Source organism: Cupriavidus taiwanensis (genome assembly GCF_900250115.1).
GTDB classification, from domain to species: domain Bacteria; phylum Pseudomonadota; class Gammaproteobacteria; order Burkholderiales; family Burkholderiaceae; genus Cupriavidus; species Cupriavidus taiwanensis_B.
On sequence record NZ_LT984803.1, the window covers coordinates 555,832 to 611,434 of the forward strand.

Sequence of the window (55,603 nt, forward strand, 5' to 3'; positions counted from 1 at the left end):
CCCCCTCTCCCCCAGCCCCTCTCCCGCGAGCGGGAGAGGGGAGCAAACCGGACGGCGATTCGCCAACTACATCATGTCCAACGCTCTCTACCAGTCCTCCATCAACTCGCTGCCGCTGCTGGGCCACGGCAAGGTGCGCGACAACTACGCCGTCGGCAACGACAAGCTGCTGATCGTCACCACCGACCGCCTGTCGGCGTTCGACGTCATCATGGGCGAGCCGATCCCCGACAAGGGCCGCGTGCTGAACCAGATGGCCAACTTCTGGTTCCGCAAGCTCGCGCATATCGTGCCGAACCACGAGACCGGCATCGCGCCCGAGACCGTGGTGGCCGCGGATGAAGTGGAGCAGGTCAGGGGCCGCGCGGTGGTGGTCAAGCGCCTGAAGCCGATCCTGGTCGAGGCGGTGGTGCGCGGCTACCTTGCCGGCAGCGGCTGGAAGGACTACCAGGCCACCGGCAAGGTGTGCGGCATCGAGCTGCCGCCGGGCCTGCAGAACGCGCAGAAGCTGCCCGAGCCGATCTTCACGCCGGCGGCCAAGGCCGAGATGGGCGAGCACGACGAGAACATCTCGTTCGCCGAGGTCGAAGCCCGCATCGGCATCGCGCTGGCGCGCCAGATGCGCGAGATCTCGATCCGCCTGTACAAGGAAGCGGCCGAGTTCGCCGCCACGCGCGGCATCATCATCGCCGACACCAAGTTCGAGTTCGGCCTGGACGACAACGGCGTGCTGACGCTGATGGACGAAGTGCTGACCGCCGACTCGTCGCGCTTCTGGCCGGCCGATTCGTACCAGGTTGGCACCAACCCGCCGTCGTTCGACAAGCAGTTCGTGCGCGACTGGCTGGAAGCCGTGCGCATCGACGGCAAGCCGTGGCCCAAGACCGCGCCGGCGCCGCAGCTGCCGGAAGACGTGATCGAGAAGACCGCCGCGAAGTACCGCGAGGCGCTGACGCGCCTGACGGGTGAAGAATTGAAGTAAGGTTTCCACCGGCTTCCCGTGAGCCGACGGTGTTGCCCTCTCCCCGCATGGGGAGAGGGTAGGGTGAGGGGTGGTTTAGCAAGGCACCACGCGTCGAGAGGCGCATGGCTCTCACCCCGGCCCCTCTCCCGCAAGCGGGAGAGGGGAGCAAACAAGCAAGGATCAAACGTGAGCAAGCAAGACAAGCCATTGGTCGGCGTCGTCATGGGCAGCAGTTCCGACTGGGACGTGATGCAGCACGCCGTGGCCATGCTGAAGGATTTCGGCGTGCCGTTCGAAGCCCAGGTGGTGTCCGCGCACCGCATGGCCGACGACATGTTCCGGTATGCCGAGAGCGCGCGCAGCCGCGGCCTGCGCGCCATCATCGCCGGGGCCGGCGGTGCCGCGCACCTGCCCGGCATGATCGCCGCCAAGACCATCGTGCCGGTGTTCGGCGTGCCGGTGCCGTCGAAGTACCTGCGCGGGGAGGACTCGCTGCTGTCGATCGTGCAGATGCCCAAGGGCGTGCCGGTGGCCACCTTCGCCATCGGTGAAGCCGGCGCGGCCAACGCCGCGCTGCATGCCATCGCCACGCTGGCGACTACCGACGACGCGCTGGCTGCCGCGCTGAAAGCCTTCCGCGCGAAGCAGACCGAAGCCGCGCGCGCCATGACGTTGCCGCTGTAATGCTGCCGCTGTAACCCTCCGGACCCACACGGAACCGAGCAATGCCGACCGATATCCATCCCTACCTCTCCGAAGCCCACACGCCGGAATCGCGCGCCGAGTTCGGCGTCGACCGTCCCGACGCGCCCATCCTGCCCGGCGCGTGGCTGGGCATGCTGGGCGGCGGCCAGCTCGGCCGCATGTTCACGCATGCGGCGCAGGCGATGGGCTATCGCGTATGCGTGCTCGACCCGGACCAGGACAGCCCGGCGGGCGTGGTCGCCGACAAGCATATCTGCGCCCAGTACACCGACGAGGCCGCGCTGGCCGAGATGGGCAAGCTGTGCCAGGCGGTGAGCACCGAGTTCGAGAACGTGCCGTCGCTGTCGCTGGACCGCCTCGAGCAACTGGGTTCGTTTGTCGCGCCGCGCGGCTACTGCGTGTCGATCGCGCAGAACCGCATCGGCGAGAAGAAGTTCTTTGCCGCGTGCGCCGAGCGCACCGGCGTGCCGACGGCGCCACACTGGGTGATCCAGCACGACGCCGACGTCGACCAGCTGCCCGACCACGTGCTGCCCGGCATCCTCAAGACCGCGCGCATGGGCTATGACGGCAAGGGCCAGGCGCGCGTGAAGACGCGCGACGACGTGCGCGCCGCGTGGAAGGCGATGCAGCACGTGCCGTGCGTGCTGGAGCAGATGCTGCCGCTGGCGTACGAGGTGTCGGTGCTGGCCGCGCGCGGCGCGGACGGCGCCACCGCGACCTGGCCGCTGGCCGAGAACGTGCACCGCGACGGCATCCTGTTCTCGACCGAGATGCCGTCGACCAGCGTCTCGCCAGAGATCGCCGAGCGCGCCCGCGCCGCCGCTGCCGCCATCGCCACGGAGATGGGCTATGTCGGCGTGCTGTGCATCGAGTTCTTCGTGCTGACCGATGGTTCGCTGGTGGCCAACGAAATGGCGCCGCGCCCGCACAATTCCGGCCACATCACCATGGACGCGTGCGAGACCAGCCAGTTCGAACAGCAGGTGCGCGCCATGGCGCGGCTACCGCTGGGCAGCACGCGCCAGCATTCCGCCGGCAAGATGCTGAACCTGCTGGGCGACGTGTGGTTCGAGTTCGGGCTGGAGCGCACCCCGGCCTGGGACGAAGTGGTGGCGCAACCCGGCGCCAAGCTGCACCTGTACGGCAAGAGCGATGCGCGCCCGTCGCGCAAGATGGGGCACGTCAACTGCATCGGCGAGCATGCCGAAGCCGCCGACGCCGCGTTCGAGGCGGCCGCGCAGGCGCTGCACATCCCGCTCTGAATGTCCGCCGACCGCCACGCCACCTTTTGAAGGAACACGATGTCGCCGCGCACGCCCACGGCCGCCGAACTGGATGAAGCCGTCCGCCTGCTCGAGGCCGGGCAACTGGTCGCCTTCCCGACCGAAACCGTCTACGGCCTTGGGGCCGACGCCGAGAACCCCGCGGCGGTCGGCCGCATCTTCGCGCTCAAGGGCCGGCCGTCGAACCATCCGGTGATCGTGCACGTGGTCGACGGCGCCGACATCGGCTACTGGACCGACGACGTGCCCGCGGCCGCGCAGCAGCTGATCGACGCCTTCTGGCCCGGTCCGCTGACGCTGATCCTGAAGCGTGCCGCGCATATCGACGCCGCCGTCGCCGGCGGGCAGGACAGCATCGGCCTGCGCTGCCCGTCGCATCCGGTGGCGCAGGCGCTGCTGGCGCGCTTCAAGCGCGGCCGCGGCGGCATCGCCGCGCCTTCGGCCAACAAGTTCGGCCAGGTCAGCCCGACCACCGCGCAGCATGTGCGCGAAGAATTCGGCGACGCGGTCTATGTGCTGGAGGGCGATGGCGTCGAGGTCGGCATCGAATCGACCATCGTCGACCTGTCGCGGCTGGACCAGGGCATCGGCCCGGTGCTGCTGCGTCCCGGTGCCATCACGGTGGGGATGCTCGCGCAGGTGCTGGGCGAAGCCCCGCTGCCGCCGGACGCCGCCGCCCCGCGCGCGTCGGGCACCCTGAAGGCCCACTACGCGCCGCACACGCCGCTGCTGCTGGCCGATGCGCAGGCCGCTGCCGCGCGCCTGGAAGCGCTGCCGGCGGATGCCCGCGTGGCCTGGGTCGGGCGCGCGCCGCTGGCGGACCAGCGCTGCACCTGGGTACAGGCGCCTGCCGATGCCGCCGTCTATGCGCAGGAGCTGTACCGTCTGCTGCGCACGCTCGACAAGAAGGGCTATACGCAGCTGATGTTCGAGGTGCTGCCCGAGGGGCAGGACTGGGCCGGCGTGCGGGACCGGCTGGAGCGGGCGGCGGCGGCGTTTGGGGGGTAGGGCGGACGGTGACTTGCCGCCGGGCTGACCTCGTTGATGCGCCGGCCCTCACCCCCGCCCCTCTCCCGCGAGCGGGAGAGGGGAGCAAACCACCGGCACTCCCCAGTGGTCAGCCAGTCCGGTTGCCCTCGCTTGCCGCCTGTGTGCGCCCTCTCCCGCGCGCGGGAGAGGGCCGGGGTGAGGGCGGGCGTGTGCCAGGCACGCTGCCGGCAACATTACCCCCCCAGCAGCCGCAACGCCGTATACACCGCCATCCCCACCACGATCATCCCCACCATCTTGCGCGTCAGCAGGTAGAACACCGTGGCCGCCACGCCCGCCATCAGCTTGTAGTTCGAAAACGCCACGGTGAAATGCCCCTGCCAGGTCATCAGGTCCGGCAGGATGATGGCGGCCAGTGCCGCCGCCGGCGCATAGCGCAGCGCGCGCTGGATGCGGTCCGGCACGGTGATGTGCTCGCCCGCCATCAGGAACAGCGCGCGCGTGATCACGGTGACGAACGCCATGCCGACCAGCGCGATCCAGACTTCGGTATGGCTCATGCGCGGTCTCCGGGTACGTCGGCGGGCTCGGGCGCCGGCTTGGGCGCGGGCTTGGCAAGCGGTGCCTCGCGGCGCCGCCGGATGCCGCGCAGCGCGGCGCGCGCGGCCAGTTCGTCGCTGGCCATGCCGGCGGCGATCGCGCCCACCACGGCCACCACCAGCCCGAGCCGGTACGGCAGGTCGAAGCACAGCAGCGCCAGCACCGCGGAGATCACCACCGCCATCAGCGTCGAGCGCGAGTTGATGGTGGCGATCATCACCGGGATCAGCGCCATGGTACCGGCCAGCCCCAGGCCCCAGCTGTCGGGGAACAGGCTCGCCAGCACGATGCCGATGATCGACGACACCTGCCACATGCAGAAGTTGGTCAGCGCCATGCCCCAGAAGTAGCCTTCCTTGCCGGGTTCATAGCCGGGCGTGCTGTATTTCTGCAGGAAGTAGACGAAGTGCAGGTCGCCGTTGAAGAAGCCCAGCACCGTGCGCCGCGCCAGCGTCAGGTAGCTGAAGTGCGGCTGCATGCCGGCGCTGAAGATGACGAAGCGCAGGTTGACCATGGCCGCGGTCAGCCAGATGGTCCACAGCGGCAGCCCCGCGGCGAACAGCGGCAGCACCGCCAGCTGCGCCGAGCCGGCGTAGGCCAGCAGCGACATGCCGATCGCCTCGGGCACCGTCAGCACCGATTTGCTCATGGCCACGCCGGTGACCAGGCCCCAGGAAAATACCGCGGGCAGGGACGGGGCAAAGCGGCGCGCGCCGTCGATAAAGCCGGCGCGTTCGGCCGGTGCGAAGCGATGCCAGAGGCGCAACCACACCGGGGGTTGTCGGGAAGTCATGTCAGAGGAAGCGGGGGCGATGCGGCCCGGGGCCGAAGGCCGGCCCGGAAGGCTGCCGCCGCAGGACGCGGCCGGCACCCTGCCATTATAGGGTGGGATGGCGGGCTGGTAAGCGAGCGCTTAACAAAATGCCGCGGCGGCGTTGGCGGCAGGCCACGGCGCCGCGGCGAGGCCCGGCCCGGGCGGCATCAGTGTGCCCCGCGGTACACCCACTGCAGCAGCGCGTCGTGCGCCTCCTGCGCCTGCGCGGCGTTGGCATGGTTGATCATGCTGACCACCACGTAGCGGCCGCCTTCGGCGGCATCCACGTAGCCGGCCAGCGCGCGCACATCGGCCAGCGTGCCGGTCTTGAGGTAGCCGCTGCCGGCGGCGCTGGCGCGGGTCAGGCGGTTGCGCAGCGTGCCGTCGACGCCGAGCACCGGCAGCGAGTCGATCAGCACCGGCCCCACCGGGCTGGCGGCGGCCTGTTGCAGCAGCCGCCCCATGTCATAGGCGCTGATGCGTTCCGCGCGCGACAGGCCCGAGCCGTTGTCCAGCACCAGCCCCGGCATGTCCAGCCCCTGCTGCGCCAGCCAGCGCTGCACCACGCGGATCGAGCGTCCGGTGCTGGCGGGCCCGCCGCGGTCCATCTCGGCGCCGAGGGTCAGGAACAGCTGCCGCGCCATCACGTTGTTCGAGAACTTGTTGATGTCGCGCACGATATCGGCCAGCGGCAGGCCGTAGTGGCGCGCCAGCAGCACCGCGCCGCGCGGCACCTTGCCGCTGCGCAGCGCGGGCAGCCTGGCAAAGCGCCCGCCGGCGCGCTGCCACTCGGCGACGAAGCCGCCCCATGTGAATTCCGCATGCGACAGCGTGGCGATATTGAGCACGTGCTCGCCGCAGTCGGTGGAGTAGTCGCCCGAGAACGAGGCCAGCACGGTGCCGTCCGCCTGCGGCAGCACGGCGGGGCTGGCGCTGCTTTGCCAGTCGCCGCAGCGGCCGTTGGTCAGCGTCAGCCGGTTGTCGAGCTTGAGCTGCGCCAGCTCCGGCGTGACGCTGACCGCCACGGTCTGCGTGGCCGGGTCCGGCGTCAGCGTGAACGACAGCGTCTTGAAGGCGTACAGCAGCGCATCGGGGCCGACGTTGTAGGCGCGCTGCACCTCGCCGTCGATGGTGCCGTTGCTGTCCAGGCCGTCGGCAAAGTAGCTGCGGTCCAGCACCAGGTCGCCGTTGATGGTGCTGGCGCCCGCGGCGCGCGCCCGTGCCACCAGCTTGGCCATTTCCTCGGGCACCAGCTTCGGATCGCCGTGGCCGCGCAGGTAGACGTTGCCGTTGACGGTGCCGTCGAAGCCGGGTTGCGCGTCGGCGTAGAGCGAGGTCTGCCAGCGGTAATCGGGCCCGAGCAGCTGCAGGCCGGCGAAGGTGGTGACCAGCTTCATGGTCGAGGCGGGGTTCATCGGCAGCTGCGCGTTCCAGCTGGCACGCGCGCTGCTGTCGCCCAGCCGCACCACGTAGAAGCTGGCGGCCGCGGCCGGCACCCCGGCGCGGCGCAGGGCCGCGGCCACCGGGGCGGGCACGCCGGCGCCGGCCAGCGCCGGATCGGCGGCGGCCCGGGTGGTGCCTTTGGCGGCGGCTGTCGGGGCTTTTGCCGGCTTGGCGGCTTTGGTTGCCTTGGCTGCCTTGGGGGGCGGCTTGGCGTAGGCCGGTGCCAGTGCCGGAGCGCCAGCCAGCAGCACGGCGGCAAGGAGGGGCGAGAGCAGCGGCGACAGGCGGCGCCGCAGCGCGCCGGGTCGCGCTGCGGTGGGCGCGGCGAGTGTTCTTGGCATGGCGGCCATGTTAACGCATGGCCGCGCGCAAGCGGATGACAGTTGCGACGGCGCCGCGTTCAGCCGGCGCGCGGCGGCGCCAGCCGTGCCAGCAGCGCTTTCAGCGTGGCCTGCTCGGTTTCGCTCAGCGCCGAACTGACGTGGGCGTCGTGCGCCACCACCGCCTGCGTGGCCGCTTCCAGCGTGCGGCGCCCGGCCGGCGTCAGGACCAGGCTGTAGGCGCGCCGGTCGCCCGCGGCGGGGCGCCGCGCCACCAGCTTCATGGCTTCGAGCGCATCCACCAGCAGCACCGCGCCCGAGCGCGCGATGCCCAGGATATGCGCCAGCTGGGTCAGCTTCAGGTGCGGGTTGCGCGAGATGATCACCAGCGCCGAGAAGCGCGGCGGGGTGATCTGCCACTGCGCCAGCGACTGCACGAAGTCTTCGTAGATGCGGATCTGCGCCCGGCGGATGGCGTAGCCGACCAGGTTGTCGAGCACGCCGTAGTCGATGTTCGGCACATGCGGGTCGAAGCCGCCATCGGCACCGTCGCCGGCGGCCGGGTCGGGCGCCAGCGTATCGCGCGTCCTGCGCCGCCCTGGGTCTGCGCCGGTGCGGGACCGCCGCGCGGGGGTGGCGGGCGGTGTGGCGGATGCGTCGGGAATCATTTGAGCAGTTTCCAGTTGCCGTTCTCTATTGTCACCATAACCCGTCCGCGCTGGTCAAAGCCATAGTGGTCTTGCCCACTGAAGTTCAGCACCCCGTGCGAGACCACGATGTCGCGCTCGGTCTCGAGCGCGTGGCGCAGCGCCTGGCGGAAGGCCGCAGTGCCGGGGCGGGCGTGCTTCAGCGCCACCGGCACGATGCGCTCCAGCACCAGCCCGGCATCGTAGGCATGGGCGCCGAACTGCGTGCGGGTCTCGGCGCCGTACTGCTTTTCATAGCGGGTGACGTAGTCCAGCCCGGGCTTGCGCACCGGGTCGCCGGCGGGCAGCTGCTCCGGCACGATCACCGGGCCGGCGGGCAGGATCGCGCCGTTGACCAGGCGCCCGCCGATGCGGATCAGGTCTCTGGTGGCCGCGCCGTGGGTCTGGTACAGGGTGCCGCCGTAGCCGCGCTCGCGCAGCGTGGTGTGCGGCAGCGCGGCGCCGGTGCCGGCGCCGGCGATCAGGATGGCATCGGGCCTGGCGGCGATCAGCTTGAGCGCCTGCGCGGTCACGCTGGTGTCGGCGCGCCCGTAGCGCTCGGTGGCGATCAGGCGGATGCCGTTGGCGGTGGCGGCGGCGGTGAAATCCTTCAGCCAGGTCTCGCCGTAGGCATCTGCAAAGCCGATAAAGCCGATGGTCTTGACGCCCCGGGTCTTGGCGGTGGCGGCCACGGCATTGGCCATCAGCCGCACCGGCTGCGCCAGCCGGAAGGTCCAGGCGCCCCGCCCGGGCTTCAGCTCGATCGGCGAGAACGCCAGCTGCACGGTCTGGGCTTCGTCGGCGACCTCGGCAATCGCGATCGACGGCGCGACCGCGGACGAGCCCAGGATGATGTCGACCTTGTCCTCGGCAACGAAGCGGCGCGCCGCCTTGGCGCCCTGGGTGGGATCGGAGGCATCGTCGAGCACGATGTAGCGCACCGGCTCCCCGCCCAGCTGCTGCGGCAGGTAGGCCAGCGAGTTTTTCTGCGGGATGCCCAGCGAAGCGGACGGGCCGGTGGTCGACAGGCTGACGCCGACGGTGATGTCGGCCAGGGCGGCAGTGGCGGTGCAGGCCAGGAGGGCGGCTAGTGCAAGGCGGGTGAGGTCGGTTGCGATCTGGAGGGCCATGGTTGTCTCCTCAGTCTGAATGATCTTATGTGTTTCCAATCCCGCTGGTTTGCTCCCCTCTCCCGCCTGCGGGAAAGGGGGCAGGGGGTGAGGGCAGGAGCGTCGAAGGCTGATTCCTTCAGGATAAAGCCGTTGGCTTCGTTTGCTGTGGTCTGTTGCTAAACCGCCCCTCACCCCGGCCCTTTCCCCGTGAGGGGAGCGGGAATACACCCTCGGGTTATGCCTTGTTCTGCATCGACTGCCGGTCGAACCCCGCCAGCTGCTTGTAGCGCAGCGAAATCGCTTCCAGCTCCGCGCGTGGAATCACCTGGCTGATATCGCTGAACCCCTGCGGCGCCCGTTCCTCGGCCAGCTGCATCACCTGCTCCGGCCCGTTCATGCGGTTGCGCAGCACGATGCCGGCGGTGCGCGGCAGGCGCTCGGCCTCGTATTCGCGCAGGGCGTAGCCGGTGTCGCGGGTGCCGAGCACGCTGTCGACCAGGTAGCGCGCGTCGAGGATGGCCTGGGCGCTGCCGTTGGAGCCGATCGGGTACATCGGGTGCGCGGCGTCGCCCAGCAGCGTGACGCGGTCGAAGGTCCAGCGCGGCAGCGGATCCTTGTCGACCATCGGGAATTCGTAGATGGCGTCCGCGCCGTCGATCAGCGCGGGGATATCGATCCAGTCCCACTGCCAGTCGGCAAACCGCGCGCGGAACACGGCCTTGTCGACCTGCTTGTTCCAGTCGCTGCGCGGCGGCGTGTCGGGCACGCTGTCGGGCACGCGCAGCTCGGCAATCCAGTTGACCAGCGAACGGCCCTGGCGGCGCAGCGGTTCGGAGATCGGGTAGGCGACGAACTTCTGGTCCTGGTGTCCGGCCATGAACATCGAGCGGCCGTCCAGGTAGGGCGGCGCCTCGGTGACCGCGCGCCACAGCAGCCGGCGCGAGAAGCGCGGCAGGTCGCCGGTGGGATAGAAATGGCGGCGCACCGCCGAATGGATGCCGTCGGCGCCGACCAGCACGTCGGCGCTGGCTTCGACCGCGGCGTTGTCGTCGCGGCGGCGCAGCACGAAGCGCGCCTGGCCCTGCGCGCCGGTATCCAGCACGGACTCGAAGCTGTGGCCGGTATGGACCGCGCCCGCCCCGAGGCGCTCGACCACGGTGCGGTGCAGCAGCATCTGGAATTCGCCGCGGTGGATCGAGAACTGTGGCCAGTCATAGCCCGCGGCCAGCCCGCGCGGCTCATGCCAGATGCGCTGGCCCAGCTTGTTGTAGTAGGACAGGGACGAGGTCTCGACCGCGATCGCGGCGAGCGCATCGCGCAGGCCTAGTTCCTCCAGGATGCGCACGGCGTGCGGCAGCAGGTTGATGCCCACGCCCAGCGGGCGCAGCGTTTCGCTGGCCTCCCAGACCTCGGCCTCGATGCCGTGGCGGTGGCACAGCAGCGCCAGCGTCAGGCCGCCGATGCCGCCTCCGGCGATTGCGATCTTCATGGTGTCTCCCGGCTTGCAGGTAGTGCCGGGGGCCGCGCGCAGGGCGCCGCCGCCGGCGGATCGAATTTGTTATGGAGTATAACGATTCGACCGGCTGCGACAACACGGGAAAGACCCGGCCCCTGGGCGTCCGGGGTCGGGAAAACCCGCGCTCAGCCCAGCGCGGCGCGTTCCGGCCTGGCTTCGGCCGGGGCCTGCGCCTTGAGCGACGGCACCGGGAACACGATGTCGTAGAGCCAGTTGTAGACCAGCGCGTAGACCATGTAGAAGCCGGCCACGGCAATGTCCATGATGAGCGCATCGATCAGGCTGATATTCAGGTACCACGCCAGCGAGGGCAGGAACACCACCAGCAGGCCCAGTTCGAACAGCAGCGCATGCAGCACGCGCACCGGCACCGACTTGCGCAGCTGGCCGGTGAACCGCAGCATGCCCTTGTCGAACAGCACGTTGTACAGGTAGTTCCAACCGGTGGCGATCAGCGAGGCGACCGCGCCGATCAGGCCCATCTGGTGCAGTTCATAGCCGAAGGCCCAGCTCGCCAGCGGGGCGAAGATCAGCAGGCCGACCACCTCGAAGCCGACGGCATGACGGATCCGGTCCCAGGTTTTGCGCATGGTTTCTCCTTGCGGGCAAAGACGATGGGGCCTAGTCTATCTGCTGGGCAGGGATTGCCAAGTTGGATACTATCGCTTTAACAGATAGACCACGGGGTCTGGATCAGGTATGAGTCTCTCGCTGGAGCAATTGCAGGCCTTTGTCGCGGCGGCGGACACGGGCTCGTTCTCGGCCGCCGCGCGCCGGCTCGGCAAGGCCCAGTCGGTGGTGAGCGCGGCGGTGTCCAACCTCGAGATCGATGCCGGCAACGCGCTGTTCGACCGTAGCGGCCGCTACCCGGTGCTGACTCCGGCCGGCGAGCGGCTGCTGGCCGAGGCGCGTGTGATCCTGGAGCGCTGCGAGCATTTCCGCGGCGTCGCCAAGAGCCTGGGCGAGGGCGTGGAGACGAGGCTGGTGCTGGCGGTCGACGAGCTGTATCCGGAAGAAACGCTGGGCGCGCTGCTGGTCGAGTTTTCCGGGCGCTTCCCGGCGGTCGAGCTGGAACTGCTGTTTCCGCTGATGGAGGACGTCAGCCGGCTGGTGCTGGAGGGTGGCGCCGACCTCGGCATCATGTGGCGCCAGGAGGTGCTGCCGCCGGAACTGGGCTTCCATGCGCTCGGCTGGATGCCGATGCAGATCCTGTGCGCGCCCGACCATCCGCTGGCGTCGCAGCGGGTCGACTGGGAAGAGCTCAAGCGCTACCGCCAGCTGATGGTCGCGACCCGCACCGACAGCGAAGAAAAGATGCGCCTGCGGGTCGCCGCCGATGTGTGGTGGGTCGAAAGCCAGTGGGTCATCGTCGAGCTGGTCAAGCGCGGCCTGGGCTGGGCCTTCGTGCCCTGGCACGTGGTGGCCAATTCGCCGGCCGCGGCGCAGCTGGTGTCGCCACCGCTGGCGTTCCAGCAGCAGGACTGGCCGGTGGCGATGGAGCTGGTGTGGCACAAGCAGCGGCCGCTGGGCAAGGCCGCCACCTGGCTGCGCGAGCGCATCTGCGCGCAGCCGCTGCCGAGCGCGCCGCAGCGCGGCGCCTAGCGCTGCCCGACGGTCGCGGGCGCGGCAGCCTGGCCGCTGGTGCCGGCACTGCCGCCAGCGCTTGCCGGCTGCGCGTGCCAGCCGCCGCCCAGCGCCTTGATCAGCACCACCGCCGCGGTGTACTGGCGGCCGGTGATCGAGAGCGCGGTGCGCTCGGCGGTGTAGGCGCTGGTCTGCGCCGTCAGCACGTCGAGCAGGCCGGCGGTGCCGGCGCGGTAGCGGTTGTTGACCAGCGCCAGCGCTTCGCGCGCCGAGCGCAGCGCGTCGTTCTGCACCACCGACTCCTGTTCCAGCAGCCGCTGCGCGGCGAGGTTGTCCTCGACTTCCTGGAACGCGCCCAGCACGGTCTGGCGGTAGCTGGCCACGGTCTGGTCGTAGGCCGCCACCGCCTGCGCCTTGGCCGCGCGCCGGGCGCCGCCGTCGAACAGCGTGCCGGCCAGGCCGCCGCCGATCGACCAGATCCGGTCCGGCAGCGATATCCAGCGCGCCAGCGTGCTGGCGGTCAGCCCGCCGCTGGCCGACAGCGACAGGGTCGGGTAGTAGGCCGCCTGCGCCACGCCGATCTGCGCATTGGCAGAGGCCATGCGCCGCTCGGCCGCGCCGATGTCGGGGCGGCGCTCCAGCAGTTGCGACGGCACCGCCGCCGGCACCCGCGGCGGCGCGGCGCGGAACTCGCCGGCGGCCAGCGACAGCGCCGCGGGCGGCTGGCCCACCAGCACGGCGATGGCATGCTCGAGCTGCGCGCGCGTGATCTGGATGTCGATCTGCTGCGCCTGCGCGCTCTTGAGCTGGGTCTCGGACTGCAGCACGTCGGAGCGCTGCGCGGTGCCCGCCGCGTACTGGTTCTGCACCAGCTGCAGCGATTTCTGGTAGTCGGCCACGGTGCGGTCCAGCAGCGCCTTCTGGGCATCGGCCACGCGCAGCAGGAAGTAGCTCTGCGCCAGCGTGGCCTGCGTCGACAGCAGGGTCGAGGCCAGGTCGGCCTGGCTCGCCTGCGCGCTGGCCTCGCTGCTTTCGACCTGGCGCCGCACGCGGCCCCAGACGTCGAGCTCCCAGGTCGCGCCCAGCGTGACGCTCTGCCCGTTGAGGGTGTTGCCGCTGGCATTGCGCGCGCGCGAGGCGCCCGCCTGCGCATCGACCAGCGGGAAAAAGCCGGCGCGCGCCGCCTGCAGCGATGCCACCGCCTGGCGGTACTGCGCCTCGGCGGCCTTGATGTTCTGGTTCGAGATCTGCACCTCGGCCATCAGCGCATCGAGCTGCGCGTCGCCGAACACGGTCCACCAGTCGGGGCGCGCCAGCGCATCCTGCGGCTCGGCGGGCTTCCAGTCGCCGCTCCAGGCGGGCGTGGCGACGTCGGCTTCCTTGAAGGCCGCGGACACCGGGGCGTCGGGACGCTGGTAGTCCGGGCCGACGGCGCAGCCGGCCAGCAGCAGCGCGCATGCCAGCGGCAGCGGCAGGGCAGGGGTCAGCAAGCGGGAAAAAACGGTCATGGCGAATCTCTGCATCACTGCAAGACTAAACGGCGGCCGGCTGGTCGGGCGTGCCGGCGCCACGGCGGCGCTGGCGCCAGGCCTTGACCTGCAGGCGCCAGCGGTCCAGCGTCAGGTAGACCACCGGCGTGGTGTACAGCGTCAGCAGCTGGCTCACCACCAGCCCGCCGACAATGGAAATGCCCAGCGGCGCGCGCAGCTCGGCGCCGTCGCCGCGGCCCAGCGCCAGCGGCACCGCGCCCAGCAGCGCGGCCATGGTGGTCATCAGGATCGGGCGGAAGCGCAGCAGGCAGGCGCGGTAGATGGCGTCGCGCGGCGACAGCCCGTCGCGCCGCTCGGCGTCGATGGCGAAGTCGATCATCATGATCGCGTTCTTCTTGACGATGCCGATCAGCAGGATCACGCCGATCAGCGCGATGATGCTGAAGTCGGTCTTCGACGCCAGCAGCGCCAGCAGCGCGCCCACGCCGGCCGACGGCAGCGTCGACAGGATCGTCAGCGGGTGCACGTAGCTCTCGTACAGCACGCCCAGCACGATATAGATCGTGATCAGCGCCGCGAGGATCAGGATCGGCTGGCTCTTGAGCGAGTCCTGGAATGCCTTGGCGCCGCCCTGGAAGTTGGCGCGCAGGGTCTCGGGGGCGCCGATGCGCGCCATCTCGCGGTTGATCGCGTCGGTCGCCTGCGACAGCGACGTCCCTTCGGCCAGGTTGAACGAGATCGTCGAGGCGGCGAACTGGCCCTGGTGGTTCACGCCCAGCGGCGTGCTGCTCGGGGTCACGCGCGCGAACGCGGCCAGCGGCACGCGGTTGCCGTTGCCGGTGACCACATAGATGTCCTTGAGCGCATCGGGCCCCTGCAGGTATTCCTGGCTCAGCTCCATTACCACGCGATACTGGTTGAGCGGATGGTAGATGGTCGACACCAGCCGCTGGCCGAAGGCATCGTTGAGCACCGCATCCACCTGCTGCGCGGTCACGCCCAGGCGCGAGGCCGCGTCGCGGTCGATGATCACCGAGGTCTGCAGGCCCTTGTCGTTGGTATCGGTGTCGATGTCCTCCAGCCCCTTCAGGTTGGACAGCGCCGCGCGCACCTTGGGCTCCCACGCGCGCAGCACTTCCAGGTCGTCGGACTGCAGCGTGAACTGGTACTGCGAGCTGCTCTGGCGCCCGCCGACGCGGATGTCCTGCACCGACTGCAGGAACAGGCTGGCGCCGGGCTCCCTGGCCAGCTTGCCGCGCAGTCGCGCAATGATGGCGTCGGCCGATTCCTTGCGCTCCGACAGCGGCTTGAGGGTGACGAACATCTGCCCGGTATTGCGCTGCGAGCCGCCGGTAAAGCCGGTCACGTTGACCACCGCCGGGTCGGACTGGACGATCCTGATGAAGCTGTCGAGCTTGCCGCGCATGGCCTGGAACGAGGTGGCCTGGTCGGCGCGGATAAAGCCGATCAGCCGCCCGGTGTCCTGCTGCGGGAAAAAGCCCTTGGGCACGATCACGTACAGGTAGACGTTGAGCGCGATGGTGGCGAGCAGCACCAGCCATACCAGCGGGCTGAGCCGCAGCGCCGTGGCGAGCGAGCGCGCATAGCCGTCGTGCAGCCACTGGAACATGCGCTCGGTGGCGCGGAAGAAGCGCCCCTGCTGTTCCGGTTCCACCGGCCGCAGCATGCGCGCGCACATCATCGGCGTAGTGGTCAGCGACACCACCAGCGATACCAGGATCGCCACCGACAGCGTGATCGCGAACTCCTGGAACAGGCGCCCGACGATGCCGCCCATCATCAGCAGCGGAATGAACACCGCGATCAGCGACAGGCTCATCGACAGCACCGTGAAGCCCACCTCGCGCGCGCCCCGCAGCGCGGCCGCGAGCGGCTTCATGCCTTCTTCGATATGGCGCGAGATGTTCTCCAGCACCACGATGGCGTCGTCGACCACAAAGCCGGTGGCGATGGTCAGCGCCATCAGCGACAGGTTATTCAGCGAGAACCCGGCCAGGTACATCACCGAGAACGTGCCGATCAGCGACACCGGCACCGCCACGCTGGGAATCAGGGTGGCGCGCACATTGCGCAGGAACACGAACACCACCATGATCACCAGCGCCACCGAGATCATCAGCGTGTGCTCGACCTCGCGCAGCGAGGCGCGGATGGTGGGGGTGCGGTCCATCATCACGTCCATCGAGATCGCCGCCGGGATCATCTTCTGCAGCTGCGGCAGCATCGCGTTGACGCGGTCGACGGTCTCGATGATGTTGGCGCCGGGCGAGCGGTTCAGCACCAGCAGTACCGAGGGCTTGCCGTTGGCCGAGCCCGCGTTGCGGATGTCCTGCACCGAATCGACCACGTTGGCGACGTCGCGCAGCCGCACCGGCACCGCGAACGCGTTGGGGCCGCTGGTGGCGCTGGTGCCACCGGTGGCGCCGCTGGTAATGGTGGTGGTGCCGCTGCTGGTGGTCAGCGTGGTCACGGTGACGCCGTTGACCACCTTGGTGCTGACGCCGCCACTGGCGGTGGCGTTGGCGGTGCTGGCGATCAGCGCGCCCGCCGATGCCGACGAGTACGTCCCCGGCGTGGCGTAGCGGATGATCAGCGGCATGTAGTCTTCCGCCTTCATCGCCTGGTCGTTGGCGTAGACCTGCCAGTTGGTGCCGGCGTTCTCCAGCGTGCCCAGCGGCCGGTTGGCGTTGGTCGCGCTGATGGTGTTGCGCACGTCCTCGAGCGAGATGCCGTAGTTGTTCAGCGCGGTCGGGTTCAGCTCGACCCGCACCGCCGGCAGCGAGGCCCCGCCGATCGTGACCTGGCCCACGCCCTCGACCTGCGACAGCTTCTGCGCCAGGATGGTCGAGGCCGCGTCGTAGAGCTGCCCGCGCGTCATGCTCGGCGAGGTCAGCGCGATGATCATGATCGGCGCGTCGGCCGGGTTGACCTTGCGGTAGGTCGGGTTGTTGGGCAGGCTGGTCGGCAGCGTCGCGCGCGAGGCGTTGATGGCGGCCTGCACATCGCGCGCGGCGCCGTCGATGTTGCGCGACAGGTCGAACTGCAGCGTCACGCGGGTCGACCCCAGCGAGCTGCTCGAGGTGATCTCGGTCACGCCGGCGATGGTGCCGAGCGCGCGCTCCAGCGGCGTCGCCACGGTGGCGGCCATGGTTTCGGGGCTGGCGCCGGGCAGCGACGCCGACACCGAGATGGTGGGGAAGTCCACCTGCGGCAGCGGCGACACCGGCAGCAGCCGCAGCGCCGCCAGCCCCGCGAGCAGGATGCCGAGCGTGAGCAGCGCGGTCGCGACCGGGCGGTGGATAAAGGCGGCCGAGAGATTCATGGTCAGACTGGCTCCTCGCCCGTGCCGCCTTCTTCCGGATCGCCGAAGCGGCGCTTGCGCCAGCCCTTCACGCGCGCTGCCACGCGGTCGAAGGCCAGGTAGATCACCGGCGTGGTGAACAGCGTCAGCACCTGGCTGAGCAGCAGGCCGCCGACCATGGTCACGCCCAGCGGCCGGCGCAGTTCGCTGCCGATGCCGGAGCCCAGCATCAGCGGCAGCGCCGCCAGCAGCGCGGCCATGGTCGTCATCAGGATCGGGCGGAAGCGCAGCAGGCAGGCCTGGAAGATCGCGTCGCGCGGCGTCATGCCGCCTTCGCGCTCGGCCTCGAGCGCGAAGTCGATCATCATGATCGCGTTCTTCTTGACGATGCCGATCAGCAGGATGATGCCGATGATGGCGATGATGCCCAGGTCCATTCGCGCCACCAGCAGCGCCAGCAGCGCGCCCACGCCGGCCGACGGCAGCGTCGACAGGATCGTGACCGGGTGGATGGTGCTTTCATACAGCACCCCGAGCACGATATACATGGTCACCACCGCGGCCAGGATCAGCCACAGCGTGTTCGACAGCGACGCGCGGAACGCCAGCGCCGCGCCCTGGAAGCTGGTCTGCATCGAGATCGGCAGCCCCAGCTCCTGCTCGACCCGGGTGATCTTGTCGACCGCCGCGCCGAGCGATTCGCCCGGCGCCAGGTTGAACGAGATCGTCGCCGCCGGGAACTGCCCCTGGTGGTTGATCACCAGCGGCCCGGTGCGCTCGGTGATGCGCGCGAACGCGCCCAGCGGCACCTGCCCGCCGGTCGAGGACGGCAGGCGCAGGTCGGCCAGCGCTTGCGGGCTGGTGCGGAATTCCGGCATGGTCTCGAGCACCACGCGGTACTGGCTCGACTGCGTGAAGATGGTCGACACCAGCCGCTGGCCGAAGGCGCTGTACAGCGCGCTGTCGATCACCGCGGTGGTGATGCCGAAACGCGCCGCGGCGTCGCGGTCGATATCGACATAGGCGCGCAGGCCGTTGTTCTGCTGGTCGCTGGTGACGTCGCGCAGTTCCGGCTCCTGGCGCAGGCGCTCGACCAGCTTCGGCACCCATGTTGCGAGCGTCGCGGGATCGGGGTCTTCCACGGTGAACTGGTACTGCGTGCGCGAGACCTTGTCTTCGATGGTCAGGTCCTGCACCGGCTGCGTGAACAGCGACACCCCGCCCAGGCCCTGCACCGACCGCTGCAGGCGCTGCGTGACCACGTCGATCGGGTCGCGCTCGCCCTTGGGCTTGAGGTTGATCAGCATGCGCCCGGCGTTGAGCGTGGTGTTGCTGCCGTCCACGCCGATAAACGACGACAGGCTCGCCACCGCGGGGTCCTGCATCACCACCTTGGCCACCGCCTCCTGCTTGCGCGCCATGGCGCTGAACGAGGTGGTCTGCGCGGCCTCGGTGATGCCCTGGATCACGCCGGTGTCCTGCACCGGGAAGAAGCCCTTGGGCACCAGCAGGTACAGCAGCACGGTCAGCGCCAGCGTGGCCACCGCCACCACCAGCGTGGCCTTCTGGCGATCGAGCACCCACTCCAGGCCGCGGCCGTAGCGCTCGATCACGTGGTCGAAGAAGCGGCCGGTGGCGCGGTGGAAGCGCGACAGCTTTTCCTCCGGCACATGGTGCAGCAGGCGCGCGCACATCATCGGCGTGAGCGTCAGCGACACCACCGCCGAGATCAGGATCGACACCGCCAGCGTGATCGCGAACTCGCGGAACAGGCGCCCGACCACGTCGCCCATGAACAGCAGCGGGATCAGCACCGCCACCAGCGAAAACGTCAGCGAAATGATGGTGAAGCCGATCTGCCTGGAACCCTTCAGCGCCGCCTGCATCGGCGAATCGCCCTTCTCGATGTAGCGCATGATGTTCTCGATCATCACGATCGCATCGTCGACCACGAAGCCGGTGGCAATGGTCAGCGCCATCAGCGTCAGGTTGTTGATCGAGAACCCGGCCAGGTACATCACGCCGAACGTGCCCACCAGCGACAGCGGCACCGCCACGCCCGGGATGATGGTGGCGGGGATATTGCGCAGGAACAGGAAGATCACCAGCACCACCAGCGCGATCGCCAGCAGCAGCTCGAACTGCACGTCCTCGACCGAGGCGCGGATGGTGGTGGTGCGGTCGGTCAGCAGCTGCACGTGCACCGATGCCGGCAGCGCGTGCTGCAGCTGCGGCAGCAGCGCCTTGATGCGGTCGACCACCTCGATCACGTTGGCGCCGGGCTGGCGCTGGATGTTCAGCACGATCGCGGGCTGGTCGTTGGCCCATGCGGCCAGGCGGCTGTTCTCGGCGCCGTCGACGATTTCGGCGACGTCGGTGATGCGGATCGGCGCGCCATTCTTGTAGCCCAGGATGATCTGGCGGTATTCGTCGGCGGAGCGCAGCTGGTCGTTGGCGTCGATGGTCGAGGCGCGCTGCGGGCCGTCGAAGCTGCCCTTGGCGCCGTTGACGTTGGACGCGCCGATGGCGGTGCGCAGGTCGTCGATCGACATGCCCAGCGACGCCAGCGCGGCCGGGTTGGCCTGGATCCGCACCGCCGGGCGCTGGCCGCCGCTGATGGTGACCAGGCCCACGCCCTGGATCTGCGAGATCTTCTGCGCCACGCGCGTGTCGACCATGTCCTGCAGCTTGGGCAGCGGCATGGTGTCCGACGTCATGGCGATGGTCATGATCGGCGCGTCGGCCGGGTTGACCTTGCTGTAGACCGGAGGCATCGGCAGGTCGGACGGCAGCAGGTTGCTGCCGGCGTTGATGGCGGCCTGCACCTCCTGCTCGGCGACGTCGAGCGGCAGCGTCAGCTCGAACTGCAGCGTGATCACCGAGGCGCCGCCCGACGAGGACGACGACATCTGCTTCAGGCCCGGCATCTGGCCGAACTGGCGCTCCAGCGGCGCGGTCACCGACGAAGTCATTACGTCGGGGCTGGCGCCGGGGTAGAGCGTGGTGACCTGGATGGTGGGGTAGTCGACCTCGGGCAGCGCCGACAGCGGCAATAGCCGGTAGGCCACCAGCCCGGACAGCAGGATGGCCAGCATCAGCAGCGCCGTCGCCACCGGGCGCTCGATGAAGAGGCGGGACGGGTTCATGCGGCGTCCTTACTGCTGCGGCGCGCGCGCGGCCGGCGCGCTGGCGCCGGCGCCGCCGTCACGGTGGCGGCGGCGTTCGCCTTGCGCTGCCGAAGCGCCTGCCGCGCCGGTATCGGCCTGCGCGCCGCTGGCGCCGTCGCGATGGCGCCGCCCGCGTGCGCGCGGCTGGCTGGCCGGCACCACCGCGGCGGCGCGCGCCGCCGGGTCGACGGTCTCGACCGTCATGCCCTCCTTGAGCCGGTCGGCGCCGTCGACCACCACGCGCTGACCCGGCTCCAGGCCCTTGAGCACCGCGGTGCGGCTGCCGTCGCCGGGGCCCAGCTCGACCACCTGCACCTTGACCTTGCTGGCTTGGTCGACGGTATAGACGAAGGTGCCCTGCTGGCCGCGCTGGACCGCCGCCACCGGGATCACGGTGGCGTCCCGGAGCGTGTCGACGCGCGTGCGCACGTTGACGAACTGATTGGGGAACAGCATGCCGTCGGCATTGGGGAACACCGCCTTGAGCTTGACCGTGCCGGTGGTGGTGTCGATCTGGTTGTCGGTGGTCAGCAGCGTGCCTTCGCCGAGCTGGTTGCGCACCTGGCGGTCCCAGGCCTGCACCGGCAGCTTTTCGCCGGCGTTGAGCTTTTTCAGCACCGAGGGCAGGTTGTCCTCGGGGATGGTGTACATCACCGCGATCGGCTGGATCTGCGTGATCAGCGCGATGCCGTTGGTGTCGCTGGTGTTGACGATATTGCCGGGATCGACCTGGCGCAGCCCGATGCGGCCCGACACCGGCGCCACGATCCTGGTATAGCCGAGTTGCAGGCGCGCGTTGGCGACGTTGCCCTGGTCGGTCTTGACCACGCCTTCGTACTGGCGCACCAGCGCGTCCTGGGTATCCACCTGCTGCTTGGAGATCGAATCCTGTCCCAGCAGGGTGCGGTAGCGCTGCTGGTCCAGGCGCGCGTTCTGCAGCAGCGCCTGGTCGCGCGCCAGCTGGCCCACCGCCTGGTCGAGCGCGGCCTGGAACGGGCGCGGGTCGATCTCGGCCAGCACGTCGCCGGCCTTGACCATCTGGCCTTCCTTGAACAGCACCTTGAGCAGCGGCCCCGAAACCTGCGCGCGCACGGTCACGTTCGAGACCGGGGTCACGTTGCCGAGCCCGTTCAGGACCACGTCCATGTCGCGCTGGGCCACGGTGGCGACCACCACCGGTGAGCGCGGCATGCCGGCACGGCCGCCGGGAGCACCGGGAGCACCGGGAGCACCGGGAGCACCGGGAGCACCGGGAGCACCGGGAGCACCGGGCCCGCTGACAGCGCCGGGACCCGCCGCGGTGCCTTTGGCAGCGTCGCCGCGGTGCGCATGCCAGTACCAGCCGCCCCCGGCGAGCAACAGCACCAGCAGCCCGGCATAGAGCCGGCGCCGGTTCCTGCGCGGCGGGGTGCCGGACGGCCGCGGCGGGCGCGAAGACGGGGAGGGGGAGGGGTTAGGTTGGCCTTGGTCGGGGTTGGACATGTCCGCAATCCTGGGAACGGTGCGTGCGGCGCACCGTCGTGTTCTGCTGGCAAGTGACGATGCCGCAGTATGCCGCATCGCCATCGGCGCCGGCCGGCCTGGCGGGGCAGCGCGCAAGCGCCGCCGGCGTGCCGGCGCGTGCCGTGCGGCGCGCACGGGGCGGCGCTGACGGCAAGTCATGCGGCAAGGATAATGTGCTGGCGCGGACGCCCGTATTTCGGCGCCCGGCACTTTTATTACAGAGGATTACCAGCGGCCCGGGTGTAACCTCCGGAAACAATACCGCCCGGCCGATCCGGCGTGTGCGCCGCCCGGGCTGACTATCATGTGCCTATGCGAACGAACCAGCCTACCCAGATCCTCGTCGTCGACGACGATCCCGAACTGCGCGACCTGCTGCGCGAGTACCTGACCCAGCAGGGCTTCGCGGTCTCGGTGATGCATGACGGCGACGGCCTGCAGGCGCGCCTGGAGCGCGAGCGGCCGGCGCTGATCGTGCTGGACCTGATGATGCCCAAGGTCGACGGCCTGACCGCGCTGCGCAACCTGCGCGCCCGTAACGACGATATCCCGGTGATCCTGCTCACCGCCCGCAGCGACGAGATCGACCGCATCGTCGGCCTCGAGATCGGCGCCGACGACTATCTCGGCAAGCCGTTTTCGCCGCGCGAGCTGCTGGCGCGCATCAACGCCGTGCTGCGCCGCAAGCTGGCGCGCCCGGCGGCGGCGCCCGAGGACCGCGAGTCGGTCGCCTTCGGCCCGTTCCGCGTCAACTTCCGCCAGCGCACGCTGACGCGTGCCGGCCAGGCGCTGTCGATCAGCGATACCGAGTTCGCGCTGCTCAAGCTGCTGCTGATGCATCCGCTCGAAGTGCTGTCGCGCGAGCGCATCGTCGAGCTGATGTACGGCAGCGCCAGCGGCATCAGCGACCGCGGCATCGACGTGCAGATCTGGCGCCTGCGCCGGCTGCTGGACGAGGACGCGCAGCGCCCGCGCTATATCCAGACCGTGCGCGGGCGCGGCTACACCTTCGTGCCCGACGAAGCGGAAGAGATTCCCGCGGGCCTTCCCGAATAAACCGGCGCCATCAGGACCTGCCTGCCGATGAAGTTGCGACGTATCGATACCCTGTTCGGCCGCATTGCGCTGCTGATCGCCGCGGTGCTGGTGATCAGCCATTTCTCGTGGCTGGCCATCCTGCGCATGGACCGGCGCCAGCAGCAGGTCGACTATTCGGTGGAGCAGATGCTGTTCCAGCTCGACAGCATCGAGCGCGCGCTCGATGCGCGGCCGCCGGCGAAGCTCCCCAGCCTGGTGGAAACCGCCAACACCGCCGATGCCGACGAGCACGCCACCGCGCCCAAGGGCGGCCGTTCGCGCCGGCTGGTGGAGCAGTTCATCAGCCGCCTGCCGCAAGGCACCGAGATCCGGCTGGAGGACGAGACCACGCCGCGCATCTGGATCAAGCTGCCGAGCCGCGCCGACTGGATCGCGATGCCGATCCTGTGGGTGCACAACCCGCCGCCGGACAACCGGCTGGTGCCGGGGGTGATGCTGGTGGTGGGCGTGGCGATCGTGTTTGCCGTGCTGATCGCGTGGCAGATCCAGCGGCCGGTGCGCGACATGGCCAACGCGGCCGCGCTGCTGTCGCGCCAGCACGCGGTGCCGCCGCTGCGCGAGCGCGGCCCGCACGAGCTGCGCCAGCTGATCGAGCGCTTCAACCGCATGGTGGCCGACCTCGCGCGCATCGACCAGGAACGCAACACCATGCTGGCCGGCATCGCCCACGACCTGAAAACGCCGCTGGCGCGGCTGCGCCTGCGCGCCGAGATGCTGGCCGATCCCAAGGCCGCCGCGGGGGTCACGCGCGATGTCGAATCGATGGCGGCCATCGTCGAGCAGTTCCTGAGCTTCGCGCAGACCAGCGAGTCCACCGCGCGGCCGGTGCCGGTGGACCGGCGCGTCAACGAGCTGGCCGCCTCGCTGGCCGAGCAGGAGCGCCAGGTGGTGCTGTCGCTGGGCGCGGGCGAGGGCTTCCGCATGATCGCCACGCAGCTGGACCGCATCGTCGGCAACCTGGTCGACAACGCCTACGCCTATGGCAAGCCGCCGGTCTGCATCGCCACCGCGCGCACGCCCGACGGCTACATGCTGGTGGTGGAAGACCAGGGCGACGGCATTCCCGACCATGACAAGGAGCGCGCCACGCTGCCGTTCGTGCGGCTCGACCCCGCGCGCGGCGGCAATGCGCATTCCGGGCTGGGGCTGGCGATCGTCGACCGGCTGGTGCGGCAGGCGGGCGGGAAGCTCAACCTGATGAATGCCGAGGGCGGCGGGTTGAGGGTGGAGATGGTGTTTGGGGCGGCTACCGTGTGATGACCGCTGGGGTACTCCCTCTCCCGCTTGCGGGAGAGGGTTGGGGAGAGGGCGGGAGCTTCAACGAAGTACAGGCCGTCGCAATTGCCAGCGCCTGCGCTCTCCTCCGGCCCCTCTCACGCAAGCGGGAGAGGGGAGCAAACCGGCCGCATGCTGAGGCTCGCAGCCGTGTGTGGCAAGACCTTCAAACCTTCTTCTTCTCCCCGATCCGGCTTTCCTTCCCCGCCAGCAGCTTGGCGATATTCTGCCGGTGCCGCGCGATCAGCAGCACGCTGATGACGAAGATCGCGCCGGCCATCACGTCGACGCCGTTCATCAGCACATGGAAGAACGGCGCGAAGATTGCCGCCACCAGCGCCGCCAGCGACGAGTAGCGGAAGAAGAACGCGATGATCAGCCAGGTGGCCAGCGTGCCCAGGCCCAGGATCGGGTTGATCGCCAGCAGGATGCCGGCCGCGGTAGCCACGCCCTTGCCGCCGGCGAAGCGGTGGAACACCGGGAACAGGTGGCCGAGGAACACCGCCAGCGCCACCATGGCCAGGCCGGTGTCGGTGAGGCCGTGCGCCGGGCCGAAGCGCGCCGCCAGCCACACCGCCAGCCAGCCCTTCAGGGCATCGCCGATCAGCGTCAGGATCGCCGCCTTCTTGTTGCCGGTGCGCAGCACGTTGGTGGCACCGGGGTTGCCCGAGCCGTAGGAATGCGGGTCCGGCAGCCCCATCAGCTTGCTGACGACCACAGCGAAGGAAACGGAGCCGATCAGGTAGGCGGCAAGGGCAAAAAGCAGATTGGCCATGTGCAGTGGGATGTTTTCAGGCTGGCGCGATTGTAGCGCGGCAGGGGCCCCGCCACGACCGTGACTTCCCCGATTGGCATGGAGGCTGCCCTCGAGCTGCCGCCCGGCAGGCTCAGTCGGGCAGCGCGCACTGCACCGGCTGGGCGTCGAGCAGCGCGGGCAGCAGCTTCGGGTCGAGGCTGACCAGGTAGCCGCGGCGCCCGCCGTTGATGTAGATGCGCGCCAGCTGCAGCACGGTCGCTTCCACGTACACCGGCATGCGCTTCTTCGTGCCGAACGGCGAGGTGCCGCCCACCACGTAGCCGCTATGCCGCTGCGCCACCTCGGGCTTGCACGGCTGCACGCTCTTGCGCCCGGTCTGGCGCGCCAGGTTCTTGGTCGAGACCGAGCAGTCGCCGTGCATCAGCACCACCAGCGGCTGCGCGCGCTCGTCTTCCATGATCAGGGTCTTGATCACGTCGTGCTCGGGCACGCCCAGCTGGCGCGCCGATTCGCCGGTGCCGCCATGCTCGACATAGTCATAGGGGTGCTCGCCGAAGGCCACGCCGTGCTTGCGCAGCGCTTGCGTGGCGGGGGTTTCCGAAACGTGCCTGGATTTGCTCATGACAGTGGCCGCCTTGGGCGTTCAGCCGCGCGGATGGTGCTGCTGGTGCAGCTCGCGCAGGCGTTCGCGCGCGACGTGGGTATAGATCTGGGTGGTGGAGATGTCGGCATGCCCCAGCAGCAGCTGCACCACGCGCAGGTCGGCGCCGTGGTTGAGCAGGTGCGTGGCGAAGGCATGGCGCAGCGTGTGCGGCGACAGCGGGGCATGCACGCCGGCATCGCGCGCATGGCGCTTGATCAGGTGCCAGAACGCCTGCCGCGTCATGCCTTCGCCGCGCTGCGTGACGAACAGCGCGTCGCAGGCACGCCCGGCCAGCAGCGCCGGGCGCGCGCTGGCCAGGTAGCGCCGCAGCCAGTCGCCGGCCTGCTGGCCGAACGGCACCAGCCGCTCCTTGTCGCCCTTGCCGCCGACCACGCGCGCGACGCCCTCGTTCAGCCCGATCTCGACGGTCTTCATCTGGGTCAGCTCCGATACGCGCAGCCCGCTGGCGTACATCAGCTCGAGCATGGTGCGGTCGCGCAGGCCCAGCGGGGTGTCGGTGTCGGGCGCTTCCAGCAGCGCCTCGACCTGGGCCTCGGTCAGGGTCTTGGGGTAACGCGGCGGCTGCTTGGCGGGGCGCAGCAGCAGGCAGGGGTCGGCCTGCACCAGGTGCTCGCGCAGCGCCCACTGGTAGAAGCGGCGGAACACCGCCAGGCGCCGGTTGGCCGACGACGCGCGGGTCTGCGTATGGCGCGCGCTGAAGTAGGCCGACAGCGCGCCGTCGTCGGCGCCGAGCAGCTCGCCGCGCTGCTCCTGCTGCAGCCAGCGCGCCAGCAGCGTCAGGTCGCGCCGGTAGGCGTCGATGGTGTTGCGCGAGAGCCCGTCTTCGAGCCACAGCGCATCGCAGAAGCGGCTGACCAGGGCCACGTCGGCGGCGCTGGCGGCCGCGCTGAGCTCGGCCGCCGCCGAGGCGCCGCTCATATCAGCATGGCGCCCTCGTGGCGCAGCAGCCAGCGCTTGACGTCGAGGTAGAAGCCGTCTTCGGCATGGTGCGAGAACCCGCCGATGCCCCTTGCCGAGACCACGCGATGGCATGGCACCAGGATCGGGAACGGGTTCTGCCCGCAGGCCTGGCCGACCGCGCGCGGCATCGCGCCGATGGCTTCGGCGATGGTGCCGTAGGTGGTGGTGGCGCCGCGCGGCACGGCGCAGATGGCCTGCCACACGCGCTGCTGGAAATCGCTGCCGGCGGGGGCCAGCGGCACGTCGAAGGCGCTGTCGGGATCGTCGTAATAGGCCGCCAGCTGCGCCGCGAGCCGCTGCGTCAGCGCATTGGCCGGCGCCTGCGCCTCGACGTGCCCGGGAAGGTACACGATGGCCCGGATGCGCGCGCCGTCCGTGCGCACGCCGATCTTGCCGAACGGGGCGGGAAGGATGGCGTCGTAGGTGGCGGGCATGGCGGTCAGGCTGGGGCGAATGCTGGATTTTAGTGCTTTTTGGCGGGGGCAGAAAAAAGGCCGCCTTGCGGCGGCCCTCTGGCGGTTGGCGTGACACCGGCCGGATTACTGCTCCAGCTTGATGTTCTGCACCTTGACCAGGTTCTTCATCTTGTCGAATTCCTTCTTGATCTCGGCCGCGTGCTGCGCCGGCGTGTTGCCCGACGGCTCGGCGCCGGCGGTGCGCAGGCGCTGCTGGAAGTCCTTGTCCTGCAGGGCCTTGACCGCGGCTTCGTTGAGCTTCTTGATGACCTCGTCAGGCGTGCCGGCGGGCGCCACCAGGCCGTACCAGGCCGGATCGTTCGGCTCCTTCAGGCCCATTTCGCCGAAGGTCGGCACATTGGGCAGCGACTCCAGGCGCTTGTTCCAGGCGACCACGATCGGACGCAGCTTGTTGGCCTTGATGTAGGGCATCGACGACGGCAGGTTGTCAACCATGATCGGCACCTGGCCGGCCAGCACGTCGTTCAGCGCCGGGCCCGCGCCGCGGTACGGGATATGGACCATGAAGGTCTTGGTCGAGACCTTGAACTGCTCGCCCAGCATGTGGCCGAAGCCGCAGGTGCCCGACGACGCGTACGAATACTTGCCCGGGTTGGCCTTCAGCACGGCCAGGAACTCCTTGTAGTCCTTGGCCGGGAAGTTGGGGTTCACCGCGATCACGTTGGCCACGTTGGCCAGGTTGGTGATGGGCTTGAAGTCCTTGATCGGGTCGTACGACAGCTTGGGGTTGCAGGCCGGGTTCACGGCCATGGTCGAGACCGTCGAGATGCCGATGGTGTAGCCGTCCGGCGCGGCCTTGGCGATGGCATCGGCGCCGATCGAACCGCCCCCGCCGGCGCGGTTTTCCACCACCACCGGCTGGCCCAGGATGCGGCTCATCTGGTCCGCCGCGCCACGGCCGACGATGTCGGTGGTGCCGCCGGGTGCGAACGGAATAATCAGGCGGATCGGCTTGGTGGGGTAGCTCTGGGCCTGCGCCGCGGTGGCGGCGGCCGCCAGGGCCAGGGTCAGTGCGAGTTTGCCAGCTTGCATGAGATCATGTCTCCCGTCAGAAATCCGGGCAGGGTGCCGCCCGGAAGCAAAAAAACCGTCGCAGTGCCACAGGTCGGGCGGTGCGCCGGCAGCGTAATCCTGGTCAGCCGCCCAGCAGGCCGCGCTTGACCCCGGCGTCGACCGGGCGTTCGCCCAGGAACACCCGCAGCAGGGCCTGGTAAAAGTCTTCGCCGGGAATCGGCCGGCCGCGCGGCGTGCCGTTGATGGCCACGACCGTCCCCGTTTGCGGGGAAAAATCCAGGTTGATGACGTCGCCCTTGTGCGCGGTGCCGATCTCGCCCAGGGTGCGCTCGAACTGTACCAGCCGCGCCGCCAGCCCCTGCATCTGCGCCTCGCTGTGGTTGTCGCGCATGCCCTGGCGGATCGCGCGCACCACCGCCGGCGGCTCGGTCTCGCGCAGGATGCGTAACTGTAGCCGCTTGGCGCCGGGCGTGCCCAGTACCACGGCCGCGTTGCGGGCCTTTTCCTCCAGGTACAGCGCGGCCACGTAGCCCGTGGTCAGGAAGCCGGTGCGCAGCGCCGCGCCATTGAGCTGCAGTTCCTTGCCGCCCACGCGCGCCGCGTCGTCGAAGCGCACGCCGGCGATCTCGACCGCGCGTGCCGGCCCCGGCACGGCATGCGCCGCGGTCACGGCGCCGAGCGCCGCCAGCACGACGGCCAGGCGCAGGCGGCGGCCCGGCCGGAAGCCGGTGCGGAAGCGGGGGCGGAGGAGAGTGTCCACGCGCAGGCGCGCGCAACGGATGCGGGACAACATGGCGGCAGGCGTACAACTAGGCATGCCATGCTGCCCGAAATCTGGAAAAATACCTATCCGTATCTGCCCTAGTCTGCACATTCCGGCTTTCTTGCCGTTATCTCTCCCCACCGCAGTTTCTGGGCGACGGCTGCCCGGGCAGTTGCAGCGCCGTGCCACTGCCACCACCACGACAACCATAGATGTCTTCCGCCCTCCTGCTGGTCCCGGACTTCAGCCTGATCCTGATCGGCTGGCTGCTGGTGCGCTATTCCCCCTTCGACCGCGCCTTCTGGGGCGGGGTGGAGCGGCTGGTCTACTTCGTCCTGTTTCCGGCGCTGCTGCTGCAGTCGACCAATACCGCGGCGCTCGACTTCTCGTCGACCTCGGCCATGCTGGGGCTGGCGCTGCTGGTGCTGGCCACCGGCCTGGCCGGCGGCTACGCGGTCAAATGGGTGCTGCGCCCGGACCCGGTCAGCTTTGCCTCGGGGCTGCAGACCGCGTTCCGCTTCAATTCCTATATCGGGCTGGCGCTGGCCTCGCGGCTGGGCGGCTCCGAAGGGCTGGCGCTGATGGCGGTGATCGTCGGCTGCACCGTGCCGCTGTGCAACGTGGCGGCGGTGTGGGCGCTGGCCCGGCATGGCCAGTCCGCGCTGTGGAAGGAACTGGCGCGCAACCCGCTGATCCTGGCCACCGCCGGCGGCCTGGCGACCAACCTGATGGGGCTGCACGCGCCCGAGGTGCTGGGCATGACGCTGAACCGGCTGGGCTCGGCGTCGACCGCGCTGGGCCTGATGACGGTGGGCGCCGGGCTGCAGGTGAGCGGCGCCAGCGGCACCGCCGGGCCGGTGGCGTGGTGGACCGGGGTCAAGCTGCTGGCGATGCCGTGCGTGGCATGGCTGGTGGGGCGGCACCTGCCGCTGACCGCGCTGCAGTACCAGATCGTGGTGCTGTACGCCTCGCTGCCGACCGCCTCGAGCGCCTACATCCTGGCCGTGCGCATGGGCGGCAACGGGCCGATGGTGGCGGCGACGATCTCGCTGATGACGGTGGCGGCGATCGTCACCACGCCGCTGTGGCTGGCGCTGGTGAGCTGATCCGAGCGGGACGCCGGGGCTCAGTCGGCCCCGGCCCGTTGCGCCGGCGGGCCGCCCTGGGCCAGGGCCCAGTCGATATGTTCCTGCACCATGGGCGTGGCGGTCTCGCGCCGCGCCAGCAACGCGGCGCGGATGCGCGCGGCCAGCGCCGCATCCTCGGCGCGCGTGCCGGACAGTGCCGCGCGCAGGCTGTTGCCCAGCCCCACCGCCAGGTTGCGCAGCCAGCGCTCATGGCCGATGCGGCGGATCGGGCTGCCTTCGAGGCGCTGGTTGAATTCCGCTTCGGTCCAAGCGAACAGCGCCACCATGTCGGGCGCGTCCAGGCCATTGCGCACGTCGAAGTCCGGCACCGTGGCCACGTGCGCGAACTTGTTCCAGGGGCACGCCAGCTGGCAGTCGTCGCAGCCGTAGACGCGGTTGCCCATGGGCGCGCGGAACTCCACCGGGATCGCGCCCTTGTGCTCGATGGTGAGATAGGAAATGCAGCGGCGCGCGTCGAGCCGGTAGGGCGCGACGATGGCGCGCGTGGGGCAGATGTCGAGGCAGCGGTGGCAGCTGCCGCAATGGCCGGCCTCGGGCGGATCGGCCGGCAGCGGGATGTCGACCAGGATCTCGCCGAGGAAGAACATCGAGCCGCCGTCGCGGTCCAGCAGCAGCGTATGCTTGCCGCGCCAGCCGAGTCCGCCCTGGCTGGCCAGCGCCACTTCCATCACCGGGGCCGAATCGGTGAAGACGCGGTAGCCGAACTTGCCGATCTCGGCCTCGATGCGGCTGGCCAGTTGCTGCAGCCGGCTGCGCAGCACCTTGTGGTAGTCGCGCCCGCGTGCGTACAACGACACCACCGCGGTGGCCGGATCGTCCAGCCGCGCCAGCTCGTGGCGGCGCCAGTCGGCGGCAGCGGCGTGCGCGCCGGCGACCGGGACATAGGGCATGCGCGCCACGATCGCGCGCACCGTGCCGGGCACCAGTTCGGCCGGACGGGCGCGCCGCAGGCCGTGGTTGGCCATATAATCCATGTCGCCGTGGTAGCCCTGCGCCAGCCAGGCCAGCAGTCCCGGCTCGGCGTGCGCGAGGTCGACATCGGCGATGCGCACCGAGGCAAAGCCCAGCGCGGCGCCCCATGCGCGGATCGACGCGGCCAGCGCCGCAAGCTCCCCCGGGCCCGCGGCCGCATGGCCGCTGGGGTCTGGTACTGGTACTGGTGTGGGCGGCGCATCCGCCGGCCCGGGGGCGACTCGGTCGATCATTCCTGAATTGTACGCAATGCCCTTGCTTGAAGAACGCACCCTGACGCTGCCCGACGAAGCCGCCACCGCGCGCCTGGGCGCCGCGCTGGCCGCCGCCGTGCAGGCCATGCCGCCGCGCACGGTGCATGTGCAGCTGTCCGGCGACCTGGGCGCCGGCAAGACCACGCTGTCGCGCGCCGTGCTGCGCGCGCTGGGCCATGCGGGCAAGGTCCGCAGCCCCACCTATACGCTGTGCGAGCCCTATGATGTCGCGCGCGCCGATGGTTCGCCGCTGACGGTCTACCACTTCGACCTGTACCGCTTTGCCGATCCCGAAGAGTGGCTCGACGCGGGCTTTCGCGACTGCTTCGCCGAACCGGCCTTCAACCTGGTCGAGTGGCCGGAAAAGGCCGGACGCCTGCTGGGGGAACCGGACCTGCACATGTTGCTCCAATCGGACATGGCCGGCGCCGATGACGCCGGCGAGCGGCGGAGCGCGACCTTGCGCGCCTATACTCCCACTGGACTTACCTTGCTGAACGCATGCTGATCAAGCGACTTGCCACCGACCGCCCCGATGGACCCGACGGCCTGCTGCAGGCGCGCCGCAAATGGATGGCGCAGGCACTGAAGCTGGGCGCCGGCACCGCCGTGCTGACGCTGGCCGGTCCGCAGATCGCGTTCGGCGCCGGCATCGTCGCGGTGCGCGTGTGGCCGGCCGAGGACTACACCCGCGTCACCATCGAATCCGATGCACCGCTGGCCGCGGTGCACCAGATGATCCGTGACCCCGACCGGCTGGTGGTCGACATCGACGGCCTCGACCTGTCGCCCACGCTGCGCGAACTGGTGGCCAAGATCGCTCCGAACGACCCGTATATCCAGACCGTGCGCGTCGGCCAGAACCGCCCGCGCGTGGTCCGCATGGTGTTCGACCTGAAGGAAAACGTGGCGCCGCAGGTGTTCACGCTGGCGCCGATCGGCAGCTACCGCAACCGGCTGGTGTTCGACCTGTACCCGGTCAACCCGCCCGACCCGCTGTGGAAGCTGGTGCGCGACACCGAGGAAAAGCAGCGCCGCTTTGCCACCTCGGACCCGGCGCCGGGCGCGGAAGGCATCGCCGGCGCCCCGGCCGGCGCCGAGGAAGACGCCATCGGCGCGCTGGTGCGCCGCTTCGACGAGAAGGGCGAGATGCCGCCCACCACCGCGCCGCTGCCGCCACCGGTGGCCGCGGCCCGGCCGAAGCCCTCGGCACCGCCGGTGCCAACCCCCAACGCCCCCGTGGTGCCGCCGGTCGCGCGCGACAATCCCACCGCCGAGCGACCGTTCAAGATGCGGCGCCTGCTGACCGTGGCGATCGACCCCGGGCATGGCGGCGAAGACCCTGGCGCGATCGGCGCGGCCGGCTCGCGTGAAAAAGACGTGGTGCTGCAGATCGCGCACCGGCTGCGCGCCAAGATCGACGCGCAGCCCAATATGCGCGCGATGATGACGCGCGACGCCGACTTCTTCGTGCCGCTCAATGTGCGCGTGCAGAAGGCGCGCCGCGTGCAGGCCGACCTGTTCGTGTCGATCCACGCCGACGCCTTCCTGTCGCCCGAGGCGCGCGGCGCGTCGGTGTTCGCGCTGTCCGAGCGCGGCGCGTCCAGCACGGCGGCGCGCTGGCTGGCCAACAAGGAAAACGCCTCCGACCTGATCGGCGGCGCCAACATGGGCAACAAGGATGCGCAGGTGGCGCGCGTGCTGCTGGACCTGTCGACCACCGCGCAGATCAACGACAGCCTGCTGGTGGGCAAGGCCGTGCTGGGCGAGATCGGCGGCATCAACAAGCTGCACAAGGCGCACGTGGAACAGGCCGGGTTTGCGGTGCTGAAGGCGCCGGATATCCCGTCGATCCTGATCGAGACCGCCTTCATCAGCAATCCGGAGGAAGAGCGCAAGCTCAACGACAACGCCCACCAGGAGCAGCTGGCCAATGCCATCCTGAAGGGCATCCGCGCTTACTTTGCGCGCAATCCGCCGCTGTCGAAGAATCCGTCCGTGTGATCCGTTGCCAAGCGACGGGCAAAAAAAAGGTTCATCGAGGAATTCCGGGGAAGGCTGCGCGGATTTTGAGGAAGAAGTATTCCTCGTCGCGATAGCCGTACGCGCGGCGCTTGATGACCTTGATGGTGTTGTTGATGCCTTCGACCACGCTGGTGTTCAATGGGTGGCGGCAGCGGGCCAAGATGCCATGCCAGTAGCCTTGCAGGCGCTTCGCAAACAACTCCAGGGCAGGTATTCGGCTCTGCCGAGCCTGCTCGCACCATTGCTCCCAAGCTTTTTGCGCCCACGCCGGCGGCGGTAGAACCATAGCCGCTTTAGCTCGTCGCGCAACAGATAGACTGTCAGCAATGGCCGGTTCGCCTCCAGGACCATCCAGATGAACCGCCTGGGGACGCTCAAGTTCTCCCGATTCCGCAGCAGTAGCCAGCGTGTGGACTTGAGCACCGTCTGGCCGGCCGATCGTGCCGCAGCTGATTGGCCTGATCCACCCGTACTCGGTCGATGACCTCACGCCCGTACTTAGCTACCACGTGGAACAGGTCGAAGACCACCTCTGCTTGCGGGCAATGCGCCCGGATCTCCAACTCATACGCGGTCGTCATGTCGATGGCGACGGCCTCGATGCGCTGCGCAACGCCGGCGGGGAGCTGCTCAAAGAAGGCTCGGGCGGTCTCGCGTGAGCGCCCCTGTCCGATCCAGAGCACCTGCCGCCCAATGGGGTCGACTACCACCGTGGCATATCGATGCCCCTTGTGTAGCGCGAACTCATCCATGGCCAGGTAGCGGATATTGGACCAGTCCGGCTCGGCCACTGCCTCACGCAAGCGAGCCTTATCGATCGATTTAACTGTGTGCCAGCCCAGATCGTAGAAGGCCGCCACCGCCTGCACCGTACAGTGGCGCAACAAGTGGCCGCAAGCCTGGGCCAAGCGGGCCGTCACGCGTTGGTAGCGCCCAAGCCATTCCAGCCGCTCCAGCCTCGGACCGCCGCAACGGTCGCACCAAACGCGCCGGCGCGGCACGTGCAGTACGACCCGATACTCGAACAGCGGAAGGTCCCGGACTCGCCTGACCACTGTCTCATGCACCTGATGGCAGCGCGCGCCACACTCCTCGCAATGCATGACCTTGCTGACCGGCTTCAAGTACAACGACAGCGTACGGCTCTCTCCCTCCGGCCATTCCACGCGCTCCAGCCGGTAGCCCTTCCAGCAACCCAGTGCTTGCAGCGTCTTGCGATCCAGCACACATCCCCCTGATACCTGAAGAAACAGACATCAGCATACAAAATGTGCTCTTTCGGGCCACGGTTTTCTGCGAAGAACCAAAAAAAAACCGGGGCATGCCCCGGTTTTTTTATGGCGGCGCGCTTCAGGCGCGCGCCGTGGCCTGGTCCTCCAGCAAGGCATCGCGGTTGGCATAGCGCGATGCGATCACCGAGCAGACGATCAGCTGCAGCTGGTGATAGACCATCAGCGGCAGCACCAGCAAGCCCAGCGCCGGATGGCCGGCAAACAGGATCTTGGCCATCGGGATGCCGTTGGCCAGGCTCTTCTTCGAGCCGCAGAACACCGCGGTGATTTCGTCCTCGACGGAAAAACGCAGGCGGCGCGCGGTCAGCGTGGTGAAGCCCAGCACCACGAACAGCAGCACCGCGGCGATCCCCATCACGGCGCCGATGGTCTGCCACTGGTACTCATGCCACAGGCCTTCGGCGGTGGCGTCGCAAAACGAGGAGTAGACGATCAGCACGATCACGCCGCGGTCGATCTTGTTGGTGATGTGCTTCTTCCTGGCGAGCCAGCTGCCGATCAGCGGACGCAGCAGCTGGCCCAGCGCGAACGGCAGCAGCAGCTGCAGCGCCACGCCGGTCAGCGCCTTGCCCAGCGGCATCGAGGCGCCGCTGGCGCTGATCACCAGCCCCATCAGCAGTGGCGTCACCAGCATGCCGATCAGGCCCGAGATGGTGGCGTTGAAGATCGCGCCCGAGACATTGCCGCGCGCCATCGAGGTCATTGCCACCGACGACGACACCGTGGACGGCAGCGCGCACAGGAAGAACACGCCCAGCAGCAGGTCGGCCGGCAGCGTATTGCGCAGCGACAGCATCAGCAGCGCGCCCACCACCGGGAACACCACGTAGGTGAAGACCTGCACGAACACGTGCAGGCGCCAGTGCTTGGCGCCCGCCACCAGCTTGTCGCGCGACAGCGCCGCGCCGTGCAGGAAGAACACCAGCGCCACGCCCAGGCTGGTCACCACGCCGAGGTGCAGCGGGCCGTCGCCGGTGCCGAGCTCGGGCGCCGCCAGCGCGATGGCGATGGCGGTCAGCATGACGAGCACAAAGCCGTCGATCAGGTCATAGAGCTTCTTGAGATTGCGGACAATACGGGACATGACTGCGGGTGAAATCCTGCGGTGTTAGGGTTTTGCCTAGTATTGGACGCCACCCGGGTCTAGAATGCAAATTCATTTATAGAATCTATTTATCCGCTTGTTGCATGAATTACACATTGCGCCAGCTGCGCGTGTTCCTGGCGGTGGCCAGCAGCGGTGGCTTCAGCCGCGCCGCGGACGCGGTCGGACTGACCCAGCCGGCGGTCAGCCGAGGCGTCGCCGAACTGGAAGACGCGCTCGGCGTGCGCCTGCTGGACCGCACCACGCGCGAAGTGGTCCTGACCGAAGCCGGCCATGCGCTGGCACCCGCGCTGGAACGCCTGCTCGGGCAACTGGACGACACCCTCGAGGAAACCCGGCAGCTCGGTGAGCGCTATCGCGGCCGTGTGGTGATAGCCGGCGCGCCGACGATCTCCGCCCGGCTGATGCCGCTCTACGTGGCCGCCTGCGCCGCGCAATATCCGGAAATCCGCCTGACCGTGCGCGACAACGTCCAGGCGGACGGGCTGGAGCAGGTCCGCGCCGGCGCGGTGGACTTCGGCGTGCTGATCGATCCGCTGGTGCGTGACGGCTTGCTGGTGGAGCCGGTGGCGACCGACCCGTTCTGCTTCGTTTGCCGGCGCGACCATCCACTGGCGCAGGCGGAAGCGGTGCCGTGGTCGGCGCTGCATGGGATGCGGCTGGTGCTGCTGGACTTTGCCTCGGGCAGCCGGCCGCTGATCGACCGCGTGTTCGGCCGCCATGGCGTGGTGCCGCGCGTGGTGCAGGAACTGGGCCATTCGGCCAGCGTGTTCGGCATGGTCGAGGCCGGCATCGGCGCGTCGGTGCTGCCGTCGTTTTCGCTGCCGCTGCCGGCGGCGTCGCCGCTGGTCTGGCGCCCGCTGGTGCCGCGCGAGGAGCGCAGCATCGTCATGGTGCGGCGCGAGGACCGCTCCCTGTCGCCGGCCGCGGCGGCGGTGTGGGAACTGGTGCGGCGCCTGACCGTGCGGGCCGAGGCGCCAACCATCAGCGCCGCGGCCTGAAGCGCCTGCGCCCGGCCCGTCCGCTCAGCGCGCGGTGACCATCACCGCTTCCAGCTCGAAACTGCCGTCTGCCTGCACGCGATAGTGCTGGCGCACTTCCGCGGGCGCCACCTGCCACAGATGCCGGATCGCGGCCACCGCCAGCGCCGGCGTGCGCATGCGCTGCACCCAGCTGTCGAACTCGATGCCGATGCGCCAGATGTCGGATACGGCAATCGCATCCGCGGCAAAGCCCGCGGCTTCGAACATCACGCGCCAGCCCGCCGGGGTGTAGTCGCGTACGTGCGAGGGATCGCGCAGCAGTTCGACCGATTGCAGCCAGGTATCGCGCAGCGGGTCCGGCGCGCCGGCGATGTCGATCAGCACCACCTTGCCGCCGGGCTTGAGCACGCGGCGGATTTCGGCCAGCGCGGCCGGCACGTCGCGCCAGTGGTGCGCGCTCATGCGCGACACCACCGCGCAGAAGCTGCCATCGTCGAACGGCAGTTGCTCGGCCGCGCCCTGGCGGGTGCGCACGTGGTCCAGCCCGCGCTCGCGCGCCGCGGCCTCGACCACCGCGAGCATGTCGGCCGACAAATCGCAGGCGGTCACCTCGCCCGCCACCGCGGCGGCGGCAAAGCTGGCATGGCCGGCGCCACAGCCCAGGTCGAGCACGCGGCTGCGCGCGCGCTTGGCCACGGGAATCAGCGCGGCCAGTTCGTCCTTCAGTTGCTGCAGGTCGGCGCCGCTGGCATGGACCGCGCTGGTGAGATAGGCGCTGGCGCTGGCGCCGAACTGGGCGGCGACGAGTTCCTGTTGCTGCATGGTGCTGGGCTCCTGGGGGCCGCGGCCGAGCCGGGTCGGGCGGCGTTGTGGTCGGGGAGGGGACTTGCCCGCGAGGCGGGTTCGGCATACTGTAGGCGGGCCGTTTTCCCGGTACAAGTCACCGCTTTATCCTGGTATAAACGCCACCAGCCTGCCATGCCGCCACTCGCCCCGCCTGCCACCCCTCCTGCCGCCGCGCGATCCCCGCCCGCATCGCGCGAAGCCGTGCTCGGCGCCTTCCTGCGCGCGCACCGCGAACGCCTGGCGCCGGCGGACGTGGGGCTGGCGCCCGGCCAGCGCCGCCGCACCCCCGGCCTGCGCCGCGAGGAGGTGGCGCAGCTGGCAGGACTGAGCACAACCTGGGTCACGTGGCTGGAGCAGGGCCGGCCGGTGGCGCTGTCGGCGCGCGCGCTGGCCAGCCTCGCCGCGGCGCTGCGGCTGTCGCGCGCCGAGCGCGCCTACCTGTTCGAGCTGGCCGGCCGGCGCGATCCGCACCACGCTGGCGGCGAGCCGGTGCCAGCCGCGGTGCTGGCCAGCGTGCATGCCATCGACGGGCCGGCTTACCTGCTCGATCGCCAATGGACCGCGCTGGCCTGGAACGCCTCGGCCGCGGACCTGTTCACCGGCTGGCTCGACGCCGCCGCCACCGAGCGCAACCTGCTGCGCGCGATGTTCCTGTCGCCGGCGCTGCAGGCACTGGTGCAGGACTGGCCGCACCGCGCCGCGCGCCTGGTGGCCGAATTCCGAGCGCACAGCATCCGCCATGCCGAAGCGGCACCGACGCGGGCGTTGATCGAGGGATTGATGGCGGAGAGCGCGGACTTCCGCGCCGCCTGGCTGTCGCAGGACGTGGAAGAGCGCGAGGGCGGGCGCCGCGGCTTTCGCCATCCGCGCCAGGGCGCGCTGCAATTCGAGCAGCTGACGCTGGTGCCGGCGGCGGCGCCGGGGCTGATGCTGGTGATGCTGCTGCCCGGCTGAGCGGGCAGCAGCCTGGGCTTACTTGGGCTGCATCCGGATCGCGCCGTCCAGCCGGATCACCTCGCCGTTGAGCATCGGGTTCTCGATGATCGAGCGCGCCAGCTTCGCATATTCGGCGGGCCGGCCCAGCCGCGACGGGAACGGCACCATCTTGCCGAGCGCGTCCTGCACCTCCTGCGGCATGCCCAGCAGCATCGGGGTCTCGAACAGGCCCGGGGCGATGGTCATGCAGCGCACGCCGTCGCGCGCCAGGTCGCGCGCGATCGCCAGCGTCATGCCGACCACGCCGCCCTTGGACGCGGCATAGGCGGCCTGCCCGATCTGGCCATCGAACGCTGCCACCGACGCGGTATTGATGATCACGCCGCGCTCGCCCTCGCTGTCCGGCGTGTTCTGCACCATCGCCGCGGCGGCCAGGCGGATCATGTTGAAGGTGCCGACCAGGTTGATGCGGATGGTCTTGTCGAAGGCATCGAGCGGATGCGGGCCGTTCTTGCCGACCGTCTTGTTGGCGGTGGCAATGCCGGCGCAGTTGACCAGGCCGGCCAGGCGGCCGAGCGACTGCGCCGCGGCGACCACGGCCTGGCCATCGGCTTCCGAGGTCACGTCGCAGCGCACGAACTGGCCGCCGATCTCGCTTGCCAGGGCCTGGCCGGCGGCTTCGTTCAGGTCGGCAATGACGACCCGGGCGGCGGCTTCGGCGAGCAGACGGGCCGTACCGGCGCCCAGGCCGGACGCGCCGCCGGTGATGATGAATACGTTGTCCTTGATTTCCACGATGGGGTCTCCTCGCTCTGGTTTCCGTTTACGTAAACGTTAAGCATTGTACGGAGGCAGGGCCGATGTGCAAGGGGCCGACGCGCGCAAATCGGGGGGTGGCGGTGCTTAAGCGCCGAGCACGCGGCCGCAACCGCGCCAGCATAAAAAAAAGCGGCCGGGAGGCCGCTTTCCTTGCCGGTGCACGCCGAGCCTTACTTCAACGCTTCGAACACCCGTGCCGTGATCTCGTCGACATTGCCGACGCCCAGGATCTTGCGGTACTTCGGCGGCGCCACCTTGGCCGCGGCGTCGCCGTTGGCCGCCCATGCCGAGTAGTAGTCGACCAGCGGGCGGGTTTGCTGCGAGTAGACGTCGAGGCGCTTCTTGACGGTTTCTTCCTTGTCGTCGTCGCGCTGGATCAGCGGTTCGCCGGTCTCGTCGTCGACGCCCGGCGCCTTGGGCGGGTTGTACTTGAGGTGATAGGTGCGGCCCGAGGCCACATGCACGCGGCGCCCGCTCATGCGTTCGATGATGGCGTCGAACGGCACGTCGATCTCGAGCACGTAGTCGATCGCCACGCCGGCGTCCTTCATCGCCTCGGCTTGCGGAATCGTGCGCGGGAAGCCGTCGAACAGGTAGCCGCTCTTGCAGTCGTCCTGCTTCAGGCGGTCCTTCACCAGGCCGATGATGATGTCGTCCGACACCAGTCCGCCCGCGTCCATCACTTTCTTGGCTTCCACGCCCAGCGGCGTGCCGGCCTTGACCGCGGCGCGCAGCATGTCGCCGGTGGAGATTTGCGGAATGCCGAACTTCTCGCAGATGAACTTGGCTTGCGTGCCTTTGCCGGCGCCAGGCGCACCCAACAGGATCAAACGCATTTACGGGTCCTCAGAGTTTTTAATCCGGTATGGCGGAGAGATCAGAAGGAGGGTAACGCCGTAACTTGACGCGAGACTGACTGCGGTCCCGTTGCGTGCTGACTGCGTTCAGCGCGGGCACGGCTCAGGCGTACCCCCGCGTACGGCCGGCGGCGGCTGCCAGGTGGATGGCGGCGCGGCGCACCGGACGGGCTCACTCTTTATCTCCCCACCGAGCCTTGGCCGGCGGCGCGATTGCTCGTGCCAGCGGGGCGGCTCTGTATCGGCAAGCATTATGCCATGAGGCAGCGGGGATTCGGCCCGAAATCGGCCCCCCGGTTCAGGTTGCAGCAGAATCGACCTGAGCGGGCAGGCGCTCGCGCGGCCGCCATGCCCGCGCCGACGGGGTGCCGCTCAGGGCCCTTCCTGGGCCATCGACTGCGCCCACAGCACGCGTACGCGTTCGAGGTCGGCCTGGGTGTCGACGCCGGGCGCGGGCGCGGCCCCGGTCTGCATCACCGCGATGCGCTCGCCATGCCACATGGCGCGCAGCTGCTCCAGCGCCTCGGTCTGTTCCAGCGGCGCCGCCGCCAGCGTCGGGAAGCGGCGCAGGAACCCGGCGCGATAGGCATACAGGCCGATATGGCGCAGCACCGGCATGGCCGGCAGCGGCACCTGCGCCAGCGCGGCGGGCACGGCCGGCACGCCGGACCAGGCGTCGCGCGCCCACGGAATCGGCGCGCGCGAGAAATACAGCGCGCGGCCGGCGGCGTCGCACACCACCTTGACCACGTTGGGATTGAACACTTCGGCGCTGTCGTGCAGCGGATGGGCCGCGGTGGCGATGGCGCAGTCCGCGTGGTGCGCAAGGTGCAGCGCCACTGCGTCGATCAGCGCCGGCTCGATCAGCGGCTCGTCGCCCTGCACGTTGACGACGATGGCGTCATCGGCCAGGCCCAGTTGCGCGGCCACCTCGGACAGGCGGTCGGTGCCGGAGGGGTGGTCGGCGCGGGTCAGCACGGCTTCGATGCCGTGCGCGGCGCAGGCCTGCGCCACCGCCGGCGCATCGGTGGCGACCACGGTGCGCTGCGCCGACGACGCGTGCGCGCGTTCGGCCACGCGCACCACCATCGGGCGCCCGCCGATATCGGCCAGGGGCTTGTCGGGCAGGCGGGTCGAGGCCAGCCGTGCGGGAATGACGACGGTAAAGGCGGGCAGGGTCATGGCCGCGCTGCTCAGTTGCCCGCGGGCGCGTCCGGCTCGATGACGCGGCCCGGCACCGACTGGCGGGCCTCGTCGGCCAGCATCACGGGGATGCCGTCGCGAATCGGGTAGGCCAGTTTGTCGGCGTGGCAGATCAGCTCCTGCGCGGCGCGGTCGTATTCCAGCTTGCCCTTGCACAGCGGGCAGACCAGGATTTCAAGCAGCCGGTTGTCCATCTCGGTGTTCCTCGTTGCGCCCGGCGGCGGCGCTCGCGGCGGCCGGCGCGGGTTGGATTTGCGCCTGCACGGCGCGGCGGATTTTATCGATCAGGCCCGCATCGATCACGGGCCTGGTGGGCACGACCCAGATGCGCGGGTCGTCGAAGCGCTCGCATTTTACGGCATCCTTCTCGGTGATCAGGATCACGTCGGCGTCGAGCGCATCGGGATGGTCGACGAACGGGTCGACCACGAAGTCATAGTGGTCCGGCAGCGGCAGCGTCCTGGGCGCAAGGCCGGCGCCGCGCAGGCTGGCGAAAAAGCGCTCGGGATTGCCGATGCCGGCCGCGGCCAGCACGCGCCGTCCGGCAAAGGCGCTGAGCGGCCGCGCCATGGTGGGATCGGCAAGCTGCCAGGCGTCATCCAGTTCCAGGCGCATGCCGTACACGCCGGGGCGGTCGGGCGTGGCGCGGAAGTTGGGGTCGTTGATCAGGGTGGCGTCGCGCGGTCGCGAGAGCGGCTCGCGCAGCGGGCCGGCGGGCAGCATCAGGCCATTGCCACCCATGCGCGTGTCGAACATCACGATCTCGAAGTCGCGCTGCAGCTTGTAGTGCTGCAGGCCGTCGTCGAGCAGCAGCACGTTGATGCCGGGATGCGACACCAGCATGGCCTGTGCGCACAGCGCGCGGTCGGGGTAGACCCAGACCGGCACGTCGGTGGCGCGCGCGATCAGCAGCGGCTCGTCGCCGACGTCGCCCGCCTGCGAGGTGGGCTTGACCCGGCGCGGATGCTTGAGCTGCACGCCGTAGCCGCGCGAGACCACGCCGGGCCGCAGCCCGGCCTCGGTCAGCGCGTGCGCCAGCGCGATCACCGCGGGAGTCTTGCCGGTGCCGCCCACGGTGACGTTGCCGACCACCACCACCGGCATCGGCAGCCGCGTCGACCTGAACCAGCCGCGCAGGTAGCCATGGCGGCGCACCCGCGCGACCAGCCCGAACAGCAGCGAGAACGGCAGCATGAGCCAGGCGAACCAGCCGCGGCGTTGCCACTGGGCGGTCACGAAGTCGGCAAGGGCATGGCGGGGAACGGGCATGGACGCGGCGGGCGAGAGTCGATGGTCGGGATGCGATTGTAGTGCGCTCGCGGCTACGCCCCGCGGGGCGGCTCAACCATTATGGGCATTGCCGTGCGCATGGGGCAAGCCCGCCGGCCGCCGGCGCGCGGGCCCGCCCGGGGTCAGCGCGGCTGCGCGCTCTGCGTGGCGAAGGTCAGGCGCGACAGCCCGGCCAGCCGCGCGGCCTCCATCACGTTGACCACGGCCTGGTGCGTGGCCTGCGCGTCGGCATTGACAATCACCACCGGCGCCTGGCTGCCGGCGCCCGCGGCGGTGCGCAGCTGGTCGGCCAGGCTGGTGACGTCCTTCTGCTCCATCACCTGCTTGTTGACCGAGTAGACCCCGCGCGCGGACACCGACACCACGATCTCCTGTGGCTGCTGCCGCGCGCGCTCGGCGTCGGCGGTGGGCAGCTGGATCTGCAGCTCGGTAAAGCGCGAGTACGTGGTCGTGATCATCAGGAAGATCAGGATCACGAGCAGCACGTCGATCAGCGGGATCAAATTGATCTCGGGCTCTTCGCGCCGCTGGCGGGAACGGAAGTGCATGGCGTTCGGATGGGCGTGCCGCGCTCAGGCGCGGCGCTGCGGCAGGATGGCGTCGAGGAACGAGGTGGCGCGGAATTCCAGTTCGGCCACGTAGTCGTCGACGCGGCGGCGGAAGTAGCGCCAGAAGATCAGTGCCGGGATCGCCACGATCAGGCCCAAGGCGGTGTTGTACAGCGCCACCGAGATGCCGTGCGCCAGCTGCTCGGGGCTGGTGCCGGTGCCGCCCTGGCTGCCGAAGATCTCGATCATGCCGATCACCGTGCCCAGCAGTCCCATCAGCGGCGCCACCGAGGCGATCGTGCCGAGTGCGTTCAGGTAGCGCTCGAGCTCATGCGCGACCACGCGGCCGGCTTCCTCGACCACGTCCTTGGCGGCGTCACGCGAGGTATGCGGCTGCAGCACCACGTGGCGCAGCCCGGCGGCCAGCACGCGCCCCAGCGGTGAATTCTGTTCCAGCGTGTTGACCACTTCCGGCGTGGCGCGGCGCTGCTGCGCGGCGGCCAGCGCCTCTTCATAGAGCTTTGCCGGCAGCACCTTGCTGCGCTTGAGGGACAGGAAGCGTTCGACGATCAGCGCCAGCGCGATGACCGAGGCGAGCAACAGCGGCCAGATCGGCCAGCCGGCCGCTTGAATGATGGAAAACAATTGGACCCCCGGGATCGACAACCGAATAACGAAACCCCAAACCGCCAGTCGGCATGCCTTGAGGCGCGTGGGCATGATGCCTTGCTGCGCGCTCCGGCATTGCTCTGAAAAAACAGGCGCCACTCTAACCTGCGGCCTGGCGCGCGGCAAGGGACCATGCGCGCCTGTCTCGGGCGCGCATCGTCCCCTGGCGGCGCGCGCTGACGCTTTCCACAGCCGGCAGGGACAGTATTGTGGATCGATTGTGGAAAGCCGCCGGACAAGATCGCTAACTCATTGATCGGAAAGGGCAAAGCACGTTGTGCTTAAATCTTGTGCAAAGGCGTTCCGCAGCGGCTGCGGCGCATCCGGCACGTGCCGCGGCGGCGGCTGCCACGGTTCCGGGCGCCGCTTCTGTGCGCAAGCGCACTTTTCGACAGGACTTTCCACAAAGCAGCGGGACAGTACTGTGGAGGGCTTGTGGAAAGGTGCCTGAGAGTTTTCATAAGCCCTTGATTCCAAAGGCAGTCGACCACCTTGCGTAAAAAACAGGCAGGGCCGTTCATTGTGGGCGGGCCGGCGTTGCAGCCAGCTGGCGCCATCGAATGCGGGGTTTGTCCACAGCAAAGAGGGAGAGCACTGTGGACGGCTTGTGGACAAATCAGGGAGAAGATGCGCAAGCCTTTGAAAACAAATCAGTTTTCCGATAATGCCGAGAAAATGTGCAAACGCAGCAGAAACGCTCGGCGAGGGCGCTGCGTTCAACCGTGCAAGGTCGGGGCGCAGGACGAGGCGCTTGGCGTATCCGATAAGCGGGCTACCGGCCACGTCGCGCGATAAAGTGCCCTATGAGTACTATTTATTCAGGGAAAGCTGTGGATAACTTTGTGAACAAGCCCTTGGCCGGACATGTAAGTGGTTGATGCAAAAGAGAAATGGTTATATTGCCTAAGTTTTGTTGCGCTCACAAACCGCATAAGAATCAAAGGGTTGCACGAATCCATGCGGCTTCCCGGGTAGGGCTGGGCCATCAGCGCTAACCCCTTGACATTGCAGTTATGCTGTGGACATGTCCGAGCCACGCCGCATGCATGCGGCTTCCCCATGTCTGACCTGCCGAATTTTTCGCGTGACCCTTCCGCCACCACGCCGCGCAGCGGCCGCGAGGTGATTCCCGTCGGCGAACTCAATCACGCGATTGCGCGCGTGCTGGAACGCAGTTTTCCGCTCGCCTGGGTACGGGGTGAAATCTCAAACTTCACGCGCGCCGCCAGCGGCCACTGGTATTTCTCGCTGAAGGACGCGCGTGCGCAGATCCGCTGCGTGATGTTCCGCGGGCGCAATCAGCATGTCGACTTCCAGCCGCGCGAAGGCGAGGCGGTCGAGGTGCGCGCGGTGGTCTCGATGTACGAGGCGCGCGGCGAACTGCAGCTGGGGGTCGAGGCCATGCGCCGCGCCGGCCTCGGCAATCTCTATGAAGCCTTCCTGCGGCTCAAGGAAAAACTGTCGCAGGCCGGGCTGTTCGCGCCGGAGCGCAAGCGCCCGGTGCCGGCGCAGCCGCGCGCCATCGGCGTGGTCACGTCGCTGCAGGCCGCGGCGCTGCGCGATGTGCTGAGCACGCTGCGGCGGCGCGCGCCGCATGTGCCGGTGGTGGTCTATCCGGTACCGGTGCAGGGCGCGGGCGCGGCGCAGAAGATCGCGGACATGCTCGATGCCGCCGCCGCGCGCGCCGAATGCGATGTGCTGATCCTGTGCCGCGGCGGCGGCAGCATCGAAGACCTGTGGTCGTTCAATGAAGAGGTGGTGGCGCACGCGATCGCGCGCTGCACGCTGCCGGTGGTCTCCGGCGTCGGCCACGAGACCGATTTCACCATCGCCGATTTCGTTGCCGACGTGCGCGCGCCGACCCCCACCGGCGCGGCCGAGCTGGTCAGCCCGGATCGCGCGCACCTGCTCGCGCAGACCGCGCGCGCGCGCGATGCGCTGAGGCAATGCCTGCGGCGCGGGCTGGACCTGCGCGCGCAGCACCTGGACTGGCTGGCCCGGCGCGTGCGCAGCCCGCAGGCGCAGCTGCAGGAGCGCCGCGCGCAGGTCGACAATCTGGCGCGACATTTGCGGGCGGCATTGCGCGATACCGTGGTGTCGCAGCGCCATCGCCACCAGCTGCTGGCGATGCGCTGGCGCGCATGCCGGCCCGACGCTGCCACAGCCCACGCCGAGGTGGCGCGCCTGTGGCAGCGGCTGCAGGCCGCCGCGCGGCGCCAGCACGAGCGCGCCGGGCAGCGCCTGGCGCGCAGCGCCGGCGCGCTCGAGTTGCTGGCGCCGCAGCGCACGCTGGAACGCGGCTATGCAGTGCTGCTTGACCAGCGCGGACGCGCGCTGCGCGCCCCCGCCGAGATCCGTGCGGGCAGCGTGGTCGAAGCGCACCTGGCCGAAGGCGTGGCCGACCTGGCGATCGCCGCCGTGCAGGCCAAGCTGCCGGAATTCTGAGCCGCCGCGCGGTGCCGGAAACGCCCCGCACGCGCGCGCGGCACAGCTCCGAAAGGCCGCGCCGAAATCTCCCGGAAAGCCGCGCGCGGACAAACTAACATCGGAGCAGGGGGCTTTGCGCCGTGGTTTGCGTGGGTCTTGCAAGTCCCCTACAATCGGCAATTCCGGACCCAACAACCCCAACCCACAGAGACAGAACAATGGAACACAAGCTCCCCCCGCTTCCGTACGCGCATGATGCGCTGGCTCCGCACATCTCCAAGGAGACCCTGGAGTTCCATCATGACAAGCACCACCAGACCTACGTCACCAACCTGAACAACCTCATCAAGGGCACCGAGTTCGAGAACGCGACCCTGGAAGAGATCGTCAAGAAGTCGTCGGGCGGCATCTTCAACAACGCCGCCCAGGTGTGGAACCACACCTTCTACTGGGATTCGCTGAAGCCCAACGGCGGCGGCCAGCCGACCGGCGCGCTGGCCGATGCCATCAACGCCAAGTGGGGCTCGTTCGACAAGTTCAAGGAAGAGTTCACCAAGGTTGCCGTCGGCACCTTCGGTTCGGGCTGGGCCTGGCTGGTCAAGAAGGCCGACGGCTCGCTCGACCTGGTGTCCACCTCCAACGCCGCCACGCCGCTGACCACCGATGCCAAGCCGCTGCTGACCTGCGACGTGTGGGAGCACGCCTACTACATCGACTACCGCAATGCCCGCCCGAAGTACGTCGAGGCATTCTGGAACGTCGTGAACTGGGACTTCGCCGGCAAGAACTTCGCTGGCTGAGCCACCGGTCATCCAGACCGCAGCAAACAGGAAAGGGCCGCCAGGCCCTTTTTTGTTGCCTCGCGATTCCGCCGCGGGTCATGTCAGCGTGATGGCAAAACAGGCTGGACCGCGAGAGTGCAACAATCCCCATGAGGGTGCAGGCAGCCTGGTGCCGGCCTTATCGCGATGCTGCGCAGGCTCAATTGCGGCAACGATCATCAGACATTTGCGCGATTCCGTGAACTCGGATTGCCGGCCGGCAGCGCCAAGCGAGCGCAGCGATGCGTACCGTGCCAGAGCCCCTGATGACCTGAGATACTGACCGCGCGCAGCGCAGCCGTAGGCGTTCCTACGGTAATGCCGGCAGCAGGGACCACTCCGCGCTCTGGGCTCATTCAACCCACACTTCAACGCCCCTGCCACCGCGGTGCACCACCGCGGCACCTTTGCCGGCGCCGCCGCGCGCCAGGCGTGCTTCGACATCATGGGCTTCGCCTACTACCACGCGCCCGTCGCGGCGCAGGCACAGGCCTATGCCGAACTGTGCCGGCATACCGCCCCCGGGCGCATGGCGATGATTTCGTCGCCGAACCGCTGGAAGCGTCGGGCGCGTGTGGGCGGCGCAGGCCAGGGGCACGCGCCAGCGCTTCGTGCCCGTGCCCGGAAGACGCTGTGCCGCCGGCGCGGCTGCCGCCTTGCGTGGCTCAGCGCCCCTTGGCGTCAGGCACGCGGGTCTGGTCGATCGAGGCGCCACCGGTGCCCTTGCGCGGCTTGCCGTGCAGGCCGTCGCGGTCGGCCTTGCCGGCGCTCTCCGAGGCCGGCTTGGGCTTGTCGCGACCGGGCAGGCCGCCCGCGGTGTGCGGCTCCTTGGGGACGTCGCCGAGATCCCTGGCGAGGCCGCCGGGATTGGTGGGCGTGGCGCCCGGCGTGCTCCCCGGCGCCACGCTGGCACCCGGCGGCGGTATGGTCTGGCTGCCCTTGGGACCCTTGTCGGTACGCACGCCGGTTTCGGGCGGCTGCGCCAGGGTGCCGCCGGCAAGCGCGCAAAGCAGCGCGACGGCTGCGGCGCGGGGGATCGTGGATCGCATCGGGTTTCTCCGGTTGAACGCGGCCATGCTGGTACGTCAAAAGCATTTGCCGGGCCACCTCGGGCGTTGCCGTGCGGGCCCTGTGCGCGCCCCGGCGCAACGCACTTTCTACAAGCGCCGGTGGTTGTTACAAGGACGCGGAGGCGACGGGCGATGCGGCGCCGGCATGCGCGGGCAGCGGCCGGGAGGCAGGGCCGCGGGAACGGAAGTTGCGCGCACTGCAGCGTTGGCCGGCGATTGCGGCCCACCTCAGCGGAGGCGTCATGAAACACAGCAAGCACGACACGTCAAACAACCCGGAGCTGGACCGGCGCCAAGGGCTGGATGACCGTGAACTGAAGGAAAACGCTGCGGACAACCAGCGCGCCCGCGAACGCGCCCGCGCGGATTGGGAGAACGCCGCGTCACACCGCAAGCAGGAGCCGAAGCGGCCCGGGAGCGGGCAGTCCGGCAAGGGCGAAATACCGCCCGGCGTCGGTTCGCGTGACCTGCACGATCCCGGCAGCCGCGATCCCGACGCACCGCCGACCGTGAACCGGTCCTGACCGGTCAGGCATGCGCGCCGCGCGCCAGCCGCGCGGCGGCGCGCAGGCTGCGCACGATGCGGTCGAAGGCCGCGGCACGCGCTTCGTCGCTGCGCTGGCGCAGGGCAAAGGAGGGGTGGTAGGTAGCGATGACCAGCCGCCCCTCGTGCTCCACCGGTGTCTCCATCATGCCCGCGAGCGTCACGCTCTTGCGGCCCAGCACCGCGCGCGCCGCGGTGGCGCCGAGCGCTACCACCACCGTCGGGTGCACCTTTTCCAGCTCCCGCTCCAGCCACAGGTTGCAAGCCTCGATCTCCTGCTGCGCGGGCGATTTGTGCAGGCGGCGCTTGCCGCGCCACTCGAACTTGAAATGCTTGACCGCGTTGGTCATGAAGAGCTTGTCGCGGTCCAGGCCCGCTGCCAGCAGCGCTTCATCCAGCAAGTGCCCGGCCGGCCCGACGAAGGGGGAGCCTTGCAGGTCTTCCTGCGAACCGGGCTGCTCGCCCACCAGCATGATGCGCGCGTGGGCCGCGCCGGCGCCGGGCACGCCCTGGGTGGCGTTGCGCCACAACGGGCAGCGCCGGCATTCGTTCAGTTCGCCGCGGCTCACAGGCGGCTTGTTGCGCTCAGGCATGGCGGATGACGGTGGCGCAGCGCACGGGCGCTGCAGCCCATCCGCTGCAGGTTTCGCGCCATGGCGCCGCGTTGCGATCGGTATGGAATTTGCCTCCTCCCAAGACCGCGCGCCGGCCCCCGCCACCGCGCGTCTTGCCTTGCCGCACCGAGCACCTGACGCCTGACGCCTGACCCGCGTGCATGTCCCAGACCATACGCCCCGCCTCCCGCCGTCGCATCGCCGCCGAACTGTTCCGCGCGATCTGGCGCTTCCGCGCCCGCGTGCTGATCGCGGTGTCGCTGCTGCTGCTGGCCAAGGCCTGTGCCGTGGCGGTGCCGCTGATGCTCAAGCTGGTGGTCGACGAGGTCACCCCGGCCGCCGCCGGCACCGATGCCGCGCGCCTGGGGCTGGTGGCGATGCCGGTGTTCCTGGTGCTGGCGTATGCCGTCCTGCGGCTGCTCGGCAACGCCTTCAGCGAGCTGCGCGACGTGGTTTTTGCCTACGTGACGCAGAGCACGGTGGCGGGCTTCATGGAGCGCGCCTTTGCGCACCTGCATGCGCTGGGCGCGCGCTTCCACGCGCAGCGCGCCACCGGCAGCGTGCTCCGCGACCTGGAGAAGGGCACCGCTGCGATCGGTTTCCTGCTGGGCGTGGCGGTCTTCACCATCGTGCCGACGCTGATGGAGATCGTGTCGGTGCTGGCCATCATGATCGGTGCCTATGGCGCGGCCTTCGCCGCCATCATCCTGGGCGTGTTCGTGCTGTACGCGGGCTTTACCTATGTCTTCACGCAGCGGCGCATGCGGGTGCAGCGCCAGGTCAATGCGGTCGAGGCCACCACCAACAGCAAGGTGGTGGACAGCCTGCTCAACTACGACACCGTCAAGTTCTTCGCGCGCGAGTCCTTCGAGACGCGGCGCTTGTCCGGGATGCTGCAGCGCTGGATCGGCATCAGCGTGGAAAACCAGTATGCGCTGTCGGCCCTGCATATCGGGCAGAGCCTGTGCATCGCGGTCGGGGTCGGCGCGGTGATGCTGCTGGCCACGCAGCGGGTGATCCAGGGCTCGCTGTCGGTGGGCGACCTGGTGCTGATCAACGCCTACATCATCCAGGTGGTGCTGCCGCTCAATACGCTGGGCTTTATCTTCCGCGAGTCGAACGACGCCATGACCAACGTCGAGCGGCTGTTCGCGCTGCTCGACGCCCACGGCAAGCCCGGCGAGGACAGCGACGCGCCAGCCGCGCGCCCGCTGCGCGTGTCCCGCGGCGAGATCGTGTTCGACCGCGTCAACTTCAGCTATGACCCCAGCCACCAGACCCTGTGGGACGTCAGCTTCCGTGCCGGCGCCGGCCAGACCGTGGCGGTGGTGGGCGGCAGCGGCTCGGGCAAGTCGACGCTGGCGCGCTTGCTGTTCCGGCTGTACCAGCCCGACAGCGGCAGCATCAGCATCGATGGCCAGGACCTGCGCCTGGTGACCCAGCGCAGCCTGCGCGAACTGATCGGCATCGTGCCGCAGGACACCATCCTGTTCAACGACACCATCGCCTACAACATCGGCTACGGCCGCGAAGGCGCGACCCGCGCCGACATCGTCGCCGCCGCGCGCGCGGCGCAGCTCGACGCCTTCATCGACCGCCTGCCCGACGGCTACGAAACCCAGGTGGGCGAGCGCGGCGTGCGCCTGTCGGGCGGCGAGCGCCAGCGCGTGGCGATTGCGCGCGCGATGCTCAAGCGCCCGCCCATCGTGGTCTTCGACGAGGCCACCTCGGCGCTGGATACCCGCTCGGAGCGGGCGATCCAGCAGGAGCTGTCCGAAGTCGCGCGCGGGCGCACCGCGCTGATCATCGCGCACCGGCTCTCGACCATCGTCGATGCCGACCGCATCCTGGTGATGGAACACGGCCGCATCGTCGAAGACGGCAACCACGCCACGCTGCTGGAGCGCGGCGGCATCTATACCCAGATGTGGCAGTTGCAGCAGCAGCAGCGCGAGCTGGAACGCGCCGAACGGCGCCTGGCGCTGCAGCCGGTGCGCCTGGAGATCCTGCTGGCCAGCGTGGTCGACGGGCTGCGCGAGCTGATCGCCGAGCGCCATGTCAACCTGTTCACGGTGCAGAGCGAGTCGGAGCTGCGCGTCACCGGCGATCCGGGCGTGCTGCAGAAGGCGATCTGGGAGTTGTGCCAGCACATGATCGCCACCATCGAGCCGGGCGGGCGGCTGGAACTGCGGCTCGAGCGGCTGGACGGGCAGGCCGGCGTGCGGCTGTCCGCCACCCCTGGCGAACTGGCGTTGCCGGATGTGCAGGGCCTGCGCGAATGGCTGGCCGAGCACAACGTCACGCTGGCCGCCGACGGGCCTGCGCACGCCTACCAGCTGCTGATGCCGATGCGCGCGGTGCAGGAGCCCGAGGCGCGCCGCGCGCCGGCCGCCACACCGGCCGCCACACCGGACGCCGAGTCCGAACCCGAGGCGCCGGATGCGCAGGCGCTCAAGGGCCTGCGCGTGCTGCTGCTGGACGACGACGAGCCCACGCGCGAGGTGCTGAGCGCCTCGCTGGAAGACTACGGCGCCCATGCCATCGCGCAGCAGCGCGGCGACGACGTGATCGCGCTGCTGGCCGGCACGCATCCGGGGCAATGGCCGCAGGTGCTGCTGTGCGACCTCGCGCTCGAGGAGGAAGACGGCTACACCGTGCTGCGCCGGGTGCGGCGGCTCGAGGCGCAGATGCAGGTGCCGCTGGGCAAGCGCATGACCGCGATCGCGCTGTCGGGGCACGCCGAGCCGCAGGACCGCATGCGCGCGCTGATGGCGGGGTTCCAGCTGCACCTGTCCAAGCCGGTGCGGGTGGGCGAGCTGGTGGCGGCGATCCGTTCGCTGGCGGTGCGCTCCGCGCAGGACACGCAGCAAGCGTAGTGCGGCGGCATTGGCCGGCGCGCGGCTTCCTCAGGCGCGCGGCTCGCGCAGCCGGCGGCGCAGCGTCAGCACCTCTGCCGGGATCACGCGCCGTTCCTGCCACACCCATGGCATGCCGCCCATCACCTCGACCAGGCCGCGCCATCCCTGGCAGCGCCACAGCTGTGGCAATGCCGCCGCGGTCTCGCCCAGCGCCAGGTGCCAAGGCAGCCGCAGCCAGGCCGACCAGATCGCATTGCGCGCCAGCAGCGAGCGGCGCTGCGCGGGATTGCGCAGCGGACTGGGATGGTGGTGCACCACCAGCTGCGGCGCGTACACCAGCTGCCAGCCATGTGCGGCCAGGTCCAGCGCCAGCAGCGTTTCCTCGCCGCCGAGGAAGAAGCGCGGATGGTAGCCGCCGGCCTGGCGGAAGGCATCGGTGCGGAATGCGGTGGCGCCCGCCATCAGGCCCAGGATCGCACGGCCCGGCAGCCTCGCCGAGGGCAGCGGACTGGCCGCCATGCGTGTGCAGGTCGGGTCTTCGCCGCGCTGCTCGCCCACCAGGATGCGCGCCGTCAGCGCGGCGACGCGTGGATGGCGCTCGAACATGGCGCACGCCGCCGACAGCGAGCCGGGCGCCCACCAGCAGTCGTCGTCGCAGAAGGCGACATAGCGGGTGCGGGCCCAGTCCGCGCCCAGGTTGCGGCCGGCCGCGCCCAGGTTGCGCGCGCTGCGCAGCAGTGCGGCGTGGGGGAACTCGCTGCGCACCATGGCCGCGGTGCCGTCGTCCGAGGCGTTGTCGACCACGGCGATGGGCGGGCGCTCCGGCAGCGCGCTCAGGCGCGCCAGCGCGGTGCGCACCGACTCGCGCCGGTTGTGCGTCAGCACCACCACGCTGATGTCGCAAGGCGAGGCGCGCGGGGCACGGCGGGCAGGGGAAGCGGTGGTCGGTATCGGCATGGGAATGGGCACGGCTCAGGCAGGGCCGGCGCCGGCCGGCTGCAGCATCCAGTAGCGCTCGGGGGCGCACAGGTCGCACAGCCGGTCTTCGCTGAACAGCTGCAACTGGCTCTGGTAAGCGTTGAGCGCGTAGCTCTTCTGCGTCAGGTACTGCGTCACCGGCAGGTTGACGGGCGTGGCACGCAGGCCGCTGTCCCAGCATTGCACCAGACGCTGCTGCAGCAGGCCGGGCATGCGGCGGTAGATCGCGTCCTCGTAATAGAGCCACTGCACCGGCGGCGCGGCGGCAGGTGTGGCCACAGGTGCGGCTGCGGGCGTGCTCCAGGCCGGGCCGCGCGCGTGCGCGGCCAGCATCAGCAGCCGGCAGGCGTCATGCACCAGGGCATGGTCGGAATGGAACAGCCCCAGCGGAGCCACCACCACGCCTTCGGTCTGCATCAGCAGCACGGTATGCAGGGCGTCGGCAAGCTGTCGGGCGGTGTAGCAGCGGCCATACTGGCTGTCCCAGAAGTCCAGCCACACCGCGTGCGCGCCCAGCATGGTGAGCGCGTGGTTGTCCTCGCGGCGGCGCGACAGCACCGCCTGCTCGGCGCTGGCGAAGCCGGCGGCCTGGTCCCAGTCGGGGGCCGGCATGTCCGCCGGCGGCACGCCCGCGAACACCGTCACCACACGCGCCGCGCGCGCGGCTGCGAGCAGCCCGCCGCAGCTGAACACGGCATCGTCCAGGTGCGGCGAGATCACGGTCACCGCCGCGGCGAGATCGACCACCATCGCCGTACCCATGCCGCCCCCCTTGCGCGCTCCGGCACGCCGTCAACTGAGCGCGGCACGCGCTTCGCGCGCGGTGGCGGACACCGGCACCACATTGCCGGGCGCGCCTTCGGCATGCGCCTGCGCGGCGAGCCGCGCGGCAAAGTAATCGACGGTGCGGCGCAGGCCGTCTTCCAGCGCGGTGTGCGGCTCCCAGCCCAGCAGCTGGCGCGCCAGCGTGATGTCGGGGCAGCGCTGGTGCGGGTCGTCGGCCGGCAGCGGCCGCATCGCGATGCGCGACCGCGAGCCGGTGGCGCGCAGCACCGCCTGCGCAATCTCGAGCATGGTGGTTTCGCGCGGGTTGCCCAGGTTGACCGGCATGCCACTGGCGGGCGCTTCCATCAGCCGTATCAGCGCGTCGACCATGTCGTCGACATAGCAGAAGGCGCGCGTCTGCGCGCCGTCGCCGTAAACCGTCAGCGGCTGCCCGGCCAGCGCCTGGGTGATGAAGTTCGATACCACACGGCCGTCGGCAGGATGCATGCGCGGCCCGTAGGTGTTGAAGATGCGCGCGATGCGCACGTCCAGCCCGTGCTGGCGGTGGTAGTCCATGAACAGGGTCTCGGCGCAGCGCTTGCCTTCGTCGTAGCAGGAGCGGATCCCCACCGGATTGACGTGGCCCCAGTACCCTTCCCGCTGCGGATGATGCTCGGGGTCGCCATAGACTTCGCTGGTCGAGGCCTGCAGGATGCGCGCCCTGAGCCGCTTGGCCAGTCCCAGCATGTTGATGGCGCCGTTGACGCTGGTCTTGGTGGTTTGCACCGGGTCGTGCTGGTAGTGCACCGGCGAGGCCGGGCACGCGAGGTTGTAGATCTCGTCGACTTCCACATACAGCGGGAAGGTCACGTCGTGCCGCAGCAGCTCGAAATTGGTCCGGCCCAGCAGGTGCGCGATGTTCTCCTTGGTGCCCGTGTAGAAGTTGTCCACGCACAGCACGTCCTGCCCGGCGCGCACCAGGCGCTCGCACAGGTGCGAGCCGAGGAATCCCGCGCCGCCGGTGACTAGGATGCGCTTGCGATCGCTTTCCTTCATTTCCGCTCTCCTTGGATTGCTTGCGGGTGCGGGCCTGCCACCGCGCCGGCCTCAGGCCGCGGCGCGGCGGGCGCCAGCTTGCAGCGCGGGCGCGCCGGTGCAGACGCGCGCATAGACCGCCTCCATCTGCCGGGCCACGCCGGCCCAGGTGAAATGCGCCTGCGCGCGGCGCCGGCCCGCTTCGCCCAGCTTGCGCGCCAGCGCCGGGTCGGCGGCCAGCTCTGCCAGCCGCGCCGCCAGTGCTGCCGGGGCCTTGGGCGGCACCAGGAAGCCGGTGTGCCCGTCCACCACCGTGGAACGGATGCCGCCGACGTCGGCGCCGATCACCGGCGCGCCGCACGCCATCGCTTCCACCGGCGTGATGCCGAAGGGCTCGTACCACGGCGTGGTCACGAAGACATCGGCGGCGCTGTAGAACAGGCGCAACGTGTCGCGCCCGCGCCGCCCGGTAAACACCACACGTTCGGCCACGCCCTCGGCGCTGGCCACGTCCCGCAGCCGGCCGATTTCCGGCGTGGCCTGCACGCTGGGCTGCTCGGCGTTGCCACCCACCACGTACAGGGTGGCGTCGAGGCCGGTGTCGCGGCGCAGGCATCCCAGCGCACGGATCACGTTGTCGATGCCCTTGCGCGGCACCAGCCGTCCCAGCTGCAGCACGCGGAACCCCTGTAGTGGCCACCCCAGTGCGCGCCGCGCCGCGTCGCGCGCCACCGGAGCGAACTCGGCCGCGTCGAAACCGCACGGCACGGTCTGCACGCGCGTGGGGTCGGCACTGTACAGGTTGACGAGGTCGTCCAGGTCCTGCGGACACTCCGCCACCACGCAGTCGGCCTCGCGCACCAGCGTGTCCTCGATGCCGAAGCGGTCGTCGGGGAAGCCGTCGGTGCTGCCCTGGTGCAGCCTGCGCACCTTGCCCAGCGCATGGAAGGTCATCACCAGCGGGATGCCGAGCGTGTGGTGCGCGCGCAGCGCGGCCAGCCCGGACATGAAGAAGTTGGCATGGAGCACGTCATA

At 69.6% G+C, this 55,603-nt stretch carries 49 protein-coding genes and 1 pseudogene (1 of these 50 cut by a window edge); 16 read left to right on the forward strand and 34 right to left on the reverse strand.

Going from position 1 to position 55,603, the window contains the following annotated elements; translation table 11 throughout:
* Positions 1-73 precede the first annotated feature (73 nt).
* The 4 genes from CBM2586_RS02670 (at position 74) to CBM2586_RS02685 (ending at position 3,963) form a co-directional block, all read left to right on the forward strand.
* Complete coding sequence (locus tag CBM2586_RS02670) at positions 74-982, forward strand: phosphoribosylaminoimidazolesuccinocarboxamide synthase (protein ID WP_115662952.1); 909 nt, start codon at positions 74-76, stop codon at positions 980-982.
* 168 nt (positions 983-1,150) lie between these two features.
* Positions 1,151-1,648: a 5-(carboxyamino)imidazole ribonucleotide mutase gene (purE, locus tag CBM2586_RS02675; protein WP_115686749.1), complete on the forward strand. Its 498-nt coding sequence runs from the start codon at positions 1,151-1,153 to the stop codon at positions 1,646-1,648.
* 41 nt (positions 1,649-1,689) lie between these two features.
* Positions 1,690-2,934 carry a 5-(carboxyamino)imidazole ribonucleotide synthase gene (locus CBM2586_RS02680; RefSeq protein WP_115662950.1) on the forward strand — a complete coding sequence of 415 codons (1,245 nt, stop codon included), beginning with the start codon at positions 1,690-1,692 and terminating at the stop codon, positions 2,932-2,934.
* Positions 2,935-2,973: 39 nt separating this feature from the next.
* Positions 2,974-3,963, forward strand: a complete 990-nt coding sequence (locus CBM2586_RS02685; RefSeq protein ID WP_115686750.1) for an L-threonylcarbamoyladenylate synthase — start codon at positions 2,974-2,976, stop codon at positions 3,961-3,963.
* Between the two features lie 215 nt (positions 3,964-4,178).
* Here the strand turns inward: CBM2586_RS02685 and CBM2586_RS02690 are convergent, their stop codons facing one another.
* The 7 genes from CBM2586_RS02690 to CBM2586_RS02720 form a co-directional block, all read right to left on the reverse strand.
* Entirely contained in the window at positions 4,179-4,505 is a 327-nt protein-coding gene (locus CBM2586_RS02690; RefSeq protein WP_115686751.1) for an AzlD domain-containing protein, read from the reverse strand.
* Positions 4,502-5,338 carry an AzlC family ABC transporter permease gene (locus CBM2586_RS02695; protein WP_115686752.1) on the reverse strand — a complete coding sequence of 279 codons (837 nt, stop codon included), beginning with the start codon at positions 5,336-5,338 and terminating at the stop codon, positions 4,502-4,504. The genes CBM2586_RS02690 and CBM2586_RS02695 overlap by 4 nt, the downstream gene beginning before the upstream one ends.
* A 188-nt stretch (positions 5,339-5,526) precedes the next feature.
* Entirely contained in the window at positions 5,527-7,152 is a 1,626-nt protein-coding gene (dacB, locus tag CBM2586_RS02700) for a D-alanyl-D-alanine carboxypeptidase/D-alanyl-D-alanine endopeptidase (protein ID WP_115686753.1), read from the reverse strand.
* Positions 7,153-7,202: 50 nt separating this feature from the next.
* Entirely contained in the window at positions 7,203-7,790 is a 588-nt protein-coding gene (locus CBM2586_RS02705) for a MarR family winged helix-turn-helix transcriptional regulator (RefSeq protein ID WP_115662945.1), read from the reverse strand.
* Complete coding sequence (locus CBM2586_RS02710; RefSeq protein ID WP_115686754.1) at positions 7,787-8,938, reverse strand: ABC transporter substrate-binding protein; 1,152 nt, start codon at positions 8,936-8,938, stop codon at positions 7,787-7,789. Before CBM2586_RS02710 ends, CBM2586_RS02705 begins: the two co-directional genes overlap by 4 nt.
* A gap of 217 nt (positions 8,939-9,155) precedes the next feature.
* Entirely contained in the window at positions 9,156-10,409 is a 1,254-nt protein-coding gene (locus CBM2586_RS02715; RefSeq protein WP_115662943.1) for a flavin-dependent oxidoreductase, read from the reverse strand.
* 152 nt (positions 10,410-10,561) lie between these two features.
* Positions 10,562-11,026 carry a PACE efflux transporter gene (locus CBM2586_RS02720; protein ID WP_115686755.1) on the reverse strand — a complete coding sequence of 155 codons (465 nt, stop codon included), beginning with the start codon at positions 11,024-11,026 and terminating at the stop codon, positions 10,562-10,564.
* A 109-nt stretch (positions 11,027-11,135) separates the two neighbouring features.
* Between CBM2586_RS02720 and CBM2586_RS02725 the strand changes: the two genes are divergently transcribed.
* Entirely contained in the window at positions 11,136-12,038 is a 903-nt protein-coding gene (locus CBM2586_RS02725; protein ID WP_018008891.1) for a LysR family transcriptional regulator, read from the forward strand.
* Here the strand turns inward: CBM2586_RS02725 and CBM2586_RS02730 are convergent.
* Genes CBM2586_RS02730 through CBM2586_RS02745 form a run of 4 tightly spaced genes read right to left on the reverse strand, consistent with a single transcriptional unit; the run spans position 12,035 to position 21,481 of the window.
* A complete protein-coding gene (locus CBM2586_RS02730; RefSeq protein WP_115662941.1) occupies positions 12,035-13,528 on the reverse strand; it encodes an efflux transporter outer membrane subunit in 1,494 nt (497 codons plus the stop codon). The genes CBM2586_RS02725 and CBM2586_RS02730 overlap by 4 nt on opposite strands.
* Positions 13,529-13,553: 25 nt before the next feature.
* Complete coding sequence (locus CBM2586_RS02735; protein WP_115686756.1) at positions 13,554-16,853, reverse strand: efflux RND transporter permease subunit; 3,300 nt, start codon at positions 16,851-16,853, stop codon at positions 13,554-13,556.
* A 2-nt stretch (positions 16,854-16,855) separates the two neighbouring features.
* A complete protein-coding gene (locus CBM2586_RS02740) occupies positions 16,856-19,978 on the reverse strand; it encodes an MdtB/MuxB family multidrug efflux RND transporter permease subunit (RefSeq protein WP_115686757.1) in 3,123 nt (1,040 codons plus the stop codon).
* A 9-nt stretch (positions 19,979-19,987) separates the two neighbouring features.
* Positions 19,988-21,481 carry an MdtA/MuxA family multidrug efflux RND transporter periplasmic adaptor subunit gene (locus CBM2586_RS02745; protein ID WP_115686758.1) on the reverse strand — a complete coding sequence of 498 codons (1,494 nt, stop codon included), beginning with the start codon at positions 21,479-21,481 and terminating at the stop codon, positions 19,988-19,990.
* 333 nt (positions 21,482-21,814) lie between these two features.
* Between CBM2586_RS02745 and CBM2586_RS02750 the strand changes: the two genes are divergently transcribed.
* Together CBM2586_RS02750 and CBM2586_RS02755 are read left to right on the forward strand one after the other, a co-directional pair.
* Entirely contained in the window at positions 21,815-22,558 is a 744-nt protein-coding gene (locus tag CBM2586_RS02750; RefSeq protein ID WP_111518539.1) for a response regulator, read from the forward strand.
* Positions 22,559-22,585: 27 nt separating this feature from the next.
* The gene (locus tag CBM2586_RS02755) at positions 22,586-23,857 is read left to right on the forward strand and encodes an ATP-binding protein (protein ID WP_115686759.1); all 1,272 of its coding nucleotides are present in this window, start codon (positions 22,586-22,588) and stop codon (positions 23,855-23,857) included.
* A 184-nt stretch (positions 23,858-24,041) separates the two neighbouring features.
* Here the strand turns inward: CBM2586_RS02755 and plsY are convergent, their stop codons facing one another.
* The 6 genes from plsY to CBM2586_RS02785 all read right to left on the reverse strand — a co-directional run bounded on the left by plsY (position 24,042) and on the right by CBM2586_RS02785 (position 28,563).
* A complete protein-coding gene (gene plsY / locus CBM2586_RS02760; RefSeq protein ID WP_115662936.1) occupies positions 24,042-24,650 on the reverse strand; it encodes a glycerol-3-phosphate 1-O-acyltransferase PlsY in 609 nt (202 codons plus the stop codon).
* 112 nt (positions 24,651-24,762) lie between these two features.
* Entirely contained in the window at positions 24,763-25,254 is a 492-nt protein-coding gene (gene ybaK, locus CBM2586_RS02765) for a Cys-tRNA(Pro) deacylase (RefSeq protein WP_115686760.1), read from the reverse strand.
* Between the two features lie 21 nt (positions 25,255-25,275).
* The gene (gene xerD, locus CBM2586_RS02770) at positions 25,276-26,214 is read right to left on the reverse strand and encodes a site-specific tyrosine recombinase XerD (RefSeq protein ID WP_115662934.1); all 939 of its coding nucleotides are present in this window, start codon (positions 26,212-26,214) and stop codon (positions 25,276-25,278) included.
* The gene (locus tag CBM2586_RS02775) at positions 26,211-26,690 is read right to left on the reverse strand and encodes a methylated-DNA--[protein]-cysteine S-methyltransferase (RefSeq protein ID WP_115662933.1); all 480 of its coding nucleotides are present in this window, start codon (positions 26,688-26,690) and stop codon (positions 26,211-26,213) included. The genes xerD and CBM2586_RS02775 overlap by 4 nt, the downstream gene beginning before the upstream one ends.
* A gap of 105 nt (positions 26,691-26,795) precedes the next feature.
* Positions 26,796-27,764, reverse strand: a complete 969-nt coding sequence (locus tag CBM2586_RS02780) for a tripartite tricarboxylate transporter substrate binding protein BugE (protein WP_115662932.1) — start codon at positions 27,762-27,764, stop codon at positions 26,796-26,798.
* 103 nt (positions 27,765-27,867) lie between these two features.
* Positions 27,868-28,563 (reverse strand): chalcone isomerase family protein, encoded by a 696-nt coding sequence (locus CBM2586_RS02785; protein WP_115662931.1) that lies wholly within the window; start codon positions 28,561-28,563, stop codon positions 27,868-27,870.
* A gap of 158 nt (positions 28,564-28,721) precedes the next feature.
* Between CBM2586_RS02785 and CBM2586_RS02790 the strand changes: the two genes are divergently transcribed.
* Complete coding sequence (locus tag CBM2586_RS02790) at positions 28,722-29,615, forward strand: AEC family transporter (RefSeq protein ID WP_115686761.1); 894 nt, start codon at positions 28,722-28,724, stop codon at positions 29,613-29,615.
* A gap of 20 nt (positions 29,616-29,635) precedes the next feature.
* Here the strand turns inward: CBM2586_RS02790 and queG are convergent, their stop codons facing one another.
* Positions 29,636-30,862, reverse strand: coding sequence for a tRNA epoxyqueuosine(34) reductase QueG (gene queG, locus CBM2586_RS02795; RefSeq protein WP_115686762.1), 1,227 nt, complete (start codon positions 30,860-30,862; stop codon positions 29,636-29,638).
* Between the two features lie 16 nt (positions 30,863-30,878).
* Here queG and tsaE point away from each other — a divergent pair, with 16 nt between their 5' ends.
* Together tsaE and CBM2586_RS02805 are read left to right on the forward strand one after the other, a co-directional pair.
* Complete coding sequence (gene tsaE / locus CBM2586_RS02800; RefSeq protein WP_115662928.1) at positions 30,879-31,391, forward strand: tRNA (adenosine(37)-N6)-threonylcarbamoyltransferase complex ATPase subunit type 1 TsaE; 513 nt, start codon at positions 30,879-30,881, stop codon at positions 31,389-31,391.
* Positions 31,385-32,887 carry an N-acetylmuramoyl-L-alanine amidase gene (locus tag CBM2586_RS02805; RefSeq protein WP_115662927.1) on the forward strand — a complete coding sequence of 501 codons (1,503 nt, stop codon included), beginning with the start codon at positions 31,385-31,387 and terminating at the stop codon, positions 32,885-32,887. Before tsaE ends, CBM2586_RS02805 begins: the two co-directional genes overlap by 7 nt.
* Before the next feature lie 31 nt (positions 32,888-32,918).
* Here the strand turns inward: CBM2586_RS02805 and CBM2586_RS02810 are convergent.
* Positions 32,919-34,134, reverse strand: a pseudogene (locus tag CBM2586_RS02810) (ISL3 family transposase).
* 124 nt (positions 34,135-34,258) lie between these two features.
* A complete protein-coding gene (locus CBM2586_RS02815) occupies positions 34,259-35,284 on the reverse strand; it encodes a bile acid:sodium symporter family protein (RefSeq protein WP_115662926.1) in 1,026 nt (341 codons plus the stop codon).
* A 104-nt stretch (positions 35,285-35,388) separates the two neighbouring features.
* Here CBM2586_RS02815 and CBM2586_RS02820 point away from each other — a divergent pair, with 104 nt between their 5' ends.
* A complete protein-coding gene (locus tag CBM2586_RS02820; RefSeq protein WP_115662925.1) occupies positions 35,389-36,306 on the forward strand; it encodes a LysR family transcriptional regulator in 918 nt (305 codons plus the stop codon).
* A 24-nt stretch (positions 36,307-36,330) separates the two neighbouring features.
* On the opposite strand, the gene CBM2586_RS02825 is transcribed toward CBM2586_RS02820, so the two are convergent.
* Complete coding sequence (locus CBM2586_RS02825; protein WP_115686763.1) at positions 36,331-37,110, reverse strand: class I SAM-dependent methyltransferase; 780 nt, start codon at positions 37,108-37,110, stop codon at positions 36,331-36,333.
* A gap of 156 nt (positions 37,111-37,266) precedes the next feature.
* Between CBM2586_RS02825 and CBM2586_RS02830 the strand changes: the two genes are divergently transcribed.
* On the forward strand, positions 37,267-38,088 hold the full coding sequence (locus CBM2586_RS02830) for a helix-turn-helix transcriptional regulator (RefSeq protein ID WP_115686764.1): 822 nt from the start codon (positions 37,267-37,269) through the stop codon (positions 38,086-38,088).
* 18 nt (positions 38,089-38,106) lie between these two features.
* On the opposite strand, the gene CBM2586_RS02835 is transcribed toward CBM2586_RS02830, so the two are convergent.
* The 7 genes from CBM2586_RS02835 to CBM2586_RS02865 form a co-directional block, all read right to left on the reverse strand.
* Positions 38,107-38,865: a 3-hydroxyacyl-CoA dehydrogenase gene (locus CBM2586_RS02835; RefSeq protein WP_115686765.1), complete on the reverse strand. Its 759-nt coding sequence runs from the start codon at positions 38,863-38,865 to the stop codon at positions 38,107-38,109.
* A gap of 194 nt (positions 38,866-39,059) precedes the next feature.
* Positions 39,060-39,725, reverse strand: a complete 666-nt coding sequence (gene adk / locus CBM2586_RS02840; RefSeq protein ID WP_115662921.1) for an adenylate kinase — start codon at positions 39,723-39,725, stop codon at positions 39,060-39,062.
* Positions 39,726-40,118: 393 nt separating this feature from the next.
* The gene (kdsB, locus tag CBM2586_RS02845) at positions 40,119-40,928 is read right to left on the reverse strand and encodes a 3-deoxy-manno-octulosonate cytidylyltransferase (RefSeq protein WP_115662920.1); all 810 of its coding nucleotides are present in this window, start codon (positions 40,926-40,928) and stop codon (positions 40,119-40,121) included.
* Positions 40,929-40,939: 11 nt separating this feature from the next.
* The gene (locus CBM2586_RS02850; protein WP_012351886.1) at positions 40,940-41,143 is read right to left on the reverse strand and encodes a Trm112 family protein; all 204 of its coding nucleotides are present in this window, start codon (positions 41,141-41,143) and stop codon (positions 40,940-40,942) included.
* Positions 41,124-42,218 (reverse strand): tetraacyldisaccharide 4'-kinase, encoded by a 1,095-nt coding sequence (gene lpxK, locus CBM2586_RS02855; protein WP_115686766.1) that lies wholly within the window; start codon positions 42,216-42,218, stop codon positions 41,124-41,126. Before lpxK ends, CBM2586_RS02850 begins: the two co-directional genes overlap by 20 nt.
* Positions 42,219-42,361: 143 nt before the next feature.
* On the reverse strand, positions 42,362-42,787 hold the full coding sequence (locus CBM2586_RS02860; protein ID WP_115662919.1) for an ExbD/TolR family protein: 426 nt from the start codon (positions 42,785-42,787) through the stop codon (positions 42,362-42,364).
* A gap of 24 nt (positions 42,788-42,811) precedes the next feature.
* A complete protein-coding gene (locus CBM2586_RS02865; RefSeq protein ID WP_115663826.1) occupies positions 42,812-43,432 on the reverse strand; it encodes a MotA/TolQ/ExbB proton channel family protein in 621 nt (206 codons plus the stop codon).
* A 1,083-nt stretch (positions 43,433-44,515) separates the two neighbouring features.
* Here CBM2586_RS02865 and xseA point away from each other — a divergent pair.
* Both xseA and sodB read left to right on the forward strand, forming a co-directional pair.
* Positions 44,516-45,901: an exodeoxyribonuclease VII large subunit gene (gene xseA / locus CBM2586_RS02870; RefSeq protein WP_115662918.1), complete on the forward strand. Its 1,386-nt coding sequence runs from the start codon at positions 44,516-44,518 to the stop codon at positions 45,899-45,901.
* Between the two features lie 200 nt (positions 45,902-46,101).
* Entirely contained in the window at positions 46,102-46,683 is a 582-nt protein-coding gene (gene sodB, locus CBM2586_RS02875) for a superoxide dismutase [Fe] (RefSeq protein ID WP_012351891.1), read from the forward strand.
* A 686-nt stretch (positions 46,684-47,369) separates the two neighbouring features.
* Here sodB and CBM2586_RS02880 read toward each other — a convergent pair.
* Complete coding sequence (locus tag CBM2586_RS02880) at positions 47,370-47,753, reverse strand: hypothetical protein (RefSeq protein WP_115662917.1); 384 nt, start codon at positions 47,751-47,753, stop codon at positions 47,370-47,372.
* 263 nt (positions 47,754-48,016) lie between these two features.
* Here CBM2586_RS02880 and CBM2586_RS02885 point away from each other — a divergent pair, with 263 nt between their 5' ends.
* A complete protein-coding gene (locus CBM2586_RS02885; RefSeq protein ID WP_115662916.1) occupies positions 48,017-48,298 on the forward strand; it encodes a hypothetical protein in 282 nt (93 codons plus the stop codon).
* A gap of 4 nt (positions 48,299-48,302) precedes the next feature.
* On the opposite strand, the gene CBM2586_RS02890 is transcribed toward CBM2586_RS02885, so the two are convergent.
* Positions 48,303-48,911, reverse strand: coding sequence for a UdgX family uracil-DNA binding protein (locus CBM2586_RS02890; RefSeq protein ID WP_115686767.1), 609 nt, complete (start codon positions 48,909-48,911; stop codon positions 48,303-48,305).
* Positions 48,912-49,093: 182 nt separating this feature from the next.
* Between CBM2586_RS02890 and CBM2586_RS02895 the strand changes: the two genes are divergently transcribed.
* Entirely contained in the window at positions 49,094-51,808 is a 2,715-nt protein-coding gene (locus tag CBM2586_RS02895; RefSeq protein WP_115686768.1) for an ABC transporter transmembrane domain-containing protein, read from the forward strand.
* 30 nt (positions 51,809-51,838) lie between these two features.
* Here the strand turns inward: CBM2586_RS02895 and CBM2586_RS02900 are convergent, their stop codons facing one another.
* The 4 genes in view from CBM2586_RS02900 to CBM2586_RS02915 are tightly spaced (at most 51 nt apart) and all read right to left on the reverse strand, a layout consistent with a single transcriptional unit that may run on beyond the window.
* Positions 51,839-52,747 (reverse strand): glycosyltransferase family 2 protein, encoded by a 909-nt coding sequence (locus tag CBM2586_RS02900; RefSeq protein ID WP_115662913.1) that lies wholly within the window; start codon positions 52,745-52,747, stop codon positions 51,839-51,841.
* A gap of 15 nt (positions 52,748-52,762) precedes the next feature.
* Positions 52,763-53,530 (reverse strand): PIG-L family deacetylase, encoded by a 768-nt coding sequence (locus CBM2586_RS02905; RefSeq protein ID WP_115686769.1) that lies wholly within the window; start codon positions 53,528-53,530, stop codon positions 52,763-52,765.
* A 30-nt stretch (positions 53,531-53,560) separates the two neighbouring features.
* The gene (locus tag CBM2586_RS02910) at positions 53,561-54,589 is read right to left on the reverse strand and encodes a UDP-glucuronic acid decarboxylase family protein (protein WP_115686770.1); all 1,029 of its coding nucleotides are present in this window, start codon (positions 54,587-54,589) and stop codon (positions 53,561-53,563) included.
* A 51-nt stretch (positions 54,590-54,640) separates the two neighbouring features.
* Positions 54,641-55,603, reverse strand: the 3' portion of a protein-coding gene (locus CBM2586_RS02915; RefSeq protein WP_115686771.1) for a glycosyltransferase. Its footprint extends 309 nt past the window's final position; only the last 963 of its 1,272 coding nucleotides appear in the window; its start codon lies beyond the right edge, outside the window; it ends in the stop codon at positions 54,641-54,643.

Bases quoted from the DNA above. Each gene is read 5' to 3' on its own strand.
- CBM2586_RS02705 (WP_115662945.1), bottom strand. From the start codon at position 7,790: ATGATTCCCGACGCATCCGCCACACCGCCCGCCACCCCCGCGCGGCGG.
- adk (WP_115662921.1), bottom strand. From the start codon at position 39,725: ATGCGTTTGATCCTGTTGGGTGCGCCTGGCGCCGGCAAAGGCACGCAA.
- queG (WP_115686762.1), bottom strand. From the start codon at position 30,862: ATGATCGACCGAGTCGCCCCCGGGCCGGCGGATGCGCCGCCCACACCA.
- CBM2586_RS02885 (WP_115662916.1), top strand. From the start codon at position 48,017: ATGAAACACAGCAAGCACGACACGTCAAACAACCCGGAGCTGGACCGG.
- CBM2586_RS02905 (WP_115686769.1), bottom strand. From the start codon at position 53,530: ATGGGTACGGCGATGGTGGTCGATCTCGCCGCGGCGGTGACCGTGATC.
- CBM2586_RS02900 (WP_115662913.1), bottom strand. From the start codon at position 52,747: ATGCCGATACCGACCACCGCTTCCCCTGCCCGCCGTGCCCCGCGCGCC.
- CBM2586_RS02720 (WP_115686755.1), bottom strand. From the start codon at position 11,026: ATGCGCAAAACCTGGGACCGGATCCGTCATGCCGTCGGCTTCGAGGTG.
- sodB (WP_012351891.1), top strand. From the start codon at position 46,102: ATGGAACACAAGCTCCCCCCGCTTCCGTACGCGCATGATGCGCTGGCT.
- CBM2586_RS02890 (WP_115686767.1), bottom strand. From the start codon at position 48,911: ATGCCTGAGCGCAACAAGCCGCCTGTGAGCCGCGGCGAACTGAACGAA.
- dacB (WP_115686753.1), bottom strand. From the start codon at position 7,152: ATGGCCGCCATGCCAAGAACACTCGCCGCGCCCACCGCAGCGCGACCC.
- CBM2586_RS02690 (WP_115686751.1), bottom strand. From the start codon at position 4,505: ATGAGCCATACCGAAGTCTGGATCGCGCTGGTCGGCATGGCGTTCGTC.
- CBM2586_RS02680 (WP_115662950.1), top strand. From the start codon at position 1,690: ATGCCGACCGATATCCATCCCTACCTCTCCGAAGCCCACACGCCGGAA.
- CBM2586_RS02695 (WP_115686752.1), bottom strand. From the start codon at position 5,338: ATGACTTCCCGACAACCCCCGGTGTGGTTGCGCCTCTGGCATCGCTTC.
- CBM2586_RS02715 (WP_115662943.1), bottom strand. From the start codon at position 10,409: ATGAAGATCGCAATCGCCGGAGGCGGCATCGGCGGCCTGACGCTGGCG.
- CBM2586_RS02740 (WP_115686757.1), bottom strand. From the start codon at position 19,978: ATGAACCCGTCCCGCCTCTTCATCGAGCGCCCGGTGGCGACGGCGCTG.
- CBM2586_RS02830 (WP_115686764.1), top strand. From the start codon at position 37,267: ATGCCGCCACTCGCCCCGCCTGCCACCCCTCCTGCCGCCGCGCGATCC.
- CBM2586_RS02735 (WP_115686756.1), bottom strand. From the start codon at position 16,853: ATGAATCTCTCGGCCGCCTTTATCCACCGCCCGGTCGCGACCGCGCTG.
- xerD (WP_115662934.1), bottom strand. From the start codon at position 26,214: ATGAGCGGCGCCTCGGCGGCGGCCGAGCTCAGCGCGGCCGCCAGCGCC.
- plsY (WP_115662936.1), bottom strand. From the start codon at position 24,650: ATGGCCAATCTGCTTTTTGCCCTTGCCGCCTACCTGATCGGCTCCGTT.
- CBM2586_RS02850 (WP_012351886.1), bottom strand. From the start codon at position 41,143: ATGGACAACCGGCTGCTTGAAATCCTGGTCTGCCCGCTGTGCAAGGGC.
- CBM2586_RS02750 (WP_111518539.1), top strand. From the start codon at position 21,815: ATGCGAACGAACCAGCCTACCCAGATCCTCGTCGTCGACGACGATCCC.
- CBM2586_RS02670 (WP_115662952.1), top strand. From the start codon at position 74: ATGTCCAACGCTCTCTACCAGTCCTCCATCAACTCGCTGCCGCTGCTG.
- ybaK (WP_115686760.1), bottom strand. From the start codon at position 25,254: ATGAGCAAATCCAGGCACGTTTCGGAAACCCCCGCCACGCAAGCGCTG.
- CBM2586_RS02825 (WP_115686763.1), bottom strand. From the start codon at position 37,110: ATGCAGCAACAGGAACTCGTCGCCGCCCAGTTCGGCGCCAGCGCCAGC.
- tsaE (WP_115662928.1), top strand. From the start codon at position 30,879: ATGCCCTTGCTTGAAGAACGCACCCTGACGCTGCCCGACGAAGCCGCC.
- xseA (WP_115662918.1), top strand. From the start codon at position 44,516: ATGTCTGACCTGCCGAATTTTTCGCGTGACCCTTCCGCCACCACGCCG.
- CBM2586_RS02910 (WP_115686770.1), bottom strand. From the start codon at position 54,589: ATGAAGGAAAGCGATCGCAAGCGCATCCTAGTCACCGGCGGCGCGGGA.
- kdsB (WP_115662920.1), bottom strand. From the start codon at position 40,928: ATGACCCTGCCCGCCTTTACCGTCGTCATTCCCGCACGGCTGGCCTCG.
- CBM2586_RS02880 (WP_115662917.1), bottom strand. From the start codon at position 47,753: ATGCGATCCACGATCCCCCGCGCCGCAGCCGTCGCGCTGCTTTGCGCG.
- lpxK (WP_115686766.1), bottom strand. From the start codon at position 42,218: ATGCCCGTTCCCCGCCATGCCCTTGCCGACTTCGTGACCGCCCAGTGG.
- CBM2586_RS02685 (WP_115686750.1), top strand. From the start codon at position 2,974: ATGTCGCCGCGCACGCCCACGGCCGCCGAACTGGATGAAGCCGTCCGC.
- CBM2586_RS02780 (WP_115662932.1), bottom strand. From the start codon at position 27,764: ATGCAAGCTGGCAAACTCGCACTGACCCTGGCCCTGGCGGCCGCCGCC.
- CBM2586_RS02730 (WP_115662941.1), bottom strand. From the start codon at position 13,528: ATGACCGTTTTTTCCCGCTTGCTGACCCCTGCCCTGCCGCTGCCGCTG.
- CBM2586_RS02710 (WP_115686754.1), bottom strand. From the start codon at position 8,938: ATGGCCCTCCAGATCGCAACCGACCTCACCCGCCTTGCACTAGCCGCC.
- CBM2586_RS02745 (WP_115686758.1), bottom strand. From the start codon at position 21,481: ATGTCCAACCCCGACCAAGGCCAACCTAACCCCTCCCCCTCCCCGTCT.
- CBM2586_RS02895 (WP_115686768.1), top strand. From the start codon at position 49,094: ATGTCCCAGACCATACGCCCCGCCTCCCGCCGTCGCATCGCCGCCGAA.
- CBM2586_RS02860 (WP_115662919.1), bottom strand. From the start codon at position 42,787: ATGCACTTCCGTTCCCGCCAGCGGCGCGAAGAGCCCGAGATCAATTTG.
- CBM2586_RS02725 (WP_018008891.1), top strand. From the start codon at position 11,136: ATGAGTCTCTCGCTGGAGCAATTGCAGGCCTTTGTCGCGGCGGCGGAC.
- CBM2586_RS02820 (WP_115662925.1), top strand. From the start codon at position 35,389: ATGAATTACACATTGCGCCAGCTGCGCGTGTTCCTGGCGGTGGCCAGC.
- CBM2586_RS02790 (WP_115686761.1), top strand. From the start codon at position 28,722: ATGTCTTCCGCCCTCCTGCTGGTCCCGGACTTCAGCCTGATCCTGATC.
- CBM2586_RS02785 (WP_115662931.1), bottom strand. From the start codon at position 28,563: ATGCCTAGTTGTACGCCTGCCGCCATGTTGTCCCGCATCCGTTGCGCG.
- CBM2586_RS02755 (WP_115686759.1), top strand. From the start codon at position 22,586: ATGAAGTTGCGACGTATCGATACCCTGTTCGGCCGCATTGCGCTGCTG.
- CBM2586_RS02775 (WP_115662933.1), bottom strand. From the start codon at position 26,690: ATGCCCGCCACCTACGACGCCATCCTTCCCGCCCCGTTCGGCAAGATC.
- CBM2586_RS02815 (WP_115662926.1), bottom strand. From the start codon at position 35,284: ATGTCCCGTATTGTCCGCAATCTCAAGAAGCTCTATGACCTGATCGAC.
- CBM2586_RS02805 (WP_115662927.1), top strand. From the start codon at position 31,385: ATGCTGATCAAGCGACTTGCCACCGACCGCCCCGATGGACCCGACGGC.